Origin of the sequence: Novosphingobium sp. SG919 (genome assembly GCF_012932495.1) — a bacterium.
Taxonomy (GTDB): Bacteria; Pseudomonadota; Alphaproteobacteria; order Sphingomonadales; family Sphingomonadaceae; genus Novosphingobium; species Novosphingobium rhizosphaerae.
Window position 1 is genome coordinate 1 of the sequence record NZ_JABCNG010000006.1, and the last position, 55,730, is coordinate 55,730.

The following is a 55,730-nucleotide window of genomic DNA, read 5'->3' on the forward strand; positions in this document are numbered from 1 at the left end:
GTAGCTATCTGGCGACCAACACCGCAGCACCTGGAAACAACCAGGCCGCCGGAAAAACCGGCTGCACCGCATCGGTGAAGCGGCATATATGGAGGGCCACCGCAGGCGTCAACACCATTTTGCATTTTTGTTGCAGATCCCAGGAAAAGTCCCGGAAATGCTGGGATTTTCTACCATGGCCACAGACAACCCCGGCGCGCTGTGGCAAGGCGGACAGCACTGGTCGGGCGCAATCCGTGATTCTCCTGATTCTTTGCGGCATTGTAAGCCAATCCTTAAACCCGCACGGACTAGATCGCAGTCAATGGCCGCCCCACCTTACCCCTGCCCCACTTTGCCCGATGGCACGCCCGCGCGCGTCAGCGTGATCGTGCCAGGCTTTGGCGTGGCGGCTTTCCTGGGCGACGCGCTCACGTCCCTGCAACGCCAGACGCTGGAGCCATGGGAAGCCGTGGTGGTGGACGATGGTGATCCCGCCGTGGCCAAGGCCGTAGCGCCCTTTCTGGCCGATCCGCGCATTCGCCTGCTGCAAACGCCGAACCGGGGTGTTTCGGCCGCACGCAACGCCGCCATCGCCGCGAGCCAGGCGCCGCTGATTGCCCTGCTCGATGGGGATGACCTGTTTCGTCCCGGCTATCTGGCCGCCACTGTGCCGCTGCTTGAACAGCAGGCGGACCTGCGCCTGGTGACGTGCAACGCCCGCATGTTTGGCGCGGTGGCAGCCGAACGCTATTGTGTGGAACGGCCCCAGCCGGCGCGCGGCACCTGGATGGACGTGCTGGACCGCTCCTTCAACGTCTATATCGGATCGACCTTTCGCCGTGCCGATTGCCTGGCCGTGGGCGGCTTTGACGAGACAATGACCCATGCCGAGGATCTCGACCTGTGGGTGCGGCTCATGGGGTTGGGCGGGCAAGCGCATTATCTGGACGAAGTGCTGTGCGAATATCGCGTGCGCGCCGGCTCGGCCTCGGCCCAGGCCATGCGCCTGCTGCGCGGCAGCCTCAAAGTCCAGACCAAGGCCCGCGCCACGTTGCCCCCTGGCGCGCCGGAGATTCCCCGGATCGAGCAATTGATGAACGAGACGCGAGACGCGCTGGCCTTCGAAGAGGCGATCGACCGCATCGTGGCCGGGCAGGCGCGATCGGGCCTGGCCGACTTGCGCCGCATCGGCAGCCAGATGGACGGCCCGGTGTGGCAGATCGCCATGGCGCTGTGGCACTGGCTGCCCGGCCTTGCCGCCCCGATGCTGCGCTGGCGGCGCCGTGCCCATCGCCGCGGCGGCACCAGCGGCACGCCCGCCCCCAGCTTCCTGGAAACCGAGCAGTGACGATATCGGGCCCCATTCCGGCCGTGACAGTGGCCACCAGCATGCACAACGCCGCCGCCACCCTGGCCGCGGCGATCGAAAGCGTGCTGGCCCAGACGTTCGGCGATTTCGAATTCCTGATCCTGGACGATGGATCGACCGACCAAAGCCGTGCCATCGCGCAAGACTATGCCGCGCGCGATCCGCGCATTCGCTTGATCGCTATGCCGCGGCAGGGCCTGGTGCCAAGCCTGAACCAGTTGTTTGCGCAAGCACGCGCGCCGCTGGTGGCCCGGTTCGATGCCGACGACATCTGCCTGCCGCACCGCCTGGAGCGCCAGACCGCCTTTCTGGCCGCCAACCCGGACCATGGCCTGGTGGCAAGCGAAACCACGTTCATCGACGCCGACGGCGCCCCGGCGTCCAACCCGCCGGTCCATCGCCCGCACGATCACGGCGCGATCCTGGCCGAACTCGAGCATGGGCCGATCCTGTGCCACAGCGCCGTCATGGTGCGCACCGACCTGGTGCGTGACGCAGGCGGCTACCGCGCGGTCTATCTTCATGCCGAGGATTATGACTTGTGGCTGCGCCTGGCCGGCCGCACGCGCATGGCCAATCTGCCCGAATGCCTGCTGGCCTATCGCATCACGCCCGGCCAGGTCAGCACGCGCCATGTGGTGACCCAAGCGCGCAACGCCGCGATTGCCTGGCTAGCCCACCGCGCGCGCCAGCAAACCGGGCAGGATCCCACCGCAAGCCTGGCCACCCTGCCCGAAATCGACGCGCTCGATGCGGTGTTCGGCGCGGGCAGCGCGGCCTATGTGCGCCAGCGCATGATCGACCGGCTGATCTATGCGCCCGATCGCCTGGCGGGCGAAGCATGGCCCGTGCTGGCCGGCCATATTGCCGACGTGGGTGCGCAGCCGCGCCTGTGGCGGGCCGCGCTGCGCATGCTGCGGGCCGGGCGACCGTTGCGCGCGGCGCAGGCGGCGGCCACGCTGCTGCGGCACGCGGCATGAGCACGACAAACTCCCGCCGCCCACATCCGGCCACCGGCAGCCCGCCACCGGAAATGTCCGTACGCACGGCCGCCGCCTGGGCGCTGGTATCGCAATATGCGTCTTTCGCGATCCAGTTCGCGACCAGCGTCGTATTGGCACGCTGGTTCATTACCCCGGCGCAATTGGGGCTGTTTTCGATCGCCTTCGCCGCGGTCACGATCGTCGCGTTCCTCCAGGATTTCGGCGTGGCGCGCTATGTCAACGGCGAGCGCGACCTGACGCCCGAAAAGCTCCAGACCGCGTTCACCATTTCCGTGATCTTTGCCTGGGGCATTGCCCTGCTGGCACTGGCTTGCGCGGTGCCGGTCGCACGGTTCTATGGCGATCCGGCGCTGCTGCCGGTCCTGCTGGTGGTGGCATCGTCGTATCTGCTGGTACCGCTGTCGATCGTGCCGCAGGCCACGTGCCAGCGGCGCATGGACTACAAGTCCAATACCATGATCGAGGTGGGCTCTTCCATTGCCAACGCAGCGGCGGCCGTGACGCTGGCAGTGCTGGGCCATGGCGCGCTGGCGCTGGCCTGGGGCGCCTTTGCCCAGCAGGGTGCGCGCCTGGTGGTGAGCCAGTGGCGCGCCGGATTGATGGTGCCCTGGCCGCTGCGGCTGAAAGGCGCACGGCCGGTGCTGGAACTGGGCGGCACCAATTCGGTGCTTTCCACCTGCTATTCGATCACCGCCCGCGCGCCCGAACTGGTCATTGGCCGCTTGATCGACAACACCGCCGTGGGCCTGTTTGCCCGGGCGTCTGGCCTGGCCCTGCAATTGCGCATGCTGGTGGCCGGCGCCGTAACCGGGGTGTTCTATCCCGCGTTCCGCCGCGTGCGCGACCAGGGCGATCCGCTGGGGCCGCCCTACCTGCGCGTGGTGGCTGCCTATACCGGCGTGACCTGGCCGGCGATGGCGGGCATTGCCACGCTGGCGCAGCCGCTGATCCTCGCGCTCTATGGCCCCCGCTGGGTGGCGGCCGCCCCGCTGCTGCTGTGGGTGGCGTTGGCGCAGTTGTGCTATATTTCCTTGCCGCTCAATGCCGATCTGCCGTTGCTGCTGGGCCGCAAGCGCGGCCTGATCCATCGCAACGTGGCCGAAACGGTGCTGTCGGTGGGCATGATCATGGCCGCGGCGCCCTTTGGCCTGGTGCCCGTCGCGATTTCGCGCTTTGTCCATGGGCTGTTGTGGATGGCAATCTATGCGCCGTTCATGCGCGCCATGCTCGATTTTGCCTGGCGCGACCTGCTGCGCATCTATGCCCAAAGCCTGGCTGCCACGCTGGCCGCCGTGGCGCCACTGCTGGCCAGCTATGCGCTGTGGGCGGGGCCGGCGGCGTGCAGCCTGGGCCAGGCGGCCAGCATGGTGGCCGCCGGCATCCTGTGCTGGCTTTTGGTGATGCGCATCACCCGCCATCCGCTGCTGGGCGAAGTGCTGGGCCTGCTGGGCGAGATCATGGCCGCCCTGCCCTGGCGCAAACAGACCGTTTCGGGCTGAAAACGGGCGAAAAATTCGCAATGCAGCATTGAAATAAGCCATGGCGCTGCCGTTCAAGCAGGCGTAACCTGCGTGGCGGAGAGGAACAAGAACCATGACGATGCTGGCCCCCAAGGTTGCCGGCACGCTTGGCCTGCTGGCCCTTGCGGCGGCGGCCCTGCCGGTGTCGGCGCAAACCGCGCCATCTGCCCCCGCGCCTGCGGCACTGATGCCCGATATCCAGCCCCCGATGGAAGAAATCCGGTTGAGCCACGATGCCCGTGCCCGGCTTACCGTGCCGGTGACGATCGGCAGCGCGGGGCCGTTTGCCTTCCTGGTCGATACCGGGGCGGAGCGCACCGTGCTGACACGACAGACCGCGCAAGTGCTGGGCCTGGAGCCCAGCGGCCGCGCCCGGTTGGTGAGCGTGGCGGGACTGGAAGACGTCGACCTGGTGAAGGTTGCGGAAATTTCGCTCGGCACGCGCCGCTTTGCCGGACTGGAAGCGCCGCTGGTCGACGGCGCGGATCTGGAGGCTGAGGGGATCGTGGGTCTCGATGGCTTGCAAGACCAGCGCATCACGATCGATTTTGCCGCCAACCGCCTGATGATCGGCAATGCCGCGCCCGATGTACCCCAGGCAGACAGCTATGACATCGTGGTCACCGCCCGCCGCCGCTCGGGCCAGCTGATCATGACCGAGGCGACGGTCGATGGCGTGCGCACCGATGTGATGATCGACACCGGATCGGACGTCTCCATCGGCAACCGCGCGCTACAACGCGCGCTATCGCGGCAGGGGGTGGTGCAGCAGGCCCGCCTTGTCGCGGTGACCGGGCAAAGCATCGCCGCCGACGTGGGCCATGCCCGCACCATGCGCATCGGCGGTATGGATATCAACAACCTGACGTTCGCCTTTGCCGATGCCCCGGCCTTTGCCCACCTGCGGCTCAACCGCCGCCCTGCGCTGCTGCTGGGCATGCGTGATTTGAGCGCGTTCCAGAAAGTCGCCATCGATTTTGCCCGGCGCAAGGTGATGTTCGATTTCACCCCGGCACCGGCGCCGGCACTCGCCGCGCGTTAACGTGGCCGGCGGCGAAACGGCAGTGAGATCCCGGGTGGCAACGGCCGGCAAAATGCCTATGTGAAGGCCATGCCGCCCGAGAACGCCCAAAAAAACCCGAATGCACCTGGCGCCCGTCATGATGGCTGGCACACGCTCAAGCGCTTCCTGCCTTATCTCTGGCCGGTGGACAATCCGGGCCTGCGCTGGCGCATCGTGGTGGCCTGCCTGTTCATTCTGGCATCCACAGGGGTGCAGCTGACCCTGCCCTATCTGCTCAAGTGGGCGGTCGATGCCATGAACGTGACCGGGCCACGGCTTGGCATGTTGGCAATGTGGACGGTGCTGGCCTACTCGTTCGGCCGCTTTGCCTGGGTGGCATTCGACAACTTGCGCAACATCGTGTTCGAACGGGTGGGCCAGGATGCCACGCGCGCCTTGGCCGAGCATGTCTTTGCCCAGCTTCACCGCCTGTCCTTGCGCTTTCACCTGGCGCGGCGCACCGGCGAAGTGACCAAGACGATCGAGCGCGGGACCAAGAGCATCGACACGATGCTCTATTTCATGCTGTTCAACATCGCCCCCACCATCCTGCAACTGATCGTGGTGGCGGTGATTTTCTGGATCACCTTTGGCTGGGGGCTGGTGGCCGCGACGGCCGTGGCAGTGGCCGCCTATATCTGGGTGACGCGCACGATCACCGAATGGCGCACCCATTTGCGCGAGCGGATGAACCGGCTGGACGGGCAGGCCCTGTCGCGCGCGGTGGATTCGCTGCTCAACTATGAAACGGTGAAGTATTTCGGGGCAGAGCGGCGCGAGGAAGCGCGCTATGGCCAGGCCGCGCGCGCTTATGCCGAAGCGGCGATCACCAGCGAAAACAGCCTGGGCCTGCTCAATATTGCCCAGGCCATGGTGATCAGCCTGCTGATGGCCGGCGCCCTCGCCTATACCGTGTGGGGCTGGTGGCATGGCCGCTACACCGCCGGGCAACTGGTCTTCGTGCAGACTTATCTCACCCAGTTGTTCCGCCCGCTCGACATGCTCGGCATGGTCTATCGCACGATCCGCCAGGGGCTGATCGACATGGCCGAGATGTTCCGCCTGATCGACACCCAGGTGGAAGTGGCCGACAAGCCCGGCGCGCCGGCGCTGGTGGTGCGCCGCCCTTCGGTCACGTTCGACAACGTGGTGTTCGGTTATGATCCCGACCGCACGATCCTGCATGGCCTGTCGTTCGAAGTACCGGCCGGCAGCCGCGTGGCCATCGTCGGGCCGTCGGGCGCGGGCAAGTCCACCATCGCGCGCCTGCTGTTCCGGTTCTACGATCCGCGTTCGGGCCGTATCCTGATCGACGGGCAGGACATTGCCGGGGTCACCCAGGCAAGCCTGCGCGCCGCGATCGGCATCGTGCCCCAGGATTCGGTGCTGTTCAACGACACCATCGGCTACAACATCGCCTATGGCCGCGAAGGCGCCACCGCAGACGACGTGGCAGCGGCCGCGCGCGGGGCGGCGATTGCCGATTTCATCGCGCGTCTGCCCCATGGGCTCGACACCGAAGTGGGCGAACGCGGCCTGAAACTGTCGGGCGGGGAAAAGCAGCGCGTGGCGATTGCCCGCACGCTGGTGAAGAACCCGCCGATCCTGCTGTTCGACGAGGCGACCAGCGCGCTCGACACCCGCACCGAGCAGGACATCCTGGGCACCTTGCGCGATGTGGCGGGGGGCCGCACCACGCTGTCGATCGCGCACCGGCTTTCCACCATTGCCGACAGCGACACGATCCTGGTGATCGACCAGGGCCGCCTGGTGGAACAGGGCGGCCACACCGACCTGCTGCGCCGCGCCGGCCTTTATGCCGAAATGTGGGCGCGCCAGGCGGCCGAGGGCGAGGAACTGGGCCAGGCGGCAGAGTAACGCGCGCCAGGTTCAGGGTTGCGCGGGGCTCCGGACCTGGCAGCCCAGCGCACACTTACTTCACCACATCGGCCCCGTGCCAGACCACGGCTTGCGCCACCTTGATGCAGTCCATGCCGCCATCATACGTGATCGAGGGTGAGCCATAGAGCCGCCAGCCCTGGGCCAGGGCTTCGGACACGCGCTCGCAAAAGGCGCGGTCGTCCTTGCCGGTGAGCAGGCGATAGATCGGGCGATTGCCGGGCGTTTCATGCATGGCCTGCGGTGTATCACGCCGGCGTGCGCTTGCCAGCCCCGGCATTTGGCGGCACCAGATGCGCGCATGGAACCGATCGCCAGCCCCGACGCAATTGCCGCCCCGATCCCCGAAAAGCGCGCGTTGCTCGACCATCCAAGGGGGCTGTGGGTGCTGGCTGGCACCGAACTGTGGGATCGCATTTCCTGGCATGGCATGGTGGCCATGCTGGTGCTCTACATGACGGGCGAATTGCTGCTGCCCGGCCGGGTGGAGCACGTCATCGGCTTTGCCGGCTATCGCGCCGGGCTGGAGCACGTGTTCGGCCCGATGAACGTGACGCAACTCGCCACGCAGACGTTCGCGCTCTATTTCGCGGCGATCACGTTCCTGCCGCTGGTGGGCGGATGGATCGGCGACAGGGTCATGCCCCGGCGCGCGGCGGTGAGCCTGGGCGCGCTGACGATGACGGCGGGCCATTTCGCCATGGCGTTCGATGCCACGTTCCTCATGGCGCTGGTCCTGCTGGTGATCGGCGCCGGGCTGTTGCGCGGCAACCTGATGCCGCAGATCCGCGCGCTCTATGCCGCCGGGGATCGCCGCCTGGGCGATGCGTTCCAGGTCTATACGTTCGCGATCAACGTGGGTGCCTTCATCGCACCGATCGCCAGTGGCACGATGGCCAAGTATTATGGCTGGCACGCCGGCTTTGCCGTGGCGGGCGTGGGCATGCTGGCCGGCCTGGTGTGGTATCTGGCCGGCTCGCGGCACCTGCCCGCGCAAGTGCCGCCGCTCCAGGCCGGCCCGGCCCGCCAGCTGACTGCGGCGGAAAAGCGCAATATGTGGCTGCTGGCCCTGGTCTGGCCGTTCAGCGTGGCGTTCTGGACCGCCCAGGCACAAGTCTGGAATGTCTACAGCCTGTGGGTGCGCGACCATATCGACATGGTCGTGGGCGGCTTTGCCGTGCCGATCCCCTGGCTGCAATCGCTTGACGGGCTTGCCCCCGCGTTCGAGGCGCCCTTGCTGATCCTACTGTGGCGCTGGCAGGCTTCGCGCCAGGCCGAATCCGACAGCCTGGGCAAGCTTGCCACGGGCTGCCTGATCTTCGCCGGGTCCACCCTGTTGCTGGCGCTGGTGCCGACCAACACGCGGGGCACGATCTGGCTGCCGGTGGCGTTCCACCTGCTGTCCAACCTGGGGGCGATGTTCTTTGCCCCGGTCATGCACGCCACGTTCGCGGCGCGCGCGCCAGAGCGCTGGCGCGGTACGCTGATCGGGATGGACATGATGTCGGTGGCGGTGGCCAGCCTGATCAGCGGGCCGATGGGCGGCTGGTACACGCGCGTCAGCCCGCCGCTGTTCTGGATGGTGACGGCCGCGATTCCGGCGGTGGCCGGGGCCCTGCTGCTAGCCCTGCGCCGCCCGCTGCGCGCGTTCGGCGGCCCCGACCCGCTGGTGCAAACGACAGCAGCGCCCGCCCACTGAGGGCTGGCGCTGCCATCTGGTCACAGGATGTACTTCGACAGGTCGGCGTTGCCGGCCAGGCCGGCCAGCCGGTCTGCCACATAGGCCTCGTCCACCGTCACGGTGGTGCCGACGCGGTCTTCGGCGTCAAAGCTCACTTCCTCCAGCAGCTTTTCCATCACGGTCTGCAGCCGCCGGGCGCCGATGTTCTCCACGCTTTCGTTCACTTGTGCGGCAGTGCGGGCAATCGCGCGCACGGCCTCGGGCGTGAAATCCAGGGTGACCTGCTCGGTGCCGAGCAGCGCGCGGTACTGTTCCACCAGGTTGGCGCGCGTTTCCGCCAGGATGCGCACGAAATCGTCCTCGGTCAGCGCCTTCAGCTCCACCCGGATCGGCAGGCGGCCCTGCAATTCGGGCAGCATGTCCGATGGCTTGGCTACGTGGAACGCGCCCGAGGCGATGAACAGCACGTGGTCGGTCTTCATCGGGCCATACTTGGTGGCAACCGTCGTGCCCTCGATCAGCGGCAGCAGATCGCGCTGCACGCCTTCGCGGCTGACCGAACCGCCGCGCACATCGGACACCGCGATCTTGTCGATCTCGTCGATGAACACGATGCCGTTGGTTTCCGCGTTCTGCAGCGCCACGCGGGCCACGTCATCCTGGTCCATGCGCTTTTCGGACTCTTCGTCCACCAGCTTGTCCCAGGCATCGGCCACGCGCATCTTGCGCCGCTTGAGCTGGTTGCGCCCGAATGCCTTGCCCATCATGTCCGACAGGTTGATCATGCCGACATTGCCGCCAAGGCCGGGGATTTCCATCGGGGCGGCAGGCGCGTCCTCCACCTCGATTTCCACTTCCACCTCGTTCATCGCGCCTTCGCTCAAGCGCTGGCGAAAGCTTTCGCGCGTCGCCTCGCTGGCGCCGTCGCCCACCAGGGCCTTGAGCAGGCGGTCCATCGCGGCCTTGCTGGCGGCATCGCGCACGGCTTCGCGGCGGCGGTCCTTTTCCAGGCGGATCGCTTCTTCGGCCAGGTCGCGGGCAATCTGCTCCACATCGCGCCCGACATAGCCCACTTCAGTGAACTTGGTCGCTTCCACTTTCACGAACGGCGCATCGGCCAGCCGCGCCAGGCGGCGGCTGATCTCGGTCTTGCCGCAGCCGGTCGGCCCGATCATCAGGATGTTCTTGGGCGAAACCTCGTCGCGCAGATCGGGCGAGAGGCGCTGGCGGCGCCAGCGGTTGCGCAGCGCCACGGCCACCGCGCGCTTGGCATCGGCCTGGCCCACGATGTGTTCGTCCAGCGCGCGGACAATGGCCTTGGGGGTAAGACTGTCGAGCATCAGATTTCCTCAACCGTCACGCGGTCGTTGGTGAACACGCAGATTTCCGCCGCCACCTGCATCGCGCGGCGGGCAATCTTTTCGGGATCGTCTTCATAGGCATCCACCGCGCGCGCGGCGGCCAGGGCATAGTTGCCGCCCGAACCGATCGCGGCGATGCCGGCTTCCGGTTCCAGCACATCGCCATTGCCGGTCAGCACCAGCAGGGTACTGGCGTCGGCCACGATCATCAACGCTTCCAGGTTGCGCAGGTATTTGTCGGTGCGCCAGTCCTTGGCCAGTTCCACCGCGGCGCGCATCAACTGGCCGCGATGCTGCTCCAGCTTGCGCTCCAGCCGCTCGAACAGGGTAAAGGCATCGGCCGTCGCCCCGGCAAAGCCGGCGATCACCGATCCGTCGCCAATGCGCCGCACCTTGCGGGCATTGGGCTTCATCACCGTGTTGCCCATGGAAACCTGGCCGTCACCCGCGATCACGGTACGGCCGTTCTTCTTCACCCCGATGATCGTGGTGCCGTGCCACTGGACCAGGCCGTGGCTCGCCTTGCTATCGTCCATCCCGGCGATATGGGATCGCCGGCCGGCCGTTCAAGCCACAGCCCGAACGGCCCAGATCGATCAGCTGCCGTTCGGGCCCGAGCCGGTCGGGCCACGGCCCTGGCCGGTGCCACCGGTGCCCGTGGGCATGGCGCCGACAGCGCCGATGTTGCCGAACAGATCCTGGAAGAAGCTGCGATGGCGGCCCAGCGTAGGCGTCGCTTCGCGCACGGGGTGGATCGTGGGCACGCGGGTGAGATTCACGCGATCGACAGTGCTGACATTGCCGGCGGTGTCAAAGTTCACTTTCAGCACCTGCTCGCTGGTGGTGCGCGGGCGCTTGAACGGGCGTTGCCGGGTGTCGACCGAAACGTAGTACCAGCTTTGCGGGCCGAACTGGCTCTTGAACGTGGCCTGGCCCAGCGCGCGTTCCACCGAATTGCGGTTGTCCACGCCCGGCTGCACCGAATCGGTCAGCGCCTTGTCCATCTGGAACCCACGATGGTCGCGGATGCTGGCACAGCCGCTGACCAGCACGACAAGACCTGCCAGCGCAGCGCTTTTCAGGGCCATCCGATTCTCGCGCATTCCATCACTCCAAATACGACCCACTGCGGGAACACCCGGCACCACCTGGCCGGGAACCCCCGCCGGCACAACGCACAAAGGCCCACTTTGCCTTCGCGCTGCAGCGCCCTATATCCGCGCAAGCCTTAGGGGCGAAACGGGTTGTCCGCAATGGCGGCGTGCCGGTTTGCGCCGGGCTGCGCAAATTGGCCGCGCCTGACGCTGCCACAACGAACCAAAGGATGCCACGCACCATGTCCCTGCTCGCCCGCCTTCTGGGCCAGACCCGCGATGATCGCGATGCCGCCCGCCCGCTGTGGCACCGCGTGGTGGAAATCGCGCGCGAAAAGGAATGGTATGCGGCATGCGGCGTGGCCGACAGCGTCGCCGGCCGGTTCGACATGATCACCCTGGTGCTTTCCATCGTGCTCTTGCGGATGGAGCGCGATCCCGGCCTGGTCCAGCCATCGGTATGGTTGACCGAACTGTTTGTGGAAGACATGGATGGCCAGCTGCGCGAAAGCGGCGTGGGCGATCTGATGGTGGGCAAGCATATCGGCAAGTTGATGGGCACGCTGGGCGGCCGCCTGGGCGCCTATCGCGACGGCCTGGACGCAGGCGAGCAGGCCTTTGCCGCCGCGCTTGCCCGCAACATGACATTGCAGGACGGTACAGATCCCCTGCCCCTGGCCCGTCGCGCCCGCGCCTTTGCCGCCGGGCTCGCGCTGGTGCCGGCCGACAGGGTTCTGGCCGCGGAGATTGGACGATGAGCGACACCCACGAATTCACCCGCTGGATCGATCTGCGCCAGATCGGTGACGCGCCGGTGGTGCTCGAACCCGATGCCGAAGAGCGCCGCCGCCTGGCCGCGCGCTTTGCCATTTCGGCGATCGAGACGATGCGGGCAGAGGTCAAGCTCACTGCCGATGGACCGGTGGTGCGCGCCGATGGCCGGTTGACCGCGGCCATCGAGCAGGCCTGCGCCATTTCAGGCGAAGATTTCCCAGTCCGCATCAACGAGGCACTGCACTTGCGCTTCGTTCCGGAAAGCCAGATCGAAGTGTCCGCGGAAGAGGAAATCGAGATCACCGCCGACGAGTGCGACGAGATTCCCTACAGCGGTCTGACCTTCGACCTGGGCGAGGCGGTGGCGCAAAGCCTGGCGCTGGCGATCGACCCCTTTGCCGAAGGGCCGCTGGCCGACAAGGCGCGCGCCGAACACAACCTCGCCGGCGATGACGCCAGCGGGCCTTTCGCGGCCCTGGCCGCCTTGCGCAACAAGGATTGAACACCATGGCAGGTCCGCAAGGCAACACCGCTCCTGGCGGGCCCGGGGCGCGCGATCTTACGCGTGGCCCGATTCTGAAAACGCTCATGCTGTTTTCGATGCCCACGCTGGTGGGCAATATCCTCCAGTCGCTCAACGGCTCGATCAACGCCATCTGGGTCGGCCGCCTGCTGGGCGATTCGGCGCTGGCCGCCACGGCCAATGCCAACGTCGTGATGTTCCTGGTCTTTGCCGCCGTGTTCGGCTTCGGCATGGCCGCCACGGTGAAAGTCGGGCAGTCGTTCGGCGCCGGCAATGTCGATGCGGCACGGCGCACGTTCGGCACGGCAGTGGGCTTTTGCGTGGGCCTGGCGATCATCGTGGCCACAGCCGGCTGGCTCGGCGCGCCGGCATTGCTGCGCATCATGTCCACCCCGGCAGACATTTTTGCCTTCGCGCTCGCCTATCTGCGGGTGATCTTCGTGGCGCTGCCGGCCACGATGATTTCGGTGATGATCTCGATGGGCCTGCGCGGCGCGGGCGATGCCAAGACCAGCCTCTATTTCATGATCGTCTCGGTGGTGCTCGATTGCGGGCTCAACCCGGTGTTCATCGCCGGGCTGGGGCCGATCCCGGCCATGGGCATTGCCGGCTCGGCGCTCGCCACGGCCATTTCGTCCTATGTCTCGATGGTGGTCCTGGTGCTCTATGCCTATGCCCGCAACCTGCCGCTGCGGCTGCGTGGGGCGGAACTGGGCTATCTGCTGCCCCGCATGGACGAGCTGCGCTATATCGTCACCAAGGGCCTGCCGATGGGCGCGCAGATGCTGATCGTGTCGGGCGCCGGGATCATCATGCTGGGCCTGGTCAACCGCGAAGGTTCGGTCACCAGTGCGGCCTATGGCGCCTCGCTCCAGGTGTGGACCTACCTGCAGATGCCGGCGATGGCCATTTCCGCTGCGCTCAGCGCCATGGCGGCCCAATCGATCGGCGCCGGCCTGGTCGATCGGCTGGGCCGGATCACGCGCGCAGGCCTCATTCTCAATTTCGCGGTCACCGGCACGATGACCGCGCTGCTGCTTGCCTTCGACCGGCCAGTGCTGGTGCTGTTCCTGGGCTCGACCAGCCCGGCGGTGGACATGGCACGCCACATCCAGCTGCTCGCCAGCTGGAGCTATATCCTGTTCGGGATGACGATCATGCTGTTCGGCACCATGCGCGCGGGCGGCGTGGTCATGGCGCCCCTGGTCGTCCTGGCCATCGCGATGTTCCCGGCGCGGCTGGGGTTCTACCACCTGGCCTATCCCTCGATCGGCGCCGATGCGCTGTGGCTTGCTTTCCCGGTGGGTTCGCTGGCCGCCGTGGCGATGAGCGCGATCGCCTATAGCCGCCCCGGCTGGCGCAAGCGTGCGCAGGCAATCGGCGCGGCGCGGCGCCAGGAAACCGAGGCGGCAGCCGAATGCTCGGCCGAGACGATGCCTGGCTGATCTGGGCCTGGCTGATCTGGGCCAGGCAGAACTGGGCCGGGCCAAAGCGGGCGAAAATGAAGGAAGGTGGGGGGATTTCTGTTGCCCGGCACCCCCCGGGCCGCTGGTATCACTTCTGTTGACCGGCGTGTCCAGCCGCGCTTTCGCTTTGTAAGATCAGGCCGTTAGGCCGTCAGGTTACGCGGCGAGAGCAAGTGCTTCGTTGTCGTTGGCACTTGTTGGTTTTGAGCCTTTAACGGGTTACTCAGCCCGGGCGAAAACAGCGCTTTTCAACACACGTCGATCCTAGTTCGGCCCCGTCATCTGCCCCGCATGCGCGAGAGAGGTGGTGGAGCCGCCGGGTACCGCCCCCGGGTCCGCTGCGCCTATTGTACGCCGCAGTTTATCGCCATAGCCGGGTCAAACCCGGCAGAGCCCCATATAGGGATTCCTTCCGCAATGGGAAGAGGGCGCGAGGAAACCGGCTTCGACACGCTCAGGCCGGGCAATTCGGAATGGAAAACCCAACCCGCGTTCGCCCTGAGCCTGTCGAAGGGCCTGTCCCGAACCGGCCCCGAGCCCGCGCCCAACCGTGCTTCACCCCTTGGCCTTGAGCGCGTCCCTGATCTCGATCAGCAGGTCCACTTCGCTCGGTCCCTTGGGCGCTTCGGGCGCAGCGGGCTTTTCCTCGTGCTTGCGGATCAGCGAATTGGCGAGCTTCACGATCAGGAAGATGATGAAGGCCACGATCAGGAAATTGACCGCCTGGGTGATGAAATCGCCATAGCCGATCATCGGCACGCCCGCAGCCTTGAGCTGGGCATAGTTGTCGGGATCACCCTTGAACGTTGCCGGGATCGGCCCCAGGCGCACGAAATAGCGCGTGAAATCCACGCCGCCAGTCACGAAACCCACCACCGGCATGATCATGCTTTCGGTCAGCGAGGTCACGATCTTGCCAAAGGCGCCGCCGATGATGACACCGACCGCCAGATCGAGCACGTTGCCACGGGCGATAAAAGTCTTGAATTCGTCGAGAATGGCCACGGCCCATTTCCCCTTCTTAACCAGGTCGTCGCGGATGATTGCCACCACCCCTGCCGGGCGGCAAGCGCCAAGGTAATTGCTTTACAGTTCGACCAACGACGTTGCGCTGCCCTTGATCCGCAACGTCGCAGCGCTATGTCATCAGCGCATCTGCAACGAGGATCGATCCATGTCCCGCCTCTTCAATCGTTTTCTGCCCCGCTTCGCCCTTGCTGCCGTGGCAGCGGCAAGCCTTGCCGGCTGCGGGGTCAACTCGATTCCCACGGCCGAGGAAAATGCGAAGGCCAAGTGGGCCGATGTGCAGAACCAGTACCAGCGGCGTGCCGATCTGGTGCCCAATCTGGTGGCCACCGTAAAGGGCTATGCCCGCCAGGAACAGGACACCCTGGTGAAAGTGACCGAGGCCCGCGCCAAGGCCACGTCGGTCCAGATCACGGCGGCCGACCTTTCCGACCCCGACAAGGTTGCCGCCTATCAAAAGGCGCAGGGCGAGCTGTCGCAGGGGCTGGGCCGGCTGATGGCCAATGTCGAGGCCTATCCCGATCTCAAGTCCAACGAGAATTTCCTGGCCCTGCAAAGCCAGCTTGAGGGCACCGAAAACCGCATCGCCGTGGCCCGCCGCGATTACAACGACGCGGTGCAATCCTACAACACCACGATCCGCACGTTCCCGGCGGTGATCGGCGCCAAGGTGATCTATGGTGCCAAGCCGATGGTGCCGTTCCAGGCCACGACGCCCGGGGCCGACGAAGCGCCCAAGGTCAATTTCAATTAAGCCGGTGAAACGGCACTTCGTACAGCGCTGGGCCGCCCTTGCCCTGCTGGTGCTGGCGATCTTCGCCACGCCAGCCTGGGCGCAGACGTTTCCGCAGCTGACCGGCCGCGTGGTGGACGACGCGCACCTGCTTTCGCCCGAACAGGTACAGGCCCTCGATGCCAAGCTGGCCGCGCTGGAACAGCAGTCGCAGCGCCAGTTGGTGGTGGCCACCGTGCCCGATCTGCAAGGGCAAGAGATCGAGGATTATGGCTATCGCCTGGGCCGCGCCTGGGGCCTGGGTGACAAGCAGCGCAACGATGGCGCGATCCTGCTGGTCGCGCCCAACCAGCGCAAAGTGCGGATCGAGGTGGGCTATGGCCTGGAAGGCATCCTGACCGACGCGCTTTCGGAAGTGATCATCCAGCGTGAAATCGTGCCGCGCTTCAAGGCGGGCGATTACGCCGGCGGCATCAACGCGGCCACCGACCAGCTGATCGCCCAGCTCAAGCTGCCCGAGGATCAGGCGCGCCAGGTGGCGGCGCAGGCGGCCAAGGCGCAGAAGAAGGCCAACGAGCCGCACTTCGACGCGGGCACCGTGGTGTTCCTGGTGATCTTCGGCCTGTTCTTCGTCCTGCCGTTCCTGCGCGCCATGCGGGGCGGCGGGCGCCGCTATGGCGGCGGCGGGCCCGGCGTGTTCATCTTCCCGAGCGGCGGATGGGGCGGCGGCGGTGGCGGTTCCGGCTTTGGCGGCGGATCGGACTGGGGCGGCGGTGGTGGCGGCGGCTTCTCCGGCGGCGGTGGCAGTTTTGGCGGCGGTGGCGCTTCGGGGGATTGGTGACATGCTGTTGACCCAGGATGACAGTGCCCGCATCGCGGCCGCCGTGGCCCAGGCCGAGCGCGACACGGCGGGCGAGATCGTGACCGTCGTATCCGCGCAGTCCGACCCTTACACCGACGTGGCGTTGGCCTGGTCGGTGTTCATCGCGTTCCTGGCGCTGGCCGCGCTGGAAGCCACCCCTGCGTTTTACGTGGCGCTGGTCGATCGCGTGCTGGGCCTGTGGGCCACGGAATGGAGCGCGCGTGCCTATTTCGGCCTCGCCCTCACCGTGGCGGTGGTCAAGTTCGCCGCCAGCCTCGCGATCCTGCAGTGGCATCGCCTGCGCCTGTGGCTCACCCCGGCGCCCATCAAGCGCGCCCGCGTCCACGCCCGTGCCCTCACTGCCTTTCGCCTGGGCGCGGAAAGCCGCACCACCGGGCGCACCGGCGTGGTGCTCTATGTCTCGCTGGCCGAGCGCAAGGCCGAGATCATCGCCGACCGCGCGATTGCTGACCATGTCAGCCCGGAAGTGTGGGGCGATGCCATGGCGGCCCTGCTGGCGCCCTTGCGCGAGGGGCGCCTGGGCGATGGCATGGTCGCCGCGATCGAGCGCATCGGCGCCGTGCTCGCCCAAGCCGCCCCGGCCCTGGCGGATGACCGCAACGAACTGCCCGACGGACCGATCCTGCTATGAGCCTTGAAGACGAATTCCGCGACAATCCCGAGGAAACGCCTTGGGAAGGCCGCTTCATTGCCGCCAAAACGCGCGGCCGCTGGGAATATGTCAGCCGCGCGCGCAACATTCGCGCGGCGGTGATCCTGGCGATGACCGAAGCGCGCGACGTGATCCTGGTGGAACAGTTCCGCGTGCCGCTGGGCCGCCCCTGCCTGGAATTGCCCGCCGGCCTGATCGGCGATGACGATAGCAGCCAGGACGAAGACGCGAGCCTTGCCGCCTCACGCGAACTGGAAGAAGAAACCGGCTATCGCGCCGCGCGCATGGAAGCGCTGGGCGAATTCTGGTCCAGCCCCGGCATGGTCTCGGAAAGCTTTACTCTGTTCCGTGCCCATGGCCTGACGCGGGTTTCGGCCGGCGGCGGGGTAGAAGGCGAAGGCATCACCGTGCACCACGCGCCGCTGGACGATATTGCCGGCTATGTCGCCGCCCGCCGGGCGGAAGGCATGGCGATCGACGTCAAGATTCTGACGCTGCTGGGGCCCGGCTTGCTGACGTAAGCATCCTCACCTGACCCCAGTTGCGACCCGGTCAGTGCGCCTCGCGCAGGCGCAGCGCCAGCAGCGTGGCCGCCGCGCCAAGCGAGCCCAGCCCCATGATGATCGACACGGTCAGCAGCGGCAATTGCGCGGCATGGAACAGTTCGCCCGCCAGGATGGGTGAGCCGGCCGCGCCGATCCGCCCCGCGCCGATGGCAAAGCCGGTGCCCGTGGCGCGCACCTTGGCCGGAAAGCCCTGGGCAAACGCGGAATAGAACCCGACGATCGCGGCATTGGTGGTAAACCCGGTGCAGAACACCGCCACGCGCCAGCCGACCAGGCTGTCTGCCCCCAGGCCGAACAGCGAAACCGCCACGGTGCCGGCCAGCAGCATGGCGATCGTCGGCCACTTGATGCCGAACCGGTGCATCAGGAACCCGAACAGTCCACCGCCGATCGCCCCGCCGATATTGGCCCACACCAGCACGCTGGCTGCCTGCGGCTGGGTATAGCCGAAATCGGCCACGATCTTGGGGCTCCACTTCAGGATGTAATAGAACGTGATGCAGTGGAGCGAATAGCCCAGCGTGAGCAGCAGCGTGGTGCCGACCAGGCCCGGCCGGAAAATGTCGAACAGGCTGGACTTGGCCGCGCCGGTTTCCACCGGAGGTAGCGCATGCACGGCAGGCAGGCGCAGTGCACCCAGCGAGCGGTTGACCCGCGCCAGGGCATCGGCCGGGCGGCTGACCAGGAACCACGCCGGCGTTTCAGGCACCAGGAACCAGACCAGCGGGATGAACACCACCGTGGCGATCGCGCCAAATTCGAACACCACGCGCCAATCGCCGCTCTTGAGCAGGAGGGCGGCAATCGTGCCGCCCACCGTGGCACCGATGGGATAGCCGATCACCATCAGCGACATCGCCAGGCTGCGGCCCTTGGTGCTGCAGATCTCGGCCGTCACCGCGTTGATCGCCGCGAGCATGCCACCGATGCCAAGGCCGGTGAGCAGGCGCCACAAGCCCAGCGTGACCGGGCTGCTCGCCGTGGTCGCCAGGCCCATTCCCAGCGCCATCACCACCAGGCAACCGAGCACCGTGGGCCGCCGGCCAAACCGGTCTGCCGCGCCGCCCAGCACGATCGAGCCAAAGCCCATGCCGATCAGTTCCATCGACAGTACCACGCCCAGCGCGTCGCGGCCGATGCCCCATTCCTTGGAAATGCCGGGCGCGGCAAAGGCACTGGAAAGCACGTCGAACCCGTCGAGCGCATTGAGCGCGATCATCAAGGTCACGGCAATCCACTGCCGCAGCCCCATGGGCGATTGGCGAATCACTTCGCGCGGATCGTTCAACATCGGTTCTCTCCCACAGGCCCGGCTGGCGTATTATTGCTATGCTTTATAACATGCCGAAACGATCTGGCTACTCGTGAATGCGCGCCAGCAGTTCCAGCAGGAGCTTCACTTCCTTGTCGGAAAAATGGCGCTTCACCCAGGCTTCGTGCTCGGCAATCGCGTGCTTGGCGCGCGATAGCATGATCTGGCCCTGCGGTTCCAGGAACAGCGCCTGCTTGCGGCCATCCTCGGCCGATCGATCGCGCCGCAGGAAGTGCTTGGCCTGCAACCGGTTGATGATCGCCATGGTCGTGGCGCGGTCCATCCGCAGGCGCTGCGCCAGGTCGGTCTGCGCGATACCGGGGTGATCGTCCACCAGCCACAACACCGAAACCTGCTTCTGCGTCAGGTCCAGCTCGGTGAAGGTTTCGGTGAAATGGCGCAGGCACGCGCCATGCGCCAGGCGGATGTGAAAGCCCAGGATTCCGTTGATTTCGCCGATATCGGCTTCTTCGCCAGGGGGCGGCGTCACCGCATCGGCAAACTTGTCCTTGATCAATGCCTGCTCCCCATTGCCTTGCGCATCAGAAGAGCGCAATTGTTAGCCAACCATACAATACCAGCAGGAGGATGCCAGTGTCTCACTTTCCCGCTTCGCCCAGCTTCACCGGCTTCAACACCCCGTCGCGGATCGAAGCCGACATCGCCGACCTGGCCCACGAAGGCGAAATTCCCCGCGAACTGAACGGGGCGTTTTACCGCGTTCAGCCAGACCCGCAATTCCCCCCGCGTCTGGGCGATGACATTGCCTTCAATGGCGATGGCATGATCACCCGCTTCCACATTCACGATGGCCAGGTGGATTTTCGCCAGCGCTGGGCCCAGACCGACAAGTGGAAGCTGGAGAAGGCAGCCGGCAAGGGCCTGTTCGGCGCCTATCGCAATCCCTTGACCGATGACGAGAGCGTGAAAGGGCAGATCCGCTCCACGGCCAACACCAACGCCTTCATCTACGCCGGAAAGCTGTGGGCAATGAAGGAAGACAGCCCCGCCCTGCTGATGGACCCGGCCAGCATGGAAACCATCGGCTTTGAAAAGTTCGGCGGCAAGATGACCGGGCAGACCTTTACCTCGCACCCCAAGATCGATCCGGCCACCGGCAACATGGTGGCGATCGGCTATGCCGCCAGCGGCCTGTGCACCGATGACGTGACGTACATGGAAGTAAGCCCGAGCGGCGAACTGGTGCGCGAGGTGTGGTTCAAGGTCCCCTATTACTGCATGATGCACGATTTCGGCATCACCCAGGATTACCTGGTGCTGCACATCATCCCCTCGATCGGCAGTTGGGAACGGCTGGAAGCAGGGCTGCCGCACTTCGGCTTCGACACCACCAAGCCAGTGTACCTGGGCGTGATCCCGCGCCGCGATGGCGTGACCCAGGATGACATCCGCTGGTTCAAACGCGACAACTGCTTTGCCAGCCATGTGCTCAACGCCTGGCAGGAAGGCAGCAAGATCCACTTCCTGACGTGCGAGGCGAAGAACAACATGTTCCCGTTCTTCCCCGACGTGCACGGCGCCCCGTTCAACGGGCGCGAGGCAATGAGCTATCCCACCGATTGGGTGGTGGACCTGGCCAGCAACGGAGAGGACTTTGCCGCGATCGATCGCCTGTCGGACACGGCGTGCGAATTCCCGCGCATCGATGATCGCTTTGCCGGGCGCCAGACGCGCCATGGCTGGTTCCTGGAAATGGACATGAAGCGTCCCGTGGAACTGCGCGGTGGCAGCGCCGGGGGCCTCTTGATGAATTGCCTGTTCCACAAGGATTTCGCTAGCGGAGAAGAGCAACACTGGTGGTGCGGCCCGGTCTCTTCGTTGCAGGAACCGTGCTTCATCCCGCGCAGCAAGGATGCGGCAGAGGGCGATGGCTGGATCGTGCAAGTGTGCAACCGGCTGGAAGAACAGCGCAGCGACCTGTTGATCTTCGATGCCCAGGCCATCGCCAACGGCCCGCTGGCCACCGTGCACATTCCCATTCGCCTGCGCTTTGGCCTGCACGGCAACTGGGCCGATGCGGCCGAGATTGGCCTGGCGGCGTGATCGCCTTATGCTATGCCGCATAACGATCTGGTCGATGGGAGAGCACGCATGATCAAGCCCGAACTGGAATTCGTCTATGAGGCCAGCGGCGAACTCGAACCGCCGCGCCAGATCGGGCCGACTTATGACGGCACCCGCCGCATCATCCCGATCGTGGGCGGCGGGCGCGTGGAAGGGCCACTGATCCAGGGCCGCCTGGTGGGCAATTCGGCCGATTGGCAGCTCACCCGGCCCGACGGCGTCACCGTGGCCGATGCGCTCTATGCCATCGAGACCGACGATGGCGTGCTTATCCAGATCCGCAACAAGGGCCTGCGCCGCGGCCCGCCCGACGTGATGGCGCGCCTGGCTGCGGGGGAAGAGGTCGATCCGGCCGAATACTATTTCCGCACCGTGCCCGAATTCATCGCGCCGTTGGGCAAATACGAGTGGATGAACCAGTCGATCTTCATCTGCAGCGGCGCGCGCTATCCGCTGGGCATCAAGCTGTGGGTGTGGCGGGTTTTGTGACGTTGATTGCGGTTTCCACCACCCCCAACCCCCTCCTCTAAAGAGGATGGGGCTTTTGGTTTATACTCCCCCTCCTCTTCAGAGGAGGGGGGTCGGGGGGTGGTGGAAGCCTTGTGCTACTTCCGTTACCGCCCCACCAATCCCGCCTCATCCCGCGCCGAACGCCGCGCGATCAGCAGCATCAGCACCACGATCGGCACGGCCACCGCGTTCATCGTCAGCATCGCATGGGTGAGGTTGCCGGTGGCGTCGGAAATCAGCCCCACCGCATAGGGCCCGATGCCCATGCCCACGATGGTCATGGTCAAGAGATAGAGGCTGGCGGTGATCCCGCGCATGCGCGGCAGCACCTGATCGTACATGATCGCATAGAGTGGGGGCATCCAGCCCGTCAGCACCAGGCTGTAGATCGCAAAGTGCCAATAGAACGTGGCCGGATCAGGTGAAAGGTACGTCCAGAACGAAAGGATGGGCGAAACCCCCATGGCGAACAGCGCCACCATCGCCCGGCCCGAAGACGGCAGGCGGCGGTGCAGCAGGTCGGCCAGAGGGCCCCAGATCAACGGGCCGACAATGCCCATCCCGGCCGAAAGCAGCCCGAACTGCAGCGCCGTGTCCTTCATCGAAAGATGATAGGTCTTGATCAGGAAGCTGGGATTGAATGCCATCATGCCATAGTTGATCGCCGATTGCAGCGTGCCCACCGCAATCGCCATGATCAGCGTGGGTGATCCGGCGATCACGCGAAACGCCTGGGCATCGTCGGCGCGCATCCGCTGCATCAGGTTGACCAGCACGAACAGGCCAAAGCCGATCACTGTCCATTGCAGGGTGTGGGCATCCACGGTGACGGGGCCAAGCGGCACCGGCGGGCGCAGCGAAAGGCCGCGGCAAACCACGGACAGCCCGGCCATGACCGCCACGATTGCCGCCAGCGCTGCCAGGTTGAAACCCAGTGCGCGCAGATGCACGCGGCGCAGCGCCATGGCAATCCAGTGCAGCCCCGGCGTCACCCCACCCAACAGGGCAAAGCTGGCACGAAACGGATGCGGATCGAACGGCGCGGCCAGACCATCGATGGCGCCGCGTGCCGGTTCCTTCATCGTGCCGACGAAGGCCGCCAGGACAAAGCCGGGCGCGGCGGCCACCAGAAACGCGAACTGCCAGCCCTTGAGCCCCCAGGGCGCCGCGCCGCCGGCCCAATGTTCGGTCCAGGCCTGCGCCGCCACACCGCCCAGGATCAGCGAGCCGCCCAGCCCCAGCGCAATGGCCGAGGCCATCACCGCCATGACGAAACCGCGCCGATGCTTGGGCCAGAAATCATAGATCAGTGATGTGCCGGCCGGCTGGGTCGCCGCCTCGCCGATCCCCACGCCCAGGCGCGAGAGGGCAAGCAGGGCAAAACTGGTGGCAAGGCCACCCAGCCCGGTCGCCGCCGACCACAGCACCAGGCTGATCCCCAGCAGCCGGGTGCGCGTCCAGCCATCAGCCAGGCGGCCGACCGGTAGCGAAAACAGCGCGTAGAACAGCGCGAAGACCGTGCCGTAGAGCAGGCCCATCTCCGCATCGCCCACCCCCAGGTCCTGCTTGATCGCCGGGGCCAGGATCGCCAGGATCTGGCGATCGAGCAGGCTCATCGCATTGGTCAGCGCCACCAGCACCAGGGCATACCAGCCGCCCTTGGCAATGAGGCGAGAAGGAACGCCAGAAGGATTGGGCGCGTCGCCGGATTCCGCCATGATCAGGCCAGCGCCGCAGCGATGGTATCGCCAATCGGCGTGGTCGGCCGGCCGATCAATGCACTGAGCGTGCGGCTGGCATCGAACAGCTGGTCCTTGCTCGATTCAAAGCTGGAATCGGCCAGCATCTGCGCCAGGAACCCGGGCAGGCCCACGCCTTCTAGCGCAGCGGCATAATCGGCCTTGGTCATGTTGACATAGGCCACCGGCTTGCCCGCCAGGCGCGAAACCTCTGCCGCGAATTCCGCCATGGTAAAGGCGGTGTCGCCCGCCAGTTCATAGACCTCGCCCCCGCGCGCGCCGATCAGCGCGGTGGCCGCCGCCGCCGCATAGTCCGCCCGCGTGGCACTGGCGATGCGTCCCTCGCCCGCGGCGCCGATGATCGCACCATGGGCAATCGCGGGCGCCAGCGCGCCGGTATAGTTCTCGTTATACCAGCCGTTGCGCAGCAGCACGAACGGCACGCCGCTGGCGCGCAGCAAGGCTTCGGTCTGCCTGTGCTCTTCGGCCAGGCCGATGGTGGACGTATCGGCATGCAGGATCGAGGTATAGGCGATCAGCTTGACGCCAGCCGCCACGGCCGCATCGATCACGGCCTTGTGCTGCGAAACGCGCGCGCCCACGGCGTTGCCCGAAATCAGCAGCAGCCGTTCCACCCCGGCCAGCGCGGGCGCCAGCGTTTCGGGCTTGTCGTAATCGGCCACGCGGCCCAAGACTTGGGCGCCAACGCCCGCGCCTTCCAGCTTGGCCGGATCGCGCGCCAGCGCCACCACCTGGGCCGCGCCCGCGCGCGCCACCAGTTCGGCCAGCACCAGCCGCCCCAATTGCCCCGATGCCCCTGCCACTGCGTACATCGTCTCTCTCCCGTTGTTCTTGTCGTGCCGGCTTACAGCTTGAACCAGCGCTGCGCGTTGGTCTGGAAGAACTTTGCCTTGGTTTGCGGCGTCATGTCCATCGCATCCATCGCGCGCACTTCGTCGGCCACGTATTGATAGGGATAGTCCATGGCATACATCACCCGGTCCTCGCCCATCACCTCCTGGCAGAACTTGATCGCCGGCTCCCACGCCATGCCCGAATTGGTAACCAGCACGTTGGAGCGCAGGTATTCGGCGATGGTCTTCTTGAGCGGCTTCATCCGCGCATAGCGCTGCGAACGCACCCCGGCCTGGTGCATGTAGTCCAGGCGATAGAGCCAGTAGGGCAGCGCTTCGCCCATGTGGCCCACCATGATCTGCAAGCTGGGATACTTGTCAAAGATGCCGATGGTGATCAGCCGCAGCAGGTGCATCCCGGTTTCGACGCCGAAACCAAAGATCGCGCCGTCAAGGCCGGCCTCCAGCATCGGCCCGATCATGGCATCGGGCGGGGTTGCCGGGTGGATGTACAGCGGCTGGTCCACTTCGACCAGGGCGCGGAAGATCGGATCGAAGAAATCCTCGTCCAGATAGCGGCCTTGCGTATGGCTGTTGATCTGGATGCCCTTGAAGCCCAGTTCCTTGGCCCCGCGATGGATTTCGCGGGCGGACCATTCCGGATCCTGCGGCGCCACCGTGCCCAGCCCGATGAAGCGGTCGGGATAGGTCTCGCACGCCTGGGCCAGCCGGTCGTTGGCGCGCGCGGCAATCGCCTTGGCCTCGTCCAGGTTGGTCAAGGGCTGCACGCCGGGCGATGTCAGCGCCAGGATCGCCTTGTCGATGCCGGTGGCATCCATGTCGGCAATGCGCCTCGGCCCCAAGTCGAGCAGCCGCTCCATGATCTGCACCGCCCGCTCCGACGGCGATTGCGCATAAAAGCCCCAGAGCGAGACCATGCCCTTGTCTGCCTCGCCATCGCGGATCATGCGCAAATAGGCATCGACCTGTTCCTGCGTGGCAAAGGCTTCTTCGGTGGCGATGCGCAAGTATCCTTGCGCGCCACCTGTTTTCAGATCGCCGGTCTTGAGTTCCTGGGTCATGCGGGCCTCTCCTGGTTATGGGCCAGCCCGCGCGCGATCACCTGCGGATCATCAGCGACAGGCTGGCAATGTGATTCATCCGGTCTTCGCGCGCCGGGCGGGACACGTATTGGCCCGAGTAGCCGGCCTCCACGCTGATCCCCTTCGCCAGCGGCACGGCCAGGCCGGCAAAGCCGCGCAACTGGTCGAAGCCCGATTTCTGGCCCCACCCGGTGCGGTTGAGGCCCACGAACGGCTCGGCCCAGACCACCGCCTGCGGCGTGCCCGGTTTGCCCAGCGGCACGTCCAGGCGCACCAGTTGGCGCAGGCGCCAGCCGGTGCCGCCCTGCCCTTCCAGCATGCGTTGTTCCAGACGCGTGCGCCCTGTCAGCGTCGGGCGTGTCGTGCCATTGCCTGCCCCGTCGCCAAAGGCGCGCCAGGTCACCTGCTCGAACACGCGATGCTCGTGGGTCACCCGGCCGCCCAGCGGATCCGTGCGGATATAGCCATAGCCGCCCCACACCGTGGTCGATCGATCCAGCTTCACCCCCAGCGCGCCGCGCGCAATCGCCTGGCCGGCGCGCTCGGCATCGTCGGTCAGGCGCAGTTGCAGGTCGGTGAACAGCACCAGGTCCTGGTTCAGGTTGAGAAACGATTGCTGCGCCAGCCAAACTTGCGCGTCGTCCTCCGCGGCCAGCGCGGGGGTGGCGGCCAGCATCAGGGCAAAGGCAGAAAGACGGCGCATGGGGCACTCCGGCAGGAAGGGGGTAAACCCGCCCCGCTATGCCTCTTGCTTTGCCACAGTGTTGCCCAGCCATGACGTTGCGTATGACTGGGCACATGACGGGGCGCATCAGGCTTCGTGCACGGTCTTGGTCACCAGGCACGCCATCAGGCCCTCGGGCCCATCCTCGTGCCCGTGGCCCGACCATTTCACCCCGCCAAAGGGCGCATCCGCCCCGCCGATCATCGTGGTGTTGATGCCCAGCATCCCGGTTTCCACTTCGGCCGCGACGCGGGCACGCGTGGCGTGGCCCTGGCACCAGGCATAGGCCGCCAGGCCATAGGGCAGGCGGTTGGCTTCCGCGATCATCGCATCGGCATCGGCAAAGCGGTTGATCAGCGCCACCGGGCCGAACGGCTCCTCGTTCATGATCGCGGCATCGAGCGGAATGTCGGACAGCACGGTAGGCGCAAAGAAGAACCCGGCATTGCCGATCCGCTCTCCCCCGGTGTGCAGCCGTGCGCCGCGCGCACGCGCATCGCCGATCAGCCGCTCCATCGCTTCGGGCCGGCGCGGGTTGGCCATCGGCCCCATCTGCACGCCTTCGTCCAGCCCGTTGCCCACGCGCACCTGGGCGGCGCGCGCGGCAAAGCCATCGCGAAACGCCTCGAACACCGGCTCTTCCACGATGAAGCGCGTGGGGCTGACGCAGACCTGCCCGGCGTTGCGATACTTGTGCGCCACGGCGGTTTCGATCGCGCGGTCGAGATCGGCATCGGCAAAGACCAGCACCGGGCCATGGCCGCCCAGTTCCATCGTGGTGCGCTTCATGTCATCGGCCGCCAGCTTGGCCAGATGCTGGCCCACCTGGGTCGATCCGGTGAAGGACAGCTTGCGGATCACCGGGCTGCCCAACAAGTGCCGGCTCACTTGATCGGGCACGCCGAACACCGCCTGGGCCACTTGCGGCGGCAACCCGGCGTCGAGCAGGCATTGCAGCACGCCCAGCGCGCTGGCCGGGGTTTCCTCCGCCGCTTTCAGGATCACCGAACAGCCCGCCGCCACTGGCGCGCCCAGCTTGCGCCCGGGGTTGCCCAGCGGGAAGTTCCACGGCGCAAAGGCCGCCACCGGCCCCACCGACTCGTGCGTCACGGTCGATCGCATGCCGGTGGGTCGCACCAGCGCGCGGCCATAGATGCGCTGCACTTCCCCGGCATAGAACTGGAACAGGCCCACGTTCATCAAGACTTCGATCCGCGCCTCGGCCAGGGTCTTGCCCTGTTCCAGCGTGGCCACGCGGGCGAGGTCTTCCTGCCGCTCCAGCATCAGCCGCGCCGCGCCATTGAGAACGGCGGCGCGCTGCTGCGGGGTGGACTTGCGCCACAGGGCAAAACCCTGGGCGGCCGCCTCCAGCGCGGCATCGAGGTCTGCGGCGTCGGCCAGCGGCAATTCGCCCAGCACGGCGCCGGTGGCCGGGTTGACCACGGCATGGGTGCGCCGCCCACCCCCGCTCACGCGCTGGCCGTTGATGATCATGCAAAGCGAGGGATAGGCGGTTGTCGTCATGGTCGGTGGCTTACTTCGCAGCGATGGCGGCATCGTGATCGAGGTCGCGCTGCAGGCGCTGCGCTTCGATCGGCTTGCCGGTGATCGGATGGTTCATGTGGAACGGGGTGATCTTGTGGGTGGGCCACAACCAGTGGCCTTCCAGCAGTTCATCCGGCCCCGTGGGATCGGTGGGATAAGTCACCTTGGGGAACGGCACGTATTCGGGCGGGGTATTGGCCCAGCCGCTTTCAAAGTCGCCGTGCCAGATCGGCATGTAGTTCAGGATATGGATGTGCCACTTGCCGTCCACCTTCTTGTAGGTGTTCTCGTAAATGCCACCTTCCCACCACTGCCGGGCCTTGAGGTGCGGCGCATCGCCCTCGAAATCCTTGTGGCGCCCGGCCTGCATCATCGAGCGCGCACGCGCCAGCGCGGTCACGCCGTCAGGCTGGATGTCGATGATGTCCTGCAACTGCGGATGGTCGAGCAGGAAGCCATCGATCGGGCCGTTGTTGCCATAGGTGAAGCGCTTCTGGAACCGCTCCACATAGAGCCGGCGAATGCCTTCCTTGCCTTTCCAGGTGCCGCCGAAGAAGCGCACTTCGCCATCCGGGGTGAACAGGTCCACCGTCTCGTTATAAAGGCACTTGTCGATCAGGTAGCCATAGAGGTGCTGCAGCTTGCGCACGTCCAGTTCATCTTCGCGCACGGTCAGCCGCGCTTCCACTTGCGCCAGTTTTTCCTCCAGCGCGGCAATACGATCGCTTCCGGTTTCGCCCGTCATCACTCTCTCCACTTTGTTTGTCTAACTAACAAATTGCGGATCGGGACCGGGCTGTCAACGCCCTTGCGCCTCGAGGCGGGCCACTTCCTCGCGATAGGGGCGGATGGCCAGGATCATGCTGATCGTCGCGATCGGCAGCAGGGCGGCGGCGGTGATCACCAGCGCCTTCCACAGCTGCGCTTCCACGCCCACGATGCGCTGCGCCACAACGCCCACCACAAAGCTGCCCATCGCACCGAAAAAGGTGAACATGAACAGATAGATCGCTGTTACCTGCCCGCGCATTTCATTGGGCGCGATGCGCTGGATCGCGGCGTTCTGCGGCACGGCCCCAGCCAGGCCGAACATGCCGCTCAGCGCCATGACCGCCAGGCTCGTCTCGCCCGTGGGCATCAGCGGTGACACGATCGCGCAGACCGTGACCAGGCCGAACAGAATCGCCGCGCAACGCACGTTGGCATCCTTGTGGCGCTTGGCCATCCATTCCACGAACACGCCGCCCAGGAACACGCCCAGCAACGAGCTGACCAGCAGCATCGGGGCCATGACCATGCCGATCCGCCCTTCGTCCCAGCCATACGTGCGGATCATGAACGGCACCCGCCAGAACGCCAGGCCGAACGTCTCGACCGCCGCCAGCGCCAGCCCCAGGAACAGCGGATAATAGACCCGCCCGCGCGCATGGATCGCACGCATGGCATCAAGCCCGGTGAACGCCAGGATGCGCCGCCCCAGACCGGGGCGTTCCAGGTCTGCCCCGCGGCTGGCGGCCGGCGCCAGGCCCCGCCGCGCCGGCTCGCGAATCGCCAGCAGCAGCAGCGCCGCCACCAGCCCGAGCGCGGCCTGCCCCAGCAGGATCAGCTGCCAGGAATGCACGTGCAGGCCCAGCACCACCGGATCGGACACGCCCGCCAGCCACACGATCAGCTTGCCGCCCAGCGCCACGCCCACCGTGGTCCCGCCGATGAAGCCCAGTTGCAGCACGGCAAAGGCGCGCGTGATCTTTCGTGGTGGGAAGAAATCGGCCAGCAGCGAATAGGATGCCGGCGCATGCGCCGATCCGCCCGCGCCCAGGAACATGCGCGTGCCCACGAACTGGCCAAAGCCCTGGGCCAGCCCGCCCAGCGCCATGATCGTGCCGGTGGCCAGCATGCCCCCCGCCAGCACCAGCCGCCGGGGATAGACATCGGCCAGTCGCGCCAGCGGAATGCCCACCACCACGAAAAAGATCACGCTGGCCGGCCCACCCAGAAAGCCGAGCTGTTCGTCGCTCAGCCCGAAGTCCAGCTTGATGCGCTGGGCCAGCATGCCGAACACCGTCTGGTCGAAGAAATTGAGGAACGTGGCCAGCACGATGGCAAAGAGCGCGAACCACGCCGCCCCTGCCGAAGGCCAGCTTCGTGCGTCGGTTCCGCCGCCCGGCGCGCCTTGCGCCGCATCGGCTTCTGCCTGAATCGCCGCCACCCCGTCATCAGGTAGCGTCGGCGCCATTGCACCTGCCATCGCTTGTCTCCTCTCCCGGCCGGCCCCTGTTTGACACAGAGCTTGAATCGGGGCCTTTTGATCCGGTGCATTGTTAGTCTTGCATACAATTCCCAGGTAGTGAATAGGTAAGGCGAAAAACAGATTCCGCGCCGCAGCCGGCGCCGGTCATCATAACAAACGTTACATCGAAACAATCGGAGAGGAAGCATGCAGAATCTTGCGGGCAAGACGGCACTCGTCACCGGGGGGGCCAGCGGCATCGGCCTGGGCATTGCCAAGGCGCTGCTTGGCGCGGGCATGAACGTGGCCATCGCCGACATTCGCGACGATCACCTGGCCGAGGGCGGCGCCGAACTGGCGCAAGGGACCGATGGCGCCACCGATCGCATCCTGGCGCTCAAGCTCGATGTCACCAACCGCGCGAATTATGCCGAGGTGGCCGACGCGATCGAGGCGCGCTTTGGCAAGATCCACCTGCTGGTCAACAATGCCGGCGTGGCCGTGGTCGGCCCCACCGACCTTGCCACCTTTGCCGATTGGGACTGGGTCATGGGGGTGAACCTGGGCGGCACGATCAACGGCATCGTCACCGTGCTGCCGCGCATCCTCGCCCATGGCGAAGGCGGCCATATCGTCAACACCGCGTCGATGTCCGCGCTGGTGCCCGCAGCCGCCACCACGATCTATTCCTCGGGCAAGGCCGCCGTCACCTCGATGATGGAATGCATGCGCCCCGAACTCGAACCGCGTGGCGTGATCTGCTCGGCCTTTTGCCCCGGCGCCGTGCAGTCCAACATTGCCGAAGCGGGCAAGACGCGCCCCGCAGACCTGGCCGAAACCGGCTATGCCGAAGCCGACAAGCGGCGCCAGGCCGGGGGCAATTTCTCGCACCTCTACCAGACCAAGGAAGAAGTCGGCCAGCGCGTGCTCGAAGGCATCCTGAACGACGAACTCTACATCCTCACCCATTCCGAATTCCTGGTGGGCGTGCGCGAGCGCGGTGAAGCGACCACGGCCGCGGTGCAAACCCACCTGCCGGAAAACCCGGAATACAAGCAGACCTTTGCCATGCTGTTCCGCAACCCGGCGATCACCGCCGAAATCGAACGGCAAAACGCGCTCAAGGCCGCGCGCACCGAAAAGACGCCGGCCTGACCGGAAGGAGAGGAAAGACCATGAAGGATTTTGCCGGCCGCACGGCCTTTGTCACCGGCGGCGCCAATGGCGTCGGCATCGGCCTCGTCCGCCAGTTGCTCAACGAAGGCTGCAAGGTGGCGATTGCCGACATTCGCCAGGATTCGATCGACAAGGCCCTGGCCAGCCTCGACAATCGCGAAGTCATGGGCGTGCAGCTCGACGTATCGAGCCGCGAGGCGTTCCGCGATGCGGCCGACCGGGTGGAGGCCGAATTCGGCCCGGTCTCGCTCTTGTTCAACAACGCCGGGGTGAACCTTTTCCAGCCGATCGAGGAATCGAGCTATGACGACTGGGACTGGCTGCTCGGCGTCAATCTCCACGGCGTGATCAACGGCGTGATGACGTTCGTTCCGCGCATGGTGGAACGGGTGAAGGCCGGCACGCAAAAAGGCGGGCACATCACCAACACCGCCTCGATGGCCGCATTCCTCGCCGCCGGAACGCCGGGCATCTACAACACCACCAAGTTCGCCGTGCGCGGTCTTTCGGAATCGCTGCACTATTCCCTGCTGCAATATGGCATCGGAGTGTCGGTGCTGTGCCCCGGCCTCGTCAAAAGCTATATCTATGCCAGCGACGCGATCCGCCCCGATGGGTTGAAAGCGGGGGCCAAGCCGGTGAACCAGGAAGCGGTGGAGCGCCTGGCCGGCGTGCACGAATTCGGCATGGAGCCGGACGTGATCGCGCAGCGCACGCTTGACGCCATGCGCGAAAATCGCCTGCACATCTTCTCGCACCCCGATCACAAGGAAGAGATGCGCGAGATCTTCGACGAGATCATCGACGAATACCGCGACTATCCCAAGGACAACGGCCACGACCAGCGCGTCGCCTTCGAGGGCTTTCGTCGCGACATGTTTGCCAAGGCGCGCGCCGCCTCCCGCGCGTCGGATTTCTGAATGGGTGCGGGGAGCGCAACCGCGCTCCCCGCCATCACGCCAAGATCAACGCCGGCGTCTCGATCAGCTTCTTCACCGCCTGAACAAAGCTCGCCGCATCCCAGCCATCGACCACGCGGTGGTCGCAGCTGATCGAAATGTTCATCAGCTTGCGCTTGGCTAGGCGCTCGCCGCCCAGGCCATCGGGCACGAACATCGGCCGCTCGACGATGCGGTTGGGGCCGATGATCGCCACTTCGGGCCGGTTGATGACCGGCGTCGTCGCGACGCCGCCCAGCGGCCCGAGCGACGTGATCGTGAACGTCGAGCCGGAAAGCTCGTCCGCCTTGGCCGTGCCATTGCGCGCGGCTTCGGCCAGCCGGGCGATTTCCTGCGCCAGCGCCCAGGGGTTCTTGTCTTGCGCGTTGCGGATCACCGGGACCATCAGGCCAGCCGGGGTCTGCGTCGCCATGCCCAGATGCACCGCGCCGTGGCGCGTCACCACGCCCGCTTCATCGTCATAGCGGGCATTGAGCATGGGAAACTGCGGCAGTGTGCGGCAGATCGCCACGATCAGCAGCGGCAGCATGGTCAGGCGCGGGCGATCCAGCCCCCCGGCATTGAGCTGCGCGCGCAGTTCCTCCAGCGCCGTCACATCGCATTCTTCCACATAGGAAAAGTGCGGGATCGCGCGCTTCGACGCGGCCATGTTCTCGGCAATGCGGCGGCGCAAGCCGATCACTTTCACCTGCTCGTCCGCGCGCGCCACGCCCGCCGGGGCATAGCTGCGGTTATAGGCCAGGAACTGGTCGAGATCGCCATGCCGCACGCGCCCATCCTGCGAGGGGCGCACTTGCGCCAGATCGATCCCCAGTTCCTGCGCGCGCTGGCGCACGGCCGGGCTGGCCAGGACGCGCATGCTTTCCCGCCCTTCGACAAGCTCAGGGCGAACGGGCTTTGAGGTTTCTTGCCTGGTGTCCGTTCGGGCTGCGCTTGTCGAAGCCCCCTGCGCAACCTCAACCTCCGGCCCAGGCCCTTCGACAGGCTCAGGGCGAACGGGACTTGGGGCAATTTCCGCAGGTTCCGTTCGGGCTGGGCCTGTCGAAGCCTCCGCCCCAACATCGGCAACCTCGATTTCCACCAGCATGGAGCCGATCGGAATCCGCTCGCCCACTTCGCCCGCGATCGCCACCACGCGGCCGGCCACCGGGCTTTCCATCTCCACGGTGGCCTTGTCGGTCATCATGTCGGCCAGCGGGCTGTCCTCGCCCACCATGTCGCCTGGCTGCACATGCCAGGCCACGATCTCGGCCTCGGCAATGCCTTCGCCAATGTCGGGCAGGCGGAAGGTGTAAAGCGCCATGGGATCAATCCTTGCAAATGCGGTCAAGGGCTTCGCCGATGCGCACCGCACCGGGGAAATAGGCCCATTCCAGGCTGTGCGGATAGGGCGTGTCGAACCCGGTCACGCGCTCGATCGGCACTTCTAGTTCATAGAAGCAATGCTCCTGCACCAGGGCGGAAAGCTCTGCGCCAAAGCCCCCCGTGCGCGTCGCTTCGTGCACGATCATGCAGCGCCCGGTCTTGCGCACCGATTGCTTGATCGTCTCGATATCCAGCGGCACCAAGGTGCGCAGGTCGATGACTTCGGCGTCCACGCCCTTGTCCACGCACACCGCGTGGGCCACGTGCACCATCGTGCCATAGGCCAGCACCGTCACGCCCTCGCCCTCGCGCACCACGCGGGCCTTGCCCAGCGGCACGGTGTAGTGGCCCTCGGGCACTTCGCTGTCGGGGTGCTTGCTCCACGGCTCCACCGGCCGGTCATAGGCGCCCGTGAACGGCCCGTTGTAGATGCGCTTGGGCTCGAAAAAGATCACCGGATCGTTGTCTTCGATCGCCGCGATCAACAGCCCCTTGGCATCATGGGGGTTCGACGGAATCACCGTTTTCAGGCCCGCCACATGGGTGAACAGCGCTTCCGGGCTCTGGCTGTGGGTCTGCCCGCCAAAGATGCCGCCGCCAAAGGGCGAACGCACGGTCAACGGTGCAATGAACTCCCCCGCCGAGCGATAGCGCAGCCGCGCCGCTTCCGACACGAGCTGATCAAGGCCGGGATAGATATAGTCGGCAAACTGGATTTCGGGCACCGGGCGCAGGCCATAGGCGCCCATGCCCACCGCCACGCCGATGATCCCGCATTCGCTGATCGGGGTATCGAACACGCGGGTCTTGCCATACTTCTTCTGCAGGCCGGCCGTGGCGCGGAACACCCCGCCGAAATAACCCACGTCCTCGCCCATGATCACCACGGATGGATCACGCGCCATCATCACATCGAGCGCGTCATTGATCGCCTCGATCATCGTCATGCGGCGGCACGTCACAGGCTCGCTCATGGCATATCGTCTCCGTCCTCGGGCCGCCAATCGGGCCACTTGATCCGCCGCTCGCGCATCGCCTGCTCGCTCTGCTCCTGAAGGTGCCAGGGCAGCGTCTCGAACACGTCCTCGAACATGGTGTGGAACGGATGGTGCAGGCCGTGGCCCAGCACGCCATTGGCCTCCGCCGCGCGGGTGGCGGTCTTCACCTGCTCGGCCAGGTCCAGGTCCATCGCCGCCTGGCGCTCCTCGTCCCATTCGCCCAAGGCAATCAGGTGGTCCTTGAGCCGCGCGATCGGGTCGCCCAGCGGCCACGAACTGCGCTCCTGCGCGCTGCGATATTGCGAGGGATCGTCGGAGGTCGAATGCCCCTCGGCGCGATAGGTAAAATGCTCGATCAGCGTGGGGCCGGCATTGCTGCGCGCGCGGTTGGCGGCCCAGCGCGTGGCGGCATAGACCGCCAGCGGATCGTTGCCGTCCACGCGCAACCCGGCAATGCCATGGCCGATGGCGCGCGCGGCAAAGGTCTGCCGCTCGCCCCCGGCAAAGCCCGAAAAGCTGGAAATGGCCCACTGGTTGTTGACCACATTCAGCACGACCGGCGCGTTATAGACCGTGGCAAAGGTCATCGCCGAATGGAAATCGCCCTCGGCGGTCGATCCCTCGCCCACCCAGGCCGCGGCGATGCGCGTGTCGGCAGAAATCGCGCTGGCCATGGCCCAGCCCACCGCCTGCGGCAATTGCGTGGCCAGGTTGCCCGAAATGGTGAAGAAGCCATAGTCGCGCGCCGAATACATGATCGGCAACTGCCGGCCTTTCAGCTTGTCCGCCTTGTTGGAATAAATCTGGTTGATCATCTCTGTCAGCGGATAGCCGCGCGTGATCAGGATGCCCTGCTGGCGATAGCTGGGAAAGACCATGTCATCGGCGGCCAGTGCCATGGCCGGCGCCACCGAGGTGGCCTCTTCGCCGGTACACTTCATGTAGAAGCTGGTCTTGCCCTGGCGCTGGCCGCGAAACATGCGCTCGTCGAACGCGCGGGTCAGCGCCATGTTGCGCAGCATGGCGCGCAGCGTTTCCGCGTCCAGCCGGGGATTCCACGGTCCTTGTGCATGGCCTGCTTCGTCCAGCACGCGGATCAGGTCGGTGCACAACGGCCAGGTTTCCGACGCGGCGCAGACCTCGTCGGGACGCGGCTGGGCGCCGGCCTTGGGCAGGATCACCCCGCTCCAGTCGGGCGCCGCGCCGGGGCGGGCCTTGGGCTCGGGCACATGCAGCGCCAGGGGCTGCTGGTTGGCGATTTCTGCCACGGGCTTTCTCTCCCAAGCCTTGAACGGTCATGACAGGATAACGCAAAAGGGTTGGAAAGGGTTGCCAAATGCCGCACCGGTAAAATCCTGTGCCAGCATTTTGCACTACCATCACGCCATATCATGGTGCATTCACGCTGCATGGCCGAAATCACCGCTCCGCCCGAACTCGATTCCTGGGATATTCGCATCCTGCAATGCCTCACCCGCGATGGCCGGATGAGCTGGCGCGACTTGGCCGAGGAGATCGGCCTCTCGCTTACCCCCACGATCCGCCGCGTGCGCCAGTTGGAAGCGGCCGGCCTGATCACCGGCTACTTCGCCCGCCTGGACGAACGCGCGCTGGCCGGCAAGATGAGCGTATTCGTCTCGGTCACGCTCGAGAGGCAACAGCGCGAGGCACTGGACCGCTTTGAGGCGCAAGTTGCCGAACTGCCCGAAATCATGAGCGGATTCCTGATGTCGGGCGGGTCGGACTTCCTGCTGCGCTGCGTCGTGCGCGATCTCGATCACTATCGCGAACTGCTCGAACGGCTCACGCAAATCGAAGGCGTGGCCCATGTGCAAAGCAGCTTTGCCCTGAAAACCTTCATCAACCGCCCGGCCCCGCTGATCAGCGAAAGCCGCATCCGGCGCGCGCGATGACCGAGCGCCGCATCGCCCTGGTCCTGCTCGCGGCGGGCCGCGCCAGCCGCTTTGGCGGTGGCAAGCTCTCGGCCCTGCTGGCGGGCAAGCCGGTGATCGAACATGTCGCCGCCGCCACGGCCGCCTTGCCTCTGGCGCAACGCATCCTGGTGGCGGCACCCGGCGTGCCGGACTTGCCCGGCTTCATCCGCGTGGCGCTCGATCCGCCCGACGCCCCCCAGTCCCGCTCGCTCGCGCTGGGCCTTGCCGCCGTGCACGGGGCAGACGCGGTGCTGATCGCCCTGGCCGACATGCCGCTGGTTCCGGCGCAGCATTTCGCCGCCATGCTCGACCGGTTCGATGGTGACCGGCTGACCAGCATTTGCGGTGCCCAGCCCATGCCCCCCGCGTTGCTCGGCGCGCAGCATTTTCCCGCGCTCATGGCGCTGACCGGCGATCGCGGCGCAGGTGCGCTTTTGCGTGATGCGCCCACGCTGGCGCTGACCGCCGCACAAGCGCTGGATGTCGATACGCCCGAAGACCTGGTGCGTGCGGAAGCGCTGCTACCCCCTCCGTCAGCCCTGCGGGCTGCCACCTCCCCCAAGGGGGGAGGATCGAACGGATAGATCCTCCCCCCTCGGGGGAGGCGGCGGCCGCAGGCCGTCGGAGGGGGCGCCCCTCACGCCAGCGGATGCAGCCCCTCATAAGCGCCCAGAATCTCCGCCAGCGCGGACAACGCCAAGACGCCCGGCTCGCGCGTGCGCGGGATCAGGCCGATGGGGCTGGTCACGCGCGAAAGCTGGGTTTCGTTCACACCGTCGCGCGCCAGGTCATCCAGCCGGGTCATGCGCGCGCGCAAGCCGCCTTGTGCGCCGATGTAGAAGGCCGGGGTATCGAGCGCCCAGCGCAGGATCGTGCGCTCCCATTCGTGATCGTGGAACAGCAGCAGCACCGCCGTCCAGGCATCGGCCCGCGCGCCTTGCGGCACGCCGCCCAGGCGCAGGGCGCCGGCGTCTTCCTTGGCATAGACTTGCGTGGCAATGCCCATGGTGTGCGCCAGTGCCGCCGTGGCAGCCAATTCCGCCCCTTCGCCCAGCAGCACCAGCGACAGCGGCGGAATATAGGGCCGCGCGCGCAGCAGGTGTGCGGGCGCGTCATCGGGCACCGGCAAAGGCAGGCTCGCCGGCTGGCGATCATCCAGCGCCGCCACGGCTTGCGCCAGCGCGGCACGATCGGGCGCGGGATCGAGCAGGATGTCCAGCCCACCACCGCAGGGCAGGCGGAAATCGATGATCGGCGATCCCCGGCCATAGCGTTGCAGCAGGGGCACGGCGCCCGGCGCCAGCCCCGCCAGATCGCCCGCCAGTTGCCGTTCCAGGCAGACATCGGCAAGCGAGCCGGCGATGGCTTGCGCCACGCCGGCCCGGCTGGCCGCCATTTGCGCGCCGACGCGGCGCGAGAAGCTGCCGTCGATCCCCACCACCGTGCACAGCCCCGTGCCCTCGTCCAGCGCGGCCCGCAGCGCGGCATGGTCGGTGTGGATCATCGCATCTCCATTCAGCCGATCAGGTCGGCCGCCGGGATATAAGTATAGCCCAGGTCCTTTGCCACCGCTTCATAGGTGACTTTGCCGAACGCCACGTTGAGACCGTTGGCCAGGTGCACGTTGCGCGCCAGCGCGGCTTTCCAGCCCAGGTTGGCAATCGCCAGGGCATGGGGCAGCGTCACGTTGTTGAGCGCATAGGTGCTGGTGCGCGCCACGCCGCCCGGCATGTTGGCCACGCAATAGTGCACCACGCCGTCGACCACGTAAGTCGGTTCGGCATGGGTGGTGGCGTGGCTGGTTTCAAAGCAGCCGCCCTGGTCGATGGCCACGTCCACCAGCACCGCGCCGGGCTTCATCGTGGCAAGCATCTCGCGCGTCACCAGCTTGGGCGCGGCGGCACCCGGCACCAGCACCGCGCCGATCACCAGGTCGGCCTCGGCCACGGCAGCGGCGATATTGGCCTTGCCGGCATAGAGCGTCTTGGCGCGGCTTTCGAAATGGTTGGACAGGCGCTCCAGCACTTCGGGGCTGCGGTCGATGATCGTCACGTCGGCGCCAAGGCCAGCGGCCATCTGCGCGGCATTGAAGCCCACTACGCCGCCGCCGATCACCGCCACTTTGGCCGGCAACACGCCCGGCACGCCGCCCAGCAGCACGCCGCGCCCGCCATGGGCCTTTTCCAGCGCGGTCGCGCCGGCCTGGATCGCCATGCGCCCGGCCACCTGGCTCATCGGCTTGAGCAGCGGCAGGCCGCCGCTGGCATCGGTCACGGTTTCATAAGCGATGCACACCGCGCCCGACTTGACGAGGTCGGCAGTCTGTTCCGGATCGGGTGCCAGGTGCAGGTAGGTGTAAAGGATCTGCCCTTCGCGCAGCATCGCGCGTTCCACCGCCTGCGGTTCCTTGACCTTCACCACCATCTCGGCGCGGGCAAAGACTTCGGCTGCCGTCGCCACGATCTGCGCGCCGGCGGCCACATAGGCTTCATCGGTGGCCCCGATGCCGGCCCCGGCGCCGGTTTCGACCAGCACGGTGTGCCCATGCGCCACGAGTTCATGCGCGCTCTCGGGGGTCAGCCCGACGCGATATTCGTGGTTCTTGATTTCCTTGACGGTGCCGACAAGCATGGCCTGAACTCCCAAAGTGATCCATTGCGATCTCAGCGGGATGATATGGGAAATTCGCTGATGATTTTTCCCTATTTTTGGCGCCACAGCGCCGAATGGCGGGATTTTTTACCAGCCATCCGGCGCCGCGCGCGATTTATGCGGCTGGCACTGCGATGCAGGCCAGCTTCACGTCAAGATAGTCTTCCACGCCCAGATACGAACCTTCGCGGCCCAGGCCCGATTCCTTCACCCCGCCAAACGGGGCCACCTCGGTGGAAATCAGGCCGGTGTTGATGCCCACCATACCATATTCCAGCGCCTCGGTCAGGCGCCACTGCCGCGCGGCATCGTTGGTATAGGCATAGGCCGCCAGGCCCGAGCGCGTGTCGTTGGCCAGGGCCACGGCTTCCGCCTCGCTGGAAAAGCGCACGAGGCCCGCCAGGGGGCCAAAGGTTTCCTCGCGGTTGAGCAGTGCATCGGCCGGCACGTTTGCAATCACCGTGGGTTCGAAGAAACGCGCGCCGATCGCCTGGGCCTGATGCCCGCCGGTCAGCACTTTGCCGCCCTTGGCCACGGCATCGGCCACATGCGCCGTCACTTTGGCAACAGCGCGATCGTCGATCAACGGGCCCTGGTCGGTCGGCCCATCGAGCCCCGGCCCGACGCGGAACGCGGCCACGCGCGCGGCGAGCTTTTGCGCAAAGGCATCGTGCACGGCCTCGTGCACCAGCAGGCGATTGGCGCAGACGCACGTCTGCCCGGTGTTGCGGAACTTGGAAGCCAGCGCCCCTTCCACCGCCGCATCGAGATCGGCATCCTCGAACACGATGAACGGCGCGTTGCCGCCCAGTTCCAGGCTGACTTTCTTCACCGTGCCGGCGCACTGCGCGGCCAGCAGCTTGCCCACCGCGGTCGATCCGGTGAAGGTGAACTTGGCCACGCGCGGATCGCCGGTCAGCACTTCGCCGATCGGCTTGGCCTGGCCCGTCACCACGCTCAGCAGCCCCTTGGGCAGCCCGGCTTCCTCGGCCAGAACAGCCAGCGCCAGCGCGGAAAACGGCGTCAGTTCCGAAGGCTTGATCACGATGGGGCAACCCACCGCCAGGGCCGGGCCGGCCTTGCGCGTGATCATCGCCAGCGGGAAATTCCACGGCGTGATCGCGCCCACCACGCCCACCGGCTGGCGGGTCACGACCAGCCGCCGGTCCGCCTGGTGCGGGGCGATCACGTCGCCACGAATGCGCCGCGCTTCCTCGCCGAACCATTCCAGGAACGATGCGGCATAGCCCACCTCGCCCTTGGCCTCGGCCAGCGGCTTGCCCTGTTCGGCGGTCATGATCGTGGCCAGGTCATCGGCGTGCTCGGCCATCAGCGCGGCCCAGCGCTTGAGCACGGCGCCGCGCTCCTTGGCCGTCTTGGCCTTCCACGGGCCGAACGCGGCGTGGGCGGCAGCCACGGCTTCTTCCGTCTCGGCCGCACCCAGATCGGGCACATGGCCGATCACTGCGCCGGTGGCGGGATTGTCCACCGCGATGGTCTTGGCGCCCTTGCGCCATTCGCCCGCCACGAAAGCGGCCTCGCGCCACAAGTCGGCGCGGCGCAGCGCGGGGCGGGTCACTTCCAGAATATCGTTCATGCCATCACCTTGCCGGCCACCGTTGCCAGGGCCTGTTCCACCAGATCGAAGCCTTCGTCGATCAGTTCGTCCGATGCCGTCAACGGCACAAGCACGCGAATGGTTTCGCCCTTGGTGCCGCATGACAGCAGGATCAACCCCAGATCGAGCGCGGCGGCGGTTACCGCCTTGGCCATGGCGCCATCGGTTTCCCCGGCGGCATTGGTCACGTCGAACCCGAACATCGCGCCCAGCCCGCGAATGTTGGCAACCGGCAGGCCGGCGGCGGCAAAGCCCTCCACCCGCGCGCGCATCCGCGCACCGATGGCGGTGGCGCGGGCGCAGAGGCCCTCCTCGTCGATCACCTCCAGCACGGCGAGCGCCGCCGCGCAGCCGATCGGCGAACCGCCATAGGTGCCGCCCAAGCCACCGGGATCGAGCGCGTCCATGATCGGCGCGCGGCCGATCAGCCCGGCCAGCGGGAAACCGCCAGCGAGCGACTTGGCCACGCAAACCAGATCGGGCTCCACGCCGGAATGCTCGATGCCGAACAGCTTGCCGGTGCGGGCAAAGCCGGCCTGCACTTCATCGGCAATCAGCAGGATGCCGTGCTGGTCGGCCAGCGCCCGCAGCGCTTCCAGGAATTCGGTCGGCGCCACATGAAACCCGCCCTCGCCCTGCACCGGCTCGACGATGAAGGCCGCTACGCGCTCTGGCTCCACATCGGCGGCGAACAGGTACTGGATCGCTTCCAGCGTGCGTTCCACCGTATTGCCATTCAGGCCGGTGGGAAACGGCGCGTGGAACACTTCGCCCGGCATCGGCCCGAAGCGGCGCTTATAGGGGGTGGTCTTGCCGGTCATCGCGCTGGCCAGCAGGGTGCGGCCATGGAACCCGCCGGTAAACGCGATCACGGCGGAACGCCCGGTGGCGGCACGCGCAACCTTCACCGCGTTTTCGGTGGCCTCGGCCCCGGTGGTCAGCAGCAGGGTCTTGGCCGGGCCGGAAAATGGGGCGGCCTCGTTCAATTTTTCCGCGAGCGCGATATAGCTTTCATAAGGACTGACCTGGAACGCGGTGTGGGTGAAGCGGTCGAGCTGCGCCTGGACCGCCGCGATCACCTTGGGATGGCGGTGCCCGGTGTTGAGCACGGCGATGCCCCCGGCAAAGTCGATGTAGCGGCGCCCTTCCACGTCCCACAGTTCGGCATTCTCCGCCCGATCGGCAAAGACGGCAGTGGAAGACGCCACGCCGCGCGGCACGGCCTGTTCGCGGCGGGCAAGAAGGGAAGCGTTGTCGGCCATGGCGGGCACTCCGGGCAAGGAAAACAGATCATGCCTTGTCGCACCAACGGCTTGTGCGCAAAAGCCCACTAATGCTACCCAGATGGTGACCAAGGGTTACCACAACCATGCCAGACCGCCCCCACCTGCCCCCCTTTGCCGCGTTGCGCGCGTTCGAGGCGTTCGGCCGCCACGGCGGGGTGCGCCGCACGGCCACCGCGCTGGGGGTAAGCCACGCCATCGTCAGTCGCCACTTGCGTGCCCTGGAAGACTGGCTGGGCGTGATGCTGGTGGATCGCCAGCACGGCGGATTGACGCCGGCAGGCGAAAGCTATCACGCGCTGATCGGCCCCGCGTTCGATCAATTGTGCAACGCCACCAGCCAGGCGCGGGGGCAGCATGGCGGACGGCTTGACGTGTGGTCGGTGGCCGGCCTCGCCTACTTATGGCTCACCCCCAAGCTGCCCGGTTTCGGCCGCCGCCACCCCGGCATGGCGCTGGACTTGCGGCCCAGCGACAGCCCGCCCGATTTGTCCCGGCGCGAGGCGCATGGCGATATTCGCTGGTATCTCGACGATGCACCGGGCCTCGCCACGCCGCGCAGCCTGATGCGCGAGGCCGTGGTGCGCCCCCGCCTGTTTCCCGTGGCCCGCGCCGATGCACCCTGGCTGAAAGACGCAGCCGTATCCACGCCGCAAGACCTGCTCGCCCTGCCCCTGCTGCACGAGGATTCCGACGCCGAATGGCGCGCCTGGTTTGCCGCGCAGGGCCTGGGGCACGCGCAGCCGCCGGTCTCGGCCCGGCTGTGGCAGGCCCACATGACGCTGGCCGCCGCCGCCGATGGCCAGGGCGTGGCGATCACCAACGGCTTCCTGGCAGCCGAACACCTGCAAAGCGGCCGCCTGGTGGAACTGGGCGCGGGCAATCCCGCCTTCGCCGCGTGCGCGCCGGGCGCCTATTACTTCACCGCCCGCGCCGACATGTGGGACGCCCAACCCATCGCCCACTTCCGCATGTGGCTGACCGAAGCGGTGGCGGCCTCACCGCCCGACTGGCTGGCATAGAGCGCGTGGCGGATGCAGATGGGCGGTTGGGGCCCATAACCAGCCATGCCGTGATCAGGCCTTTAGCGGTCCGGATAAAAAATTATCAGAGAATAGAGCACTGAGCAAAATAATAAGGCTACAATCAGACCCAGGATCATCTGCTGACGAACGGCACGCTGATGAACATCAACAGCCTTTTTCGACGCAATGAGTATCATCAAGACGATAATAACGTCGGGTAGCGCAAAGATCATAAGCTCTCCGCGAGAGGGGCGGCGGTCCATAATAGGTGTAAAAAACAATAGGACGTTCACGATCAGGCAAATAAAAAACGCGGGGCGGGGCCATCTTTCCCCAGGATAATCCTTTCCTAGCTTGAAGATGAGCACGAGGCACGCAACAGCGCATGCAATGCGGTATGTCGTTGCGAAAGGTATCCCGACGTAGCTCTCCAGGGCGATGCCGGTCAGGACTGCCCCAATAACTCCGCCAAGCGCTAAACCCACACGTTTGAAATAAGCGAGCAATGTCCTGCCCTCCGAAGTCGCATCTATAACGCAGGGCAAATGCCACCTGCAAGGAACGGCCGCTAAACAACATTTTAAGTCCGTTCCTTCGTCGGCGGTGACCAAGGCAGCTAACCCCAACTCCCCACCGGAAATCCCGCTTCCGCGCGCAGCCAGTCCGCCAAGGCATGCACGTGCACATCGCCCCGCCCCTTGGCGCGCACCACCATGGTCAGTTGCGCCGCCCCCGGCCACACGCGGTCACTCACGGGCACCAGTTCGCCCCGCGCCACCCAGGGCGCGGCATAAGCCTGCGCGGCCAGGGCCAGGCCCAATCCGTCGGCTGCGGCGCCGAGCAGGCCGGGCACGGCGGTAAACGTCGGCCCGGCGATCAAGGCATCGCCGCCGGGCATCGCCAGCCCGAAATGCGCAAACCAGCCCGCCCAATCCACCGGGCCTTCATCATGCAGCAGCGGCACCGGAGGCCCGCCATCGAGGAACATCGCGCCCGCTTGCGCCAGGGCCGGCGCGGCATAGACGGCGTGGTCCAGGCGCAGCAGCACTTCCTCGGGCAAGCCGGTGTCGCCGGCATCGGGCGCGTCCGTCAGGAAGATGTCCAGTTCGGTCGTGTCGAAATCCACGGCCAGGCCCCGGCTGTCGAGCCACAGGTCCATGCCCGGCAGATCGGCCATGAGCCGCCCCAGCCGGGGCTGCAACCAGCAGCCGGCAAAGCCCGCATCGGCATAGACGATCACCGAATTGGCCTTGCGATAAGGTGCCAGGCGGCTCACCCCGCCGCGCAGCACCTTGAGCATGTCGCGCACCGTGCGGTGGAAATCGCGGCCCGCGTCGGTCAGCACCACCTGGCGATAGACCCGGCGGAACAAGGCGTGGCCCAGCGCCTCTTCCAGATTGCGCACCTGGTGGCTGATCGCCGATTGGGTCAGCCCCAGTTCCTGCGCGGCGGCGGCAAAGCTGCCCAGCCGCGCGGCGGCCTCGAACCCTTCCAGGGCTTTGAGCGGGGGAAGGCGGTCGCGTGCCATGGGCCTCAGGCCAGGTCGGTCAGGATCTCGCGCAGCATGGCAAAAATCGTGTCGATCTGCGGGGCCGTGATCATCAGCGGCGGCGAGAGCGCAATGATGTCTCCCGTCACGCGGATCAGCAGGCCGGCATCGAACGCGCGGTGGAAGGCCTCCATCGCCCGCGCGCCCGGCGCCCCCGCGCGCGGGGCCAGTTCGATGCCCGCCACCAGGCCCAGATTGCGAATGTCGATCACATGCGGGCAATCGGCCAGGCTATGCGCCGCCGCTTCCCACTGCGCAGAGAGCGCCGCGGCGTTTTCAAACAGCCCTCCCTCGCGATAGAGCTGCAAGGTGGCCAGGCCCGCCGCCGCCGCCACGGGATGGCCGGAATAGGTATAGCCGTGGTAGAACTCGATGCCTTCCGGGCTGCCGTTCACCACGGTGTCGTGCACCTCCCGGCTGGCGATCACCGCACCCATCGGCACGGTGCCGTTGGTAAGCCCCTTGGCCGTGGTGATGATATCGGGCGTCACGCCGAAATATTCGGCCGCCGTGGCCGTGCCCAGGCGGCCAAAGCCGGTAATCACTTCATCGAAGATCAGCAGGATGCCATGCTTGCGCGTGATCTCGCGCAGCGCCTGGAGATAGCCCTGCGGCGGCACCAGCACCCCGGTGGAGCCGGCCACCGGCTCCACGATCACGGCGGCGATCGTTTCGGGGCCGTGCAGCGCCACCAGTTCTTCCAGTTCCTCGGCCAGGCCACCATTGCCCGGCTGCATCCCGCGACAGAACCGCACCGCCTGGCCATGGGTGTGGGAAAGGTGATCCACCCCCCACACCTGCGAAACGAAGCGGCGCCGGTTGCCGCCGATGCCGCCCACCGAAAGCCCGCCGAAATTGGTGCCGTGATAGCCGCGCTGCCGCCCGATCAGGCGGAACCGCGTGTGATCGCCGCGCGCATGGTGATAGGCCAGCGCCATTTTCAGCGCGGTATCGGCGCTTTCCGAACCGGAATTGGTGAAGAACACCCGGTCCATTCCCGCCGGCATGATCCGCGCCACTTCGCTGGCCAGGCGAAACGGCAGGGGGTGCCCGAGCTGGAACGTGGGCGCAAAATCGAGCGTGGCGGCCGCTTCGGCAATCGCCGCCGTGATCGCTGCGCGGCCATGCCCGGCGTTCACGCACCACAGACCGGCCGTGGCGTCCAGCACCTGGCGCCCATCGGCCGTGGTATAGTGCATGTCCTTGGAAGCCACGAACAGGCGCGGGTTCTGCTTGAAGAACCGGTTGTTGGTGAACGGCATCCAGAAGTGGTCAAGGTCCACGCCGTCCATGCTGGCCGGATCGAGCGAGGCAAAAGGCTGGGTCTGGCTGGCCATGAAACGCTCCTGCATGGTCGGCTGCCTGGGGCAATGCCGTGAATTGTTTTCAAGTCATGCTTTGATAAAGCGCGGCCTGCGGCGGGAGGGGGAAAAGCGGCCGGGTATGGTGCAGGCCATGCACCACAGCCTTATTCCACCCGTTCGCGCAGGAACCGGCGCAGTTGCGCAATCGCCGGATTGTTGGCCCGATCGGCACGCGTCACCATGCAATAAGACCCGATCGCCACCGCCGTGGCACCGGGCACCGCCAATTCCACCAAGGCCCCGCTGGCGAGGTCTTCTGCCACCAGGTAGCGGTTGGCCAGCGCCAGCCCACGCCCGGCGCGCGCCGCCGCCAGCGCAAGGTGGGCATGCCACAAGAGCGCGCCAGGCAAAGCCTGCTGCCCCACATCCAAGCCATTGCCACGCAGCCAGAACCGCCACTGCTCGTGATGCTCTTCATGAAGCAGCGGCGCCGCCAGCAGGTCTGCCACCCCGGAAATGCCGGAAAGGCTGGCGGCCAGTGCCGGGCTGGCCACCACCAGCAGCGGCGGCCGCGCCAGCACCAGCGTGTGCAACCCCGGCCCGCCCGGCTGCGGCAGCCATTCGTCGCCGTAAAAGCGGATGTCCACGTCCGCTTCGAACTGGATCAGGTTGGCCGGGCGATCGGTGGGACGCAGTTCCACCTGGAAACCCGGCCCGTTCTGTTCGAACGCGGCGATCTGGGCGGAAAGCCATTGCGTGGCAAAGCCTGGCACGCACCACAGGCGCAAATCGTGGATCTGGCCCTGGGCCATGATCTCGCGCGTGGCGGAAACCACATCGAGCATCGCGGCCGAAACCCGCGCGTGATAGGCCTGCCCCGCCTCGGTCAGCGTCAGCCGCCCGCCCTGGCGATCCACCAGCATCACGCCCAGCCATTCCTCCAACGCCTTGAGGTGCCGGCTCACCACCGTATGGTCCAGCCGCAGCAGCGCCGCGGCACGCCGCACCCCGCCCACGCGGCCCACCACTTCGAACGCGCGCAGGGCGGCAAAGGGCGGAATGGCCTTGCCCGACAGGAAATCGCCCGAAGCAGTTTCGTTTGGCACGATGCCCCCATATGCCTGCATGTCGTCGGTTGTGCGATCGCATCATAGCACGAATGAAACGGTGCACCAGATGCACCGAACGTCGTCAGATCGCACCGGCTGCGGCCACCTGGGCAGTTGACGGCGGCGCCGGCACCCGCGATTGAGATCGCAGTATCTTGCCACAGGAGACCGTCCGATGCGCCCGATCCCCAAACTTGCCCTGGCGCTGTGCCTGGGCCTTGCCCTGCCCATCCCTGCCGCCCTGGCCGATACTGGCGCTGCCAGCATCGCCAAGCCGGCCAAGCTCGCCAGCAGCGCGGTGACTGCGGCCCTCGCCGGCAGCGCCGCGCACCACAGCAGCGAAGGCGGCGTGGCCGTGTCAGACCTGCCGCAGCTGCATTCGGCCGACAAGAAGTTCATGAGTGGCGCCTATGCCGTGGCCGGCCCCAACCACGACAGCTTCACCGGCGAAGGCTATCCGGTGAACGAATTCATGGTGTTCCTCTCGGGCGGCGTCACGCTCACTTCGGCCGATGGTACCGTGCTGGAGGTGAAGGCCGGGGATTCGGTCTCCATTCCCAAAGGCTGGCTCGGCACCTGGGATTCGAAGGGATATTAGAAGTTCTACGTGGTCTATGACCCGGAAAAGCCGGTTGAATAAGATACTTAAAGCCCCCTCTTCTTCAGAGGAGGGGGTTGGGGGTGGTGCTGGGCCTAAAGCCACGCGCATGACGTCCACCACCCCCCAGCCCCCTCCTCTAAAGAGGATGGGGAGAGAAGCGCCTTCCCCCACGCCCGTACTTTACGCCGCGCGCACGCGGGTGATCACGTCCTGGAACGCGCGATAGGCATCCTCGCCCAGGTAATTGGCGTATTGGCACTTGGCCAGCGCCGCTTCGGGCGGGAAGATCGCCGGATTGTCGCGATATTCGGCGTCCATCTGCGCCAGCGCGGCGCCATTGGGCGTGGGATAGCGGATGGTGCGCGAAATGTCGGCGCCCGCCTCCGCGCTCAGCAGGTAGTTGATGAACGCGTGCGCGGCATCGGGATTGGGCGCGCCGGTGGGAATGCACAGCTGGTCGGATTGCAGGATGCTGCCTTCCTTGGGCACCACGAAAGCGAGGTCCTTGTCCTCGCGCATCACCTGGGCAATGTCGCCGTTGTATTCGATCACGATGTCGCAATCGCCCGACAGCAGCAGGTCTTGCCCGTTGTCGTCATGGAACGTGGCGATGTTGCCCTTCTGGCGGATCAGCAGGTCCTGCACTTTGGCCAGGGCGCCCTTGTCGAACGTGTTCATGTCGGCGCCCAGGTAGATTTCGGTCAGCCGGCACAGATCCGCCGCGTCAGAGAGCACGGCGATGCGGCCCTTGTACTGCGGCGAATCCAGCACCCATTTCCAGCTGTCGGGCACGCCCTGGATCTTGGACTTGCGATAGCCGATGCCCAGCACCAGCCAGGTATAGGGCATGGCATATTTGCGGCCGGGATCGAACGGCGCATCCTGGAACCGCGGCAGGATGTTCTTGGCATTCGGAATCTTGGCGTGGTCCAGCGGCATCAGCATATTGGCCTTGGCCATGCGCTGCACGAAATCGTTGGCCGGCACCACCACGTCATAGCCGGGATTGCCGCCACGCAGCTTGGCAAACAGCTCGTCGTTGTTGGAATAGAGGCTCATGTTCACGCCGATGCCGCTGGCCTTTTCAAAGCCCGACAGCGTGTTCTTGCCGACGTAGGTATCCCAGTTGTAGAAATTGACCATCTGCGAAGGATGCTTCTTGCATCCCGCCAGCCCCGAAAAGGTGATGCCGACCGCAGCCGTGCCAAGGCCGGCCAAAAATCCGCGCCTTGAAGGGGTTGCTTGCATGGGTGCCCTCATGGTTGGCCCGGTTCGATATCGGGCATTGCTTTTGCGCACGATATGTGATCACAGGATGCAGGTAAAGCCTTTCATCATAGGTGATCAAAATGGCATCCGAAGGCAATCCCGGCGGAAGGCTGACGCGCCGCACATTTGTGAAAACCGGTTCGGCCACCGCCGCCACCGCCATGGCCGCTCCCGCCGTTGCCACCCTGCCCAAGGCCAAGGCGCCCAAGCCCGGCGCGCCCGCCGCCCCCTTGCCCGCGCATCCGGGGGAACCAGGCGGTTATTACCCGCCGCTGCGCACCGGCATGCGCGGATCGCATCCCGGCTCGTTCGAAGTGGCGCACGCCCTGCGCGATGGCCAGGCGGTGGGTCAGGCATTGGCCGGCCCGGCGCACGAAAGCTATGACCTGGTGGTGGTGGGCGGGGGCATCAGCGGGCTTTCCGCTGCGCTGTTCTACCGTGATCGCAACCCGGCCGCCAAGATCCTGATCCTAGAAAACCACGACGATTTCGGCGGCCATGCCAAGCGCAACGAATTCAAGGTGCGCGGCCACACCCTGCTGATGAACGGCGGCACCGCCGGCATCGAAAGCCCCACGCCCTACAGCAAGGTGGCCGATGGCCTGTTGAAGCGCCTGGGGATCGACGTGCCCGCGCTGGCCAAGGCCTATGGCGGGGCAGAGGCCGACGAAGGCATGCTGGCCGGCGTGAAGCTGGGCCGCGCGGTGTTCTTCGACAAGGAAAGCTTCGGCGCCGATGCGCTGATCCCCCTGCCCGACGATGCCCCGCTGGGTGAGGCGCTGGTCAAGGCGCCGCTTTCCCCCGCCGCCCGCGCGCAGATCGCCGCGCTGGAATCGGGCGAGACCGATCCGCTCGGCGCCATGCCGATGGCCGAGCGCAAGGATTACCTCTCCACCATCAGCTATCGCGATTACCTGATCAAGCACGGCGGCCTGTCCGAAGAAGCCATGCTGTTCTACCAGAACCGCCCGCTCGGGTGGTGGTGCGTGGGCGCCGACGGCATCTGCGCGCTCGATGCCTGGGGCACCGGATTCTTCCCCGGTTTCAAGGGCCTGAAGCTGGAACCGGGCGGCACCATGCGCATGGGCTATACCCCGCGCGGCTTTGCCAGCACCGGCGGCAGCTATGATTTCCACTTCCCCGATGGCAACGCCACGATCGCCCGCCGGCTGGTGGCCGACCTGATCCCCGGCTTCATGGCGCCAGGCCTGACGGTGGAGCAATCGATCCTTGCCCCGGCCAACTATGCCGCGCTCGACCGCCCCGAAAACGCCGTGCGCCTGCGCCTCTCCAGCATTGCCGTCCACGCCGTGAACCGCGCCCAGGCCGGGGCAGACGTGGTCTATTCCCACGCCGGCAAAGTGCACAAGGTGGCCGCGCGCCACGTGGTCATGGCCTGCTACAACATGATCATCCCCTACCTCGTGCCCAGCATGCCGGCGGCGCAGAAGGAAGCGCTGCACGAACTGGTCAAGGAACCGCTGGTCTATGTCAGCGTCGCGCTCGACAACTGGCGCGCCTTTGCCAAGGCCGGCATCAGCGGCATCCAGTTTCCCCAGGCCTGGTTCCAGAGCGCCAACCTCGATCACGCCGTGGCCCTGGGCGGCTATGCCGGGCCGAAATCGCCCGACGATCCCATCCTGCTGCACCTGACCGGCATTCCCCACCAGCCCGGCCTGCCCGAACACGACCAGAGCCGCGCCGGCCGCATGGAACTGCTCGGCACCGACCTCGCCCTGTTCGAAACCCGCATCCGCGACCTGCTCACCCGCGCCATGGGCCCCTATGGCTTTGACGCGGACAAGGATATCGCGGCCATCACGGTGAACCGCTGGCCCCACGGCTATGCCCCCGAATTCAACGCCCTGTGGGACAAACAGCAGGACGACGACCCAAACGCCCCCAACAAGATCGCCCGCCAACGCTTCGGCGCGATCACCATCGCCAACTCCGACAGCGGCCGCGCCGCCTACACCGACAGCGCCATAGACCAAGCCTGGCGCGCGGTGGGGGAATTGCTGGGGTAAGGCGGGAGGCAGCCAAAAGCCCCCTCCTCTTCAGAGGAGGGGGTTGGGGGTGGTGCGAAGCCTGGCAAAAGGCTTGAAGAAAAAGGAAAACGTAGGGGCTTGTCGCCCCTGCACCCCGTTGATTCAGGACAAGCCGCCCAGTTCCTCGTGCACCATGCTGGTCATGACCGCGACATAGGCCAGCAAGCCGAGATAGAGCGCCGCATATTCAAACTTCGTTTCGGCCGGAATACCGTAATAGGCTTGGTTCTCCGGGTCTTCGGGATCGAAGTGCCAGGCCTTTTTGAGCGCAGGAACGGCCATGATCGCGATCATCACCAAGAGCGGGCTGGGATGATAGAACAGCATGCCCAGCATGATCGGCACCCCTACGAACCAGACCCTTGGCCCCAAAATCCCGGTAATGCGTCCGCCATCCAGTGGCGATAGCGGAATGAGATTGAAAAAGTTCAGGAAAAATCCGGAGTAGGCCACCGCCATCAAAACCGGGCTACCGTTCTCGCGCGCCAGGAAATAGCAGACCGCCGCCCCGACAGTCCCCAGAAAAGGCCCCGCCAGCCCGACGAATGCCTCTACCTGGGCATTCATCGGCTGCTCTTTCAGTTCGATCCACGCGCCAACAAAAGGGATGAACGTGGGGGCACCCACCGCCAAACCCTTGTAGCGCGCCGCCAGATAATGGCCCATTTCATGAACGAAGATGAGGCCGATGAAGCCCGCGGCATAGCGCCAGCCGAACGCCAGTGCATACAATCCCAGCGAGACGATCATGGTGATCGCGGTGCCGCCCAGTTTGCCCAGCTTGAAGACGCCAAAAACAAGCGCCAGCAACTTGATCATGCCACAGGCCTTGCCTCTTCCGGCGACTTGGTCAGCACAACGGCCGGCTCGGGATCGGGCGCGACGGCACCTTCCGGTGCGGCAGGCTCGGAGGGATCAGGCTCTGCCGTCACATATTCGGCAAACGGGTCCTCGTCCTCCTTCCGGCCGAACAGGCGCGCGATGCGGCGGCGCAATGCGGCCCACCCGCCCAACACGACAAAGATCACCAACTTCCAGATCTTGAGCAGGAAGACCCCGATGACCGCGAGCAGACCCATCTTCTTGATCGCGACGGCACCGATCAGGCCGGCCAGGCCAAAGGCGGCAACCTTGTCGGTCGACGAGTCAAAGTCCTCGTAGCGCTTTCCGGGGTTGAACGACAACCCGGCCAGATCGGCCTGAACCGCGCTCTTGTCCGCCGCCACAGCGGTCGAATCGGTCAGGAGATTGAGCGTAAAGAAGCCTTCCCGGCCAAGGGCATAGGTGTTGTAGTTGATCGTCTCCGGTCGCCCATCGGACGTGCCGCGATCATGCGCGGCAATGGACCAGACCAGTTGGTGACGAGCGCCATCGTAGACCGGCTGCTGCACCCACCCGGTGATGTCCAGAGCAGGCATGCCGCGCGCCTGCCGGCCCTTGTTGTCCTCCTCGGTGCCCGCCTTCAGGCTCTCCAGCAGGGCGTCCGGCTCCCATTCCTTGGCATCGCCGTCCTTGACATAGCCTTCCTTGGCCCAGACGATATCGATGATCCAGTTGTCCTTCCCATTGGCGGGAAGAATGAGGCCAAATCGCGAATCCAGCGTGCGATTGCCCAGCACAGCCATCAAGCGATTGGCCGTGGACGCCGGAACGAAAACCTGCCCTGCGGGGAGGTTGAGCGTACCCTGGTCGAGCAAGGCGATCTGGCGCGGCCCCACTTGCGCAACGCGGCCGATCTCCTGCCAAACGGCTTTCGCCTCCGCCTCGCGGTCTGCGGCGTCGAGCGCGGCAAACTTGTCTGCCGGCGGTGCCGGCTGCAATGGCGGCATTTGCGCATGGGCTGCCTGCGGCAAAATTGCCGGGGCCATCAAGGAAACGAGAATGGCCGCCGCAAAGCGCCGTCCATGGCGCTTTGCGCCAAGATCAGTACAATGAATCATGATGCCCCCGTCCAAGGCGCGAGCACGCGCCCCCAAGCGGTAGACATAATCAGAAACAAAAAAGAGCAAAAGCCTTTAAAACCGCCACTTGGTCCGAAACGAGAATAATAAAAACGGCGTCCTACCCCCTCACCGCCCCTTCTTGGTCACACTCGCGGTAAAGTCCGGGTCCTTGTTCGCCACCCAGTCCACGAACTTGCGGATCGGCGGGTGGGCCAGCAGCACGTCGACATCCAGCCCCGCGCGTTGCAGTTCGGAGTTGGTGAAGTTGGCGGTCAGGGTCTGCTGGCAGATGCCGTGCATCGGCACCACGTCGCGGCCGCCGCGGCTCTTGGGCACGGGGTGGTGCCACACGATGGTGCTGCCGGTGGGCCGGCCGCAGAGCCAGCAGGGGACGGGCGGCGGGGCTTCATCTTCGGTGGCTTCGGGTTCGTCAGCCCAGCCGCCGCGCTTGGCGTGTTTGCGGGCCATCAGAGGTTCAGCCGGTCCCAGTCCTGCATCAGGTCTGCGCAATCGCCGATGTCGCCGGCGATGGCATCGTGCAGCCCCTGCGCATCGCCCTTGGCGATGGCCTTGGCCGCCGCCTGGTGGTGATCGACCATGGCGGCGGTGCCATAGCGGCCATAGACCACGCGCATGAACGGGCCGAACTGCATCCACAGGCTTTCGATCATGCGGTTGGCCAGCGGCATCGGCGCCGCGCCATAGATCAGCGAGTGGAAGCGGAAGTTCGATTCCATGTAGGCGTTCACGTCGCCTTCGCCCAGCGCCGCGTCGGTCGCCTCGTCGGCCGCGCGAATATCGCGCAGGCGCTCGGCATCGATGTGCGGCAGGGCGGCCACGGCGGCGACGGGTTCGAGCAAGGTGCGCAGGCGCATGATCTCGTCAAAGCGCTCCAGCGTCATCTTGGGCACCATCACCGCGCGCTTGGATCGGATGTCCACCGCGCCTTCGGCCGCGATGCGGCTGAGCGCATCGCGCACCGGCATCTGGCTCACGCCCATCTGCTGGGCCAGGCCGCGCGTGGAAATGCCCACGCCCGGCGCGATCTTGCCGGTGATCAGGCGATAGCGCAGGTCTTCATAGACCTGCTCGCGCAGCGAGGAGGTCACTTCGCCCTCGTCCGCCTTGGCCGCCGCGGCTTTGGCACCGGCCGCCTTGGTTGCGCGCGCCACGCGGGCCACGGGCGCCTTGGCCACGCCCTTGGGCGTTGCAGGCTTGCTCGCGGCTGCCTTGCCCGTTGCCGCCTTTGCCTGGCCCTTTGCCGTGGTGGCGCCGATCTTCATGCCTGTCTTTTCCAAATCAACCTGTCTTCGTGATGGCGGTTCTTCATGCCGCTGGGGCCTGTCTGCGAAACCGTGATCTTGGATCAGGCCCAGCCGTTTGCACCCGTGATGAACCTTTTGCGCGGCCGCGCCAAGGGTTTTCGTTTGACGAGCCCAAAGGGCAACCGTATCTGTGATCTTAGAATACACGGGTGGGACAAATTCGGGATCACGTCATGACCATCGTTCGCAACCACGATATCGCCACCTTGCGCCAGCTTGACGTGGCCCACCACCTGCCTGCCCAATCGAGCTATGCCCTGCAACAGCAATTGGGCGGCAGCCGCGTGATCACCCATGCACAGGGCTGCACGATCACCGATGGCGAAGGGCATTCCCTGCTCGATGGCATGGCCGGGCTGTGGTGCGTGAACGTGGGCTATGGCCGCGATGAACTGGCCGACGTGGCGCGCGCGCAGATGCTGGAATTGCCGTTCTACAACACCTTCTTCCGCACCGCCACGCCGCCGCCGATCGAACTGGCCGCGCGCCTGGCCGGCCTGCTGGGTGGCGAACTGCAGCACGTGTTCTTCAACAACAGCGGTTCGGAATCCAACGATACCGTGTTCCGCCTGGTGCGCACGTACTGGGCGCTCAAGGGGCAGCCCAAGCGCACCGTGTTCATCAGCCGGCGCAATGCCTATCACGGCTCCACCGTGGCCTCGGCCAGCCTGGGCGGCATGGATTTCATGCATGTGCAAGGCGGCATGCCGATCCCCGGCGTGGAGCACGTGATGCAGCCCTATGCCTTCGGTGAAGGCTTTGGCGAAGACCCGGAAAGCTTTGCCACCCGCGCCGCCGCCGCGATCGAGGAACGCATCCTGGCCATCGGCCCTGAAAACGTCGCCGCCTTCATCGGCGAGCCGGTGCAGGGCGCGGGCGGCGTGATCATTCCCCCGCCCACTTATTGGCACAAGGTGGAGGCGATCTGCCGCAAGTACGGCATCCTGCTGGTGTCCGATGAAGTGATCTGCGGCTTTGGCCGCCTGGGCGCCTGGTTCGGCTTCCAGCACTTTGGCTTTACCCCCGATATCGTCTCGATGGCCAAGGGCCTGTCATCGGGCTACCTGCCGATCTCGGCCACCGGGGTCAGCCGCGAAATCGTGGAAACGCTGCGCGCGTCGGGCGAGGAGTTTACCCACGGCTATACTTATTCCGGCCACCCGGTCTGCGCGGCCGTGGCGCTGCGCAACCTGGACATCATCGAGCGCGAAGACCTGGTCGGCCGCACCGCACGCGACACCGGGCCCTATCTGGCCGCGGCCCTGGCAGAACGCCTTGCCCCGCACCCGCTGGTGGGCGAGGCGCGCTCGCTCGGCCTGATCGGCGCGGTAGAGATCGTGGCGGAAAAAGGCACGAACCGTCGGCATGGGAAAGGCGGCCAGGCCGCCCCGATCGTGCGCGACCATTGCATCGCGCGCGGACTGATGGTGCGCGCGGTGCGCGACACCATCGTGATGAGCCCGCCGCTGGTGATCACCCATGCGGAAATCGACCGGCTGGTGGATACCATCGCGGCCGCGCTCGATGCCGCGCAGGACGAACTCGCCGGGCTTTGAGCGCGGCGCTGGCCGCTCAGCCCGCTGCGGCGCCCAGCACGATCGTGCGCAAGTCCTCTGGCGCGTCGGCCATCACGAAATGGCCGCCGCCCACCTCGTGGTATTCCCACGCGGGGTCCTGGCGCACCGCCTGGGCAAAGCGGGCAAAGGGCGTGGGCTGCCAGCCGGTGGCGAAGATATAGATGCGGCGCGGCACCTGGGCTTCCTCGCCCGTCAGGCGCACCGCCTCCACCAGCGTCAGCAAGGGATGCGGCGTGAGGCGCGGATCGGCAAAGCCGGGGAGTGGCGCAATCGCGCCGGGCGTGTGCTTCTGCCCGT

Annotated in this window: 54 protein-coding genes and 1 other RNA gene (1 of these 55 running past the window's edge); 23 read left to right on the top strand and 32 right to left on the bottom strand. The window is 66.1% G+C overall.

Translation table 11 applies throughout. The annotated features are described in order from the left end of the window. Positions 1-304 precede the first annotated feature (304 nt). The 5 genes from FHT19_RS20110 (at position 305) to FHT19_RS20130 (ending at position 6,816) form a co-directional block, all read left to right on the top strand. On the top strand, positions 305-1,330 hold the full coding sequence (locus FHT19_RS20110) for a glycosyltransferase family A protein (RefSeq protein ID WP_169476544.1): 1,026 nt from the start codon (positions 305-307) through the stop codon (positions 1,328-1,330). Next, positions 1,327-2,331, top strand: a complete 1,005-nt coding sequence (locus FHT19_RS20115) for a glycosyltransferase (RefSeq protein ID WP_248290576.1) — start codon at positions 1,327-1,329, stop codon at positions 2,329-2,331. The genes FHT19_RS20110 and FHT19_RS20115 overlap by 4 nt, the downstream gene beginning before the upstream one ends. Then, positions 2,328-3,854, top strand: coding sequence for an oligosaccharide flippase family protein (locus FHT19_RS20120; RefSeq protein ID WP_169476545.1), 1,527 nt, complete (start codon positions 2,328-2,330; stop codon positions 3,852-3,854). Before FHT19_RS20115 ends, FHT19_RS20120 begins: the two co-directional genes overlap by 4 nt. 94 nt (positions 3,855-3,948) lie before the next feature. Continuing rightward, the gene (locus FHT19_RS20125) at positions 3,949-4,917 is read left to right on the top strand and encodes an aspartyl protease family protein (protein ID WP_169476546.1); all 969 of its coding nucleotides are present in this window, start codon (positions 3,949-3,951) and stop codon (positions 4,915-4,917) included. A gap of 69 nt (positions 4,918-4,986) precedes the next feature. Then, on the top strand, positions 4,987-6,816 hold the full coding sequence (locus FHT19_RS20130; protein WP_168556528.1) for an ABC transporter ATP-binding protein/permease: 1,830 nt from the start codon (positions 4,987-4,989) through the stop codon (positions 6,814-6,816). Between the two features lie 55 nt (positions 6,817-6,871). Here the strand turns inward: FHT19_RS20130 and FHT19_RS20135 are convergent, their stop codons facing one another. Next, positions 6,872-7,072, bottom strand: a complete 201-nt coding sequence (locus FHT19_RS20135; RefSeq protein ID WP_169476547.1) for a DUF1737 domain-containing protein — start codon at positions 7,070-7,072, stop codon at positions 6,872-6,874. A 66-nt stretch (positions 7,073-7,138) separates the two neighbouring features. Here FHT19_RS20135 and FHT19_RS20140 point away from each other — a divergent pair, with 66 nt between their 5' ends. Continuing rightward, positions 7,139-8,536 (top strand): MFS transporter, encoded by a 1,398-nt coding sequence (locus FHT19_RS20140; RefSeq protein ID WP_169476548.1) that lies wholly within the window; start codon positions 7,139-7,141, stop codon positions 8,534-8,536. Between the two features lie 20 nt (positions 8,537-8,556). Here FHT19_RS20140 and hslU read toward each other — a convergent pair whose 3' ends face one another. Genes hslU through bamE form a run of 3 tightly spaced genes read right to left on the bottom strand, consistent with a single transcriptional unit; the run spans position 8,557 to position 10,982 of the window. Further along, the gene (gene hslU / locus FHT19_RS20145) at positions 8,557-9,858 is read right to left on the bottom strand and encodes an ATP-dependent protease ATPase subunit HslU (protein WP_169476549.1); all 1,302 of its coding nucleotides are present in this window, start codon (positions 9,856-9,858) and stop codon (positions 8,557-8,559) included. After that, entirely contained in the window at positions 9,858-10,415 is a 558-nt protein-coding gene (gene hslV / locus FHT19_RS20150) for an ATP-dependent protease subunit HslV (protein ID WP_169476550.1), read from the bottom strand. The genes hslU and hslV overlap by 1 nt, the downstream gene beginning before the upstream one ends. 60 nt (positions 10,416-10,475) lie before the next feature. Continuing rightward, positions 10,476-10,982, bottom strand: a complete 507-nt coding sequence (bamE, locus tag FHT19_RS20155) for an outer membrane protein assembly factor BamE (RefSeq protein WP_168556523.1) — start codon at positions 10,980-10,982, stop codon at positions 10,476-10,478. A gap of 233 nt (positions 10,983-11,215) precedes the next feature. Between bamE and FHT19_RS20160 the strand changes: the two genes are divergently transcribed. From FHT19_RS20160 to FHT19_RS20170, 3 genes are read left to right on the top strand one after another with little or no spacing between them, the layout of a single operon-like run. Then, positions 11,216-11,731 carry a ubiquinol-cytochrome C chaperone family protein gene (locus FHT19_RS20160; protein ID WP_169476551.1) on the top strand — a complete coding sequence of 172 codons (516 nt, stop codon included), beginning with the start codon at positions 11,216-11,218 and terminating at the stop codon, positions 11,729-11,731. Then, a complete protein-coding gene (locus FHT19_RS20165) occupies positions 11,728-12,249 on the top strand; it encodes a DUF177 domain-containing protein (protein ID WP_169476552.1) in 522 nt (173 codons plus the stop codon). The genes FHT19_RS20160 and FHT19_RS20165 overlap by 4 nt, the downstream gene beginning before the upstream one ends. A 5-nt stretch (positions 12,250-12,254) precedes the next feature. Then, a complete protein-coding gene (locus FHT19_RS20170) occupies positions 12,255-13,715 on the top strand; it encodes an MATE family efflux transporter (RefSeq protein WP_168556520.1) in 1,461 nt (486 codons plus the stop codon). A 65-nt stretch (positions 13,716-13,780) separates the two neighbouring features. Here the strand turns inward: FHT19_RS20170 and ssrA are convergent. Both ssrA and mscL read right to left on the bottom strand, forming a co-directional pair. Further along, positions 13,781-14,164, bottom strand: a transfer-messenger RNA (tmRNA) gene (gene ssrA / locus FHT19_RS20175). Between the two features lie 127 nt (positions 14,165-14,291). Beyond that, positions 14,292-14,741, bottom strand: a complete 450-nt coding sequence (mscL, locus tag FHT19_RS20180; RefSeq protein WP_168556584.1) for a large conductance mechanosensitive channel protein MscL — start codon at positions 14,739-14,741, stop codon at positions 14,292-14,294. A 169-nt stretch (positions 14,742-14,910) separates the two neighbouring features. On the opposite strand from mscL, the gene FHT19_RS20185 reads away from it, so the two are divergent. From FHT19_RS20185 to FHT19_RS20200, 4 genes are read left to right on the top strand one after another with little or no spacing between them, the layout of a single operon-like run. Further along, positions 14,911-15,516, top strand: a complete 606-nt coding sequence (locus FHT19_RS20185; protein ID WP_169476553.1) for a LemA family protein — start codon at positions 14,911-14,913, stop codon at positions 15,514-15,516. A gap of 43 nt (positions 15,517-15,559) precedes the next feature. Continuing rightward, positions 15,560-16,336 (top strand): TPM domain-containing protein, encoded by a 777-nt coding sequence (locus FHT19_RS20190; RefSeq protein WP_248290609.1) that lies wholly within the window; start codon positions 15,560-15,562, stop codon positions 16,334-16,336. Position 16,337: 1 nt separating this feature from the next. Next, positions 16,338-17,009 carry a hypothetical protein gene (locus FHT19_RS20195; protein WP_169476555.1) on the top strand — a complete coding sequence of 224 codons (672 nt, stop codon included), beginning with the start codon at positions 16,338-16,340 and terminating at the stop codon, positions 17,007-17,009. Further along, entirely contained in the window at positions 17,006-17,551 is a 546-nt protein-coding gene (locus FHT19_RS20200) for an NUDIX hydrolase (protein WP_169476556.1), read from the top strand. The genes FHT19_RS20195 and FHT19_RS20200 overlap by 4 nt, the downstream gene beginning before the upstream one ends. A 31-nt stretch (positions 17,552-17,582) precedes the next feature. Here FHT19_RS20200 and FHT19_RS20205 read toward each other — a convergent pair whose 3' ends face one another. After that, positions 17,583-18,887, bottom strand: coding sequence for an MFS transporter (locus FHT19_RS20205; protein ID WP_168556515.1), 1,305 nt, complete (start codon positions 18,885-18,887; stop codon positions 17,583-17,585). Between the two features lie 67 nt (positions 18,888-18,954). Continuing rightward, the gene (locus FHT19_RS20210) at positions 18,955-19,425 is read right to left on the bottom strand and encodes a MarR family transcriptional regulator (protein ID WP_168556514.1); all 471 of its coding nucleotides are present in this window, start codon (positions 19,423-19,425) and stop codon (positions 18,955-18,957) included. Positions 19,426-19,502: 77 nt separating this feature from the next. On the opposite strand from FHT19_RS20210, the gene FHT19_RS20215 reads away from it, so the two are divergent. Together FHT19_RS20215 and FHT19_RS20220 are read left to right on the top strand one after the other, a co-directional pair. Continuing rightward, the gene (locus FHT19_RS20215) at positions 19,503-20,972 is read left to right on the top strand and encodes a carotenoid oxygenase family protein (RefSeq protein ID WP_168556513.1); all 1,470 of its coding nucleotides are present in this window, start codon (positions 19,503-19,505) and stop codon (positions 20,970-20,972) included. 48 nt (positions 20,973-21,020) lie between these two features. Next, positions 21,021-21,482, top strand: a complete 462-nt coding sequence (locus tag FHT19_RS20220) for a DUF3237 domain-containing protein (RefSeq protein ID WP_168556512.1) — start codon at positions 21,021-21,023, stop codon at positions 21,480-21,482. Between the two features lie 125 nt (positions 21,483-21,607). On the opposite strand, the gene FHT19_RS20225 is transcribed toward FHT19_RS20220, so the two are convergent. From FHT19_RS20225 to FHT19_RS20255, 7 genes are all read right to left on the bottom strand, one after another. Continuing rightward, the gene (locus FHT19_RS20225) at positions 21,608-23,221 is read right to left on the bottom strand and encodes an MFS transporter (RefSeq protein ID WP_169476557.1); all 1,614 of its coding nucleotides are present in this window, start codon (positions 23,219-23,221) and stop codon (positions 21,608-21,610) included. A 2-nt stretch (positions 23,222-23,223) separates the two neighbouring features. After that, positions 23,224-24,075, bottom strand: coding sequence for an NAD(P)H-binding protein (locus tag FHT19_RS20230; protein WP_169476558.1), 852 nt, complete (start codon positions 24,073-24,075; stop codon positions 23,224-23,226). Between the two features lie 32 nt (positions 24,076-24,107). Beyond that, complete coding sequence (locus FHT19_RS20235) at positions 24,108-25,178, bottom strand: amidohydrolase family protein (RefSeq protein ID WP_168556509.1); 1,071 nt, start codon at positions 25,176-25,178, stop codon at positions 24,108-24,110. A gap of 37 nt (positions 25,179-25,215) precedes the next feature. Continuing rightward, positions 25,216-25,902 (bottom strand): DUF2490 domain-containing protein, encoded by a 687-nt coding sequence (locus FHT19_RS20240; protein ID WP_169476559.1) that lies wholly within the window; start codon positions 25,900-25,902, stop codon positions 25,216-25,218. A gap of 108 nt (positions 25,903-26,010) precedes the next feature. Continuing rightward, positions 26,011-27,447: an NAD-dependent succinate-semialdehyde dehydrogenase gene (locus tag FHT19_RS20245; RefSeq protein ID WP_169476560.1), complete on the bottom strand. Its 1,437-nt coding sequence runs from the start codon at positions 27,445-27,447 to the stop codon at positions 26,011-26,013. 10 nt (positions 27,448-27,457) lie between these two features. After that, the gene (locus FHT19_RS20250) at positions 27,458-28,213 is read right to left on the bottom strand and encodes a nuclear transport factor 2 family protein (protein ID WP_168556506.1); all 756 of its coding nucleotides are present in this window, start codon (positions 28,211-28,213) and stop codon (positions 27,458-27,460) included. A 54-nt stretch (positions 28,214-28,267) separates the two neighbouring features. Continuing rightward, on the bottom strand, positions 28,268-29,716 hold the full coding sequence (locus FHT19_RS20255) for an MFS transporter (protein ID WP_246866137.1): 1,449 nt from the start codon (positions 29,714-29,716) through the stop codon (positions 28,268-28,270). A 189-nt stretch (positions 29,717-29,905) separates the two neighbouring features. Between FHT19_RS20255 and FHT19_RS20260 the strand changes: the two genes are divergently transcribed. Both FHT19_RS20260 and FHT19_RS20265 read left to right on the top strand, forming a co-directional pair. Then, positions 29,906-30,853, top strand: coding sequence for an SDR family NAD(P)-dependent oxidoreductase (locus tag FHT19_RS20260; RefSeq protein WP_168556505.1), 948 nt, complete (start codon positions 29,906-29,908; stop codon positions 30,851-30,853). Between the two features lie 20 nt (positions 30,854-30,873). Next, positions 30,874-31,794 carry an SDR family NAD(P)-dependent oxidoreductase gene (locus FHT19_RS20265; protein WP_169476561.1) on the top strand — a complete coding sequence of 307 codons (921 nt, stop codon included), beginning with the start codon at positions 30,874-30,876 and terminating at the stop codon, positions 31,792-31,794. A gap of 34 nt (positions 31,795-31,828) precedes the next feature. Here FHT19_RS20265 and FHT19_RS20270 read toward each other — a convergent pair whose 3' ends face one another. The 3 genes from FHT19_RS20270 to FHT19_RS20280 are packed head-to-tail and all read right to left on the bottom strand — an operon-like array spanning position 31,829 to position 35,464. Then, entirely contained in the window at positions 31,829-33,136 is a 1,308-nt protein-coding gene (locus FHT19_RS20270) for a dihydrolipoamide acetyltransferase family protein (RefSeq protein ID WP_169476562.1), read from the bottom strand. 4 nt (positions 33,137-33,140) lie between these two features. Continuing rightward, the gene (locus tag FHT19_RS20275; RefSeq protein ID WP_248290577.1) at positions 33,141-34,172 is read right to left on the bottom strand and encodes an alpha-ketoacid dehydrogenase subunit beta; all 1,032 of its coding nucleotides are present in this window, start codon (positions 34,170-34,172) and stop codon (positions 33,141-33,143) included. Further along, on the bottom strand, positions 34,169-35,464 hold the full coding sequence (locus FHT19_RS20280; RefSeq protein WP_169476563.1) for a thiamine pyrophosphate-dependent enzyme: 1,296 nt from the start codon (positions 35,462-35,464) through the stop codon (positions 34,169-34,171). The genes FHT19_RS20275 and FHT19_RS20280 overlap by 4 nt, the downstream gene beginning before the upstream one ends. 123 nt (positions 35,465-35,587) lie before the next feature. On the opposite strand from FHT19_RS20280, the gene FHT19_RS20285 reads away from it, so the two are divergent. Next, positions 35,588-36,109: an Lrp/AsnC family transcriptional regulator gene (locus FHT19_RS20285; RefSeq protein WP_248290578.1), complete on the top strand. Its 522-nt coding sequence runs from the start codon at positions 35,588-35,590 to the stop codon at positions 36,107-36,109. Further along, positions 36,106-36,714, top strand: a complete 609-nt coding sequence (locus tag FHT19_RS20290; RefSeq protein WP_169476564.1) for a nucleotidyltransferase family protein — start codon at positions 36,106-36,108, stop codon at positions 36,712-36,714. Before FHT19_RS20285 ends, FHT19_RS20290 begins: the two co-directional genes overlap by 4 nt. Before the next feature lie 53 nt (positions 36,715-36,767). Here FHT19_RS20290 and FHT19_RS20295 read toward each other — a convergent pair whose 3' ends face one another. The 4 genes from FHT19_RS20295 to gabT form a co-directional block, all read right to left on the bottom strand. After that, positions 36,768-37,634 carry an XdhC family protein gene (locus tag FHT19_RS20295; RefSeq protein WP_169476565.1) on the bottom strand — a complete coding sequence of 289 codons (867 nt, stop codon included), beginning with the start codon at positions 37,632-37,634 and terminating at the stop codon, positions 36,768-36,770. A gap of 11 nt (positions 37,635-37,645) precedes the next feature. After that, positions 37,646-38,761 carry an alanine dehydrogenase gene (ald, locus tag FHT19_RS20300; RefSeq protein WP_168556498.1) on the bottom strand — a complete coding sequence of 372 codons (1,116 nt, stop codon included), beginning with the start codon at positions 38,759-38,761 and terminating at the stop codon, positions 37,646-37,648. Between the two features lie 136 nt (positions 38,762-38,897). Further along, positions 38,898-40,379 (bottom strand): NAD-dependent succinate-semialdehyde dehydrogenase, encoded by a 1,482-nt coding sequence (locus tag FHT19_RS20305; protein WP_169476566.1) that lies wholly within the window; start codon positions 40,377-40,379, stop codon positions 38,898-38,900. After that, complete coding sequence (gene gabT, locus FHT19_RS20310; protein ID WP_169476567.1) at positions 40,376-41,662, bottom strand: 4-aminobutyrate--2-oxoglutarate transaminase; 1,287 nt, start codon at positions 41,660-41,662, stop codon at positions 40,376-40,378. Before gabT ends, FHT19_RS20305 begins: the two co-directional genes overlap by 4 nt. A 107-nt stretch (positions 41,663-41,769) precedes the next feature. On the opposite strand from gabT, the gene FHT19_RS20315 reads away from it, so the two are divergent. Beyond that, the gene (locus tag FHT19_RS20315) at positions 41,770-42,705 is read left to right on the top strand and encodes a LysR substrate-binding domain-containing protein (protein WP_169476568.1); all 936 of its coding nucleotides are present in this window, start codon (positions 41,770-41,772) and stop codon (positions 42,703-42,705) included. 62 nt (positions 42,706-42,767) lie between these two features. Here FHT19_RS20315 and FHT19_RS20320 read toward each other — a convergent pair whose 3' ends face one another. The 4 genes from FHT19_RS20320 to FHT19_RS20335 all read right to left on the bottom strand — a co-directional run bounded on the left by FHT19_RS20320 (position 42,768) and on the right by FHT19_RS20335 (position 46,667). Then, positions 42,768-43,214, bottom strand: coding sequence for a hypothetical protein (locus FHT19_RS20320; RefSeq protein WP_169476569.1), 447 nt, complete (start codon positions 43,212-43,214; stop codon positions 42,768-42,770). Between the two features lie 110 nt (positions 43,215-43,324). Beyond that, positions 43,325-44,236, bottom strand: a complete 912-nt coding sequence (locus tag FHT19_RS20325) for a LysR family transcriptional regulator (protein ID WP_169476570.1) — start codon at positions 44,234-44,236, stop codon at positions 43,325-43,327. A 5-nt stretch (positions 44,237-44,241) separates the two neighbouring features. After that, on the bottom strand, positions 44,242-45,594 hold the full coding sequence (locus FHT19_RS20330; RefSeq protein ID WP_169476571.1) for an aspartate aminotransferase family protein: 1,353 nt from the start codon (positions 45,592-45,594) through the stop codon (positions 44,242-44,244). 131 nt (positions 45,595-45,725) lie between these two features. Beyond that, entirely contained in the window at positions 45,726-46,667 is a 942-nt protein-coding gene (locus FHT19_RS20335; protein WP_248290579.1) for a LysR substrate-binding domain-containing protein, read from the bottom strand. Between the two features lie 178 nt (positions 46,668-46,845). On the opposite strand from FHT19_RS20335, the gene FHT19_RS20340 reads away from it, so the two are divergent. Then, positions 46,846-47,268 carry a cupin domain-containing protein gene (locus FHT19_RS20340; RefSeq protein ID WP_169476572.1) on the top strand — a complete coding sequence of 141 codons (423 nt, stop codon included), beginning with the start codon at positions 46,846-46,848 and terminating at the stop codon, positions 47,266-47,268. 183 nt (positions 47,269-47,451) lie between these two features. Here the strand turns inward: FHT19_RS20340 and FHT19_RS20345 are convergent, their stop codons facing one another. Further along, the gene (locus tag FHT19_RS20345) at positions 47,452-48,519 is read right to left on the bottom strand and encodes a spermidine/putrescine ABC transporter substrate-binding protein (RefSeq protein ID WP_169476573.1); all 1,068 of its coding nucleotides are present in this window, start codon (positions 48,517-48,519) and stop codon (positions 47,452-47,454) included. A gap of 101 nt (positions 48,520-48,620) precedes the next feature. Between FHT19_RS20345 and FHT19_RS20350 the strand changes: the two genes are divergently transcribed. Continuing rightward, positions 48,621-50,567 carry an FAD/NAD(P)-binding protein gene (locus tag FHT19_RS20350; RefSeq protein ID WP_169476574.1) on the top strand — a complete coding sequence of 649 codons (1,947 nt, stop codon included), beginning with the start codon at positions 48,621-48,623 and terminating at the stop codon, positions 50,565-50,567. A 123-nt stretch (positions 50,568-50,690) separates the two neighbouring features. Here FHT19_RS20350 and FHT19_RS20355 read toward each other — a convergent pair whose 3' ends face one another. The 4 genes from FHT19_RS20355 to FHT19_RS20370 all read right to left on the bottom strand — a co-directional run bounded on the left by FHT19_RS20355 (position 50,691) and on the right by FHT19_RS20370 (position 53,814). Beyond that, a complete protein-coding gene (locus FHT19_RS20355; RefSeq protein ID WP_211185018.1) occupies positions 50,691-51,338 on the bottom strand; it encodes a site-2 protease family protein in 648 nt (215 codons plus the stop codon). A gap of 65 nt (positions 51,339-51,403) precedes the next feature. After that, complete coding sequence (locus FHT19_RS20360) at positions 51,404-52,417, bottom strand: DUF2167 domain-containing protein (protein WP_169476576.1); 1,014 nt, start codon at positions 52,415-52,417, stop codon at positions 51,404-51,406. 240 nt (positions 52,418-52,657) lie between these two features. Next, positions 52,658-52,999 (bottom strand): hypothetical protein, encoded by a 342-nt coding sequence (locus FHT19_RS20365; RefSeq protein ID WP_169476577.1) that lies wholly within the window; start codon positions 52,997-52,999, stop codon positions 52,658-52,660. Continuing rightward, complete coding sequence (locus FHT19_RS20370) at positions 52,999-53,814, bottom strand: GntR family transcriptional regulator (protein ID WP_168556486.1); 816 nt, start codon at positions 53,812-53,814, stop codon at positions 52,999-53,001. The genes FHT19_RS20365 and FHT19_RS20370 overlap by 1 nt, the downstream gene beginning before the upstream one ends. Before the next feature lie 215 nt (positions 53,815-54,029). Between FHT19_RS20370 and FHT19_RS20375 the strand changes: the two genes are divergently transcribed. After that, on the top strand, positions 54,030-55,412 hold the full coding sequence (locus tag FHT19_RS20375) for an aminotransferase (RefSeq protein WP_169476578.1): 1,383 nt from the start codon (positions 54,030-54,032) through the stop codon (positions 55,410-55,412). 16 nt (positions 55,413-55,428) lie between these two features. Here FHT19_RS20375 and FHT19_RS20380 read toward each other — a convergent pair whose 3' ends face one another. Continuing rightward, positions 55,429-55,730 carry the 3' portion of an alpha/beta fold hydrolase gene (locus FHT19_RS20380; protein WP_169476579.1) on the bottom strand. 373 nt of this gene lie beyond the right edge of the window, so only the last 302 of its 675 coding nucleotides appear in the window; the start codon falls outside the window, past its right edge; its stop codon occupies positions 55,429-55,431.

Coding starts and splice junctions, on each gene's coding strand:
- FHT19_RS20110 (WP_169476544.1), top strand. CDS start 305: ATGGCCGCCCCACCTTACCCCTGCCCCACTTTGCCCGATGGCACGCCC.
- FHT19_RS20120 (WP_169476545.1), top strand. CDS start 2,328: ATGAGCACGACAAACTCCCGCCGCCCACATCCGGCCACCGGCAGCCCG.
- FHT19_RS20125 (WP_169476546.1), top strand. CDS start 3,949: ATGACGATGCTGGCCCCCAAGGTTGCCGGCACGCTTGGCCTGCTGGCC.
- FHT19_RS20130 (WP_168556528.1), top strand. CDS start 4,987: ATGCCGCCCGAGAACGCCCAAAAAAACCCGAATGCACCTGGCGCCCGT.
- FHT19_RS20135 (WP_169476547.1), bottom strand. CDS start 7,072: ATGCATGAAACGCCCGGCAATCGCCCGATCTATCGCCTGCTCACCGGC.
- FHT19_RS20140 (WP_169476548.1), top strand. CDS start 7,139: ATGGAACCGATCGCCAGCCCCGACGCAATTGCCGCCCCGATCCCCGAA.
- hslU (WP_169476549.1), bottom strand. CDS start 9,858: ATGCTCGACAGTCTTACCCCCAAGGCCATTGTCCGCGCGCTGGACGAA.
- hslV (WP_169476550.1), bottom strand. CDS start 10,415: ATGGACGATAGCAAGGCGAGCCACGGCCTGGTCCAGTGGCACGGCACC.
- bamE (WP_168556523.1), bottom strand. CDS start 10,982: ATGCGCGAGAATCGGATGGCCCTGAAAAGCGCTGCGCTGGCAGGTCTT.
- FHT19_RS20160 (WP_169476551.1), top strand. CDS start 11,216: ATGTCCCTGCTCGCCCGCCTTCTGGGCCAGACCCGCGATGATCGCGAT.
- FHT19_RS20165 (WP_169476552.1), top strand. CDS start 11,728: ATGAGCGACACCCACGAATTCACCCGCTGGATCGATCTGCGCCAGATC.
- FHT19_RS20170 (WP_168556520.1), top strand. CDS start 12,255: ATGGCAGGTCCGCAAGGCAACACCGCTCCTGGCGGGCCCGGGGCGCGC.
- FHT19_RS20185 (WP_169476553.1), top strand. CDS start 14,911: ATGTCCCGCCTCTTCAATCGTTTTCTGCCCCGCTTCGCCCTTGCTGCC.
- FHT19_RS20195 (WP_169476555.1), top strand. CDS start 16,338: ATGCTGTTGACCCAGGATGACAGTGCCCGCATCGCGGCCGCCGTGGCC.
- FHT19_RS20200 (WP_169476556.1), top strand. CDS start 17,006: ATGAGCCTTGAAGACGAATTCCGCGACAATCCCGAGGAAACGCCTTGG.
- FHT19_RS20205 (WP_168556515.1), bottom strand. CDS start 18,887: ATGTTGAACGATCCGCGCGAAGTGATTCGCCAATCGCCCATGGGGCTG.
- FHT19_RS20220 (WP_168556512.1), top strand. CDS start 21,021: ATGATCAAGCCCGAACTGGAATTCGTCTATGAGGCCAGCGGCGAACTC.
- FHT19_RS20225 (WP_169476557.1), bottom strand. CDS start 23,221: ATGGCGGAATCCGGCGACGCGCCCAATCCTTCTGGCGTTCCTTCTCGC.
- FHT19_RS20230 (WP_169476558.1), bottom strand. CDS start 24,075: ATGTACGCAGTGGCAGGGGCATCGGGGCAATTGGGGCGGCTGGTGCTG.
- FHT19_RS20235 (WP_168556509.1), bottom strand. CDS start 25,178: ATGACCCAGGAACTCAAGACCGGCGATCTGAAAACAGGTGGCGCGCAA.
- FHT19_RS20240 (WP_169476559.1), bottom strand. CDS start 25,902: ATGCGCCGTCTTTCTGCCTTTGCCCTGATGCTGGCCGCCACCCCCGCG.
- FHT19_RS20245 (WP_169476560.1), bottom strand. CDS start 27,447: ATGACGACAACCGCCTATCCCTCGCTTTGCATGATCATCAACGGCCAG.
- FHT19_RS20250 (WP_168556506.1), bottom strand. CDS start 28,213: ATGACGGGCGAAACCGGAAGCGATCGTATTGCCGCGCTGGAGGAAAAA.
- FHT19_RS20255 (WP_246866137.1), bottom strand. CDS start 29,716: ATGGCAGGTGCAATGGCGCCGACGCTACCTGATGACGGGGTGGCGGCG.
- FHT19_RS20260 (WP_168556505.1), top strand. CDS start 29,906: ATGCAGAATCTTGCGGGCAAGACGGCACTCGTCACCGGGGGGGCCAGC.
- FHT19_RS20265 (WP_169476561.1), top strand. CDS start 30,874: ATGAAGGATTTTGCCGGCCGCACGGCCTTTGTCACCGGCGGCGCCAAT.
- FHT19_RS20270 (WP_169476562.1), bottom strand. CDS start 33,136: ATGGCGCTTTACACCTTCCGCCTGCCCGACATTGGCGAAGGCATTGCC.
- FHT19_RS20275 (WP_248290577.1), bottom strand. CDS start 34,172: ATGAGCGAGCCTGTGACGTGCCGCCGCATGACGATGATCGAGGCGATC.
- FHT19_RS20285 (WP_248290578.1), top strand. CDS start 35,588: ATGGTGCATTCACGCTGCATGGCCGAAATCACCGCTCCGCCCGAACTC.
- FHT19_RS20290 (WP_169476564.1), top strand. CDS start 36,106: ATGACCGAGCGCCGCATCGCCCTGGTCCTGCTCGCGGCGGGCCGCGCC.
- FHT19_RS20295 (WP_169476565.1), bottom strand. CDS start 37,634: ATGATCCACACCGACCATGCCGCGCTGCGGGCCGCGCTGGACGAGGGC.
- ald (WP_168556498.1), bottom strand. CDS start 38,761: ATGCTTGTCGGCACCGTCAAGGAAATCAAGAACCACGAATATCGCGTC.
- FHT19_RS20305 (WP_169476566.1), bottom strand. CDS start 40,379: ATGAACGATATTCTGGAAGTGACCCGCCCCGCGCTGCGCCGCGCCGAC.
- gabT (WP_169476567.1), bottom strand. CDS start 41,662: ATGGCCGACAACGCTTCCCTTCTTGCCCGCCGCGAACAGGCCGTGCCG.
- FHT19_RS20315 (WP_169476568.1), top strand. CDS start 41,770: ATGCCAGACCGCCCCCACCTGCCCCCCTTTGCCGCGTTGCGCGCGTTC.
- FHT19_RS20325 (WP_169476570.1), bottom strand. CDS start 44,236: ATGGCACGCGACCGCCTTCCCCCGCTCAAAGCCCTGGAAGGGTTCGAG.
- FHT19_RS20330 (WP_169476571.1), bottom strand. CDS start 45,594: ATGGCCAGCCAGACCCAGCCTTTTGCCTCGCTCGATCCGGCCAGCATG.
- FHT19_RS20340 (WP_169476572.1), top strand. CDS start 46,846: ATGCGCCCGATCCCCAAACTTGCCCTGGCGCTGTGCCTGGGCCTTGCC.
- FHT19_RS20345 (WP_169476573.1), bottom strand. CDS start 48,519: ATGCAAGCAACCCCTTCAAGGCGCGGATTTTTGGCCGGCCTTGGCACG.
- FHT19_RS20350 (WP_169476574.1), top strand. CDS start 48,621: ATGGCATCCGAAGGCAATCCCGGCGGAAGGCTGACGCGCCGCACATTT.
- FHT19_RS20355 (WP_211185018.1), bottom strand. CDS start 51,338: ATGATCGTCTCGCTGGGATTGTATGCACTGGCGTTCGGCTGGCGCTAT.
- FHT19_RS20360 (WP_169476576.1), bottom strand. CDS start 52,417: ATGCCGCCATTGCAGCCGGCACCGCCGGCAGACAAGTTTGCCGCGCTC.
- FHT19_RS20365 (WP_169476577.1), bottom strand. CDS start 52,999: ATGGCCCGCAAACACGCCAAGCGCGGCGGCTGGGCTGACGAACCCGAA.
- FHT19_RS20370 (WP_168556486.1), bottom strand. CDS start 53,814: ATGAAGATCGGCGCCACCACGGCAAAGGGCCAGGCAAAGGCGGCAACG.
- FHT19_RS20375 (WP_169476578.1), top strand. CDS start 54,030: ATGACCATCGTTCGCAACCACGATATCGCCACCTTGCGCCAGCTTGAC.